Genomic DNA, 57,671 nt, shown 5'->3' with positions numbered 1-57,671 from the left:
AAGAAAACGTACAGGCGCTGATACCGGGTTTTGCAAGTACTGTTCAACCGTAACAGGGATAAAGTCGGCGTCCATTTTGGGCTTTTTACTTAAGCCCAGCCCGGAAGTAAGTGGGCTGGATTGTGTCGCGTAAAGATCGCGAATCAATTGATAGTCTTGTTGCTGACGTTCCACTGAGCTCAAGTAGCGGCTCAGGCTCTGGTAGCTTTCGATGGTGCTGTCCGCTTTCCACGCTTCTAAAGTTGGTATCAAAGACTCCAGCTTTTTCATTAGGCTTTCGTCATCGTCGGCGGTAACGACCAACATTTGCTGCGAAGATTGCATGCCACTGAGCGTCGTAATCAAGGTTTCTTGCTGCTTGAGATCTTTCGGCATCGTTTGCAGCAGACGAATGTCGTCATCGTAGTTCAATTGCAGCAAGAAAAAACCACTCGCAACCACACATAACATCGGTAATCCGACTTTAATTCGAGGTTGATTCCAAAGTGTTAACCATTTCGCCAACAGTGATTGTCCCGGTAAATTCGAAATGGTGCGCGATGGGTTACGAGCCAGTATCGGATACCAAGCTACCACTGTGATGTAAGCGGCAATCAGACCAATGGATGAAAACAGCGCAAGCTGCTGCAAACCAGGAAACGGCGCCACTAACATGCCCAAATAGCCGATCAAACTGGTGATTAAGCCAAGTGTGATCGCTATGAAAATATGCTTTAACCCTTGCTCGCTATCCCATTCATTTCCCGCCGCAAGGCGTTCGGTTAGGTAGTGGAATGCGTAGTCGATAGACACGCCGATCAAACTTGCGCCAAACACTAAGCTGAACAGATGGACTTTTCCAAAAATCCACGTCGTAACGGACAACGCAACGAGCAAGCCAATGGTGATTGAAAGCAGTGCGAGAGACAGTGGCACCACACTACGAAAGACCAATACGAACAATGCAATGATACCGAGCAGAGAGAACACACCGATGGTACTGATCTCCGATTTTGCACTTTGCGTACCAAAGTCGGCGTAAAATAGAACGCCAGTATGTGCGACTTCAGCGCCATATTTCTGCGCGACGCTTTGCTCTAGCGCTTGAATGTCAGGGACGGCAAGCTGCCCAGTTAGGCTATAAGGCGAGTCTTTTAGCTCAGCAGTAATAAGCAAGTATTGAGCACCGTCTTTTTCGACGGACAGATAGCCGTTATCCAATCGGAAAGAGGACGATTGCTGGGTAACTTGGCTTAAATAATCACGAAATAGCAAGAAAGGATCATTTTGTAACTCTTGCCCAGTCACTCCAGAAAACGGGTTGTACAGAGACTGAATCACATGCTGCACTTGCTGTTCTGGATTTTTGCTTAAACGCTCTCGTTGTTCAGGCGTCAGCAATTGGAAACGGTGCTTAAAGTAGTAACTCGCCCAAGCTTGCTGCTCTTGAGGTGAGATTTTTCCCACCACATCGCGAAAATGATTACTTTGTCGTAACCCCTTATCAAATTCAGTGGCCGCTGCAAAAAGGGCATTTTTGTCCGGCGCTGTGATCACGAAAATGACTTTGTCGCTCATACTTGCCGAGACCGACTCAAAGGCTTGCTCAGCCACCGGGTTTTGTTGGATCTTCGGCAGCAGTTTTAAAATGTTGGTCTCAATCGGAGATTCTGCACTCCAAACCCATTGTTTGAGTAGCAACGCGCCCGCTAAAACAACGAGATTGAGCCAAACCAGAGCAAAGGTGTGAGTGCCAAGACTGAGTTTAGAAACGGAATTGAGCGTCTTCGGCATCCGTGAGTTCCTGAGGTAGAGAGGTCTGGTTCGTATACGTGATTTCGGTCTTATCGCCACGCAGCTCTTGTAGGGTTAGGCGATCAATGTGCGTTTTACCGGAAAGAGTGATGGATTGAAACACCGCATTTAATGGCGACTGTTTTGGCACTAAAACGAGCTGCCATTGATTGTTCTCAACTGAAAAATCGAGTGTGAATTGTTCTTGCAGTGCAGAAGTATCCCCGTGGAACACGGATAAAAACACATGGCTAAAGTAGAACGCCATTGGGTTTTCTTCAGCAGAAATCGTTTTCGGAGCTTGGTCGGCAAAAGTCTGACGAAGTTTGTTTTCCGTCAATACCAAATTGACTGCGAAAGGTTCAGTTTGTTGCCACAACAAGCCATGTGTTTTGCTCAGTGTGAACTGACCTTTAGAGGTTAAAGGTTGACTAAACATTTCCAGATGACGCTGCTGCGTAAAATCTCCGCGTACGATTTCATGCTGAGACAACTGCTGTTGAAGCGATGCCAAATCCGTTACGTTTGCTGTCGGTGTGGCCAGTGCTGGAACAGAAAATATCAACAAAAAAGAGAGTAACCACTTTTGCATTAGTTCAGGCTCCCATGGTTGTGCCATTGCTCTACTTTATCTAAAAAGACTGCTGGAGAAACAAAGCACATCTCTTGCTTTTCAATGGATACGGCGACTTGCGTTGTATGCGCTTTGCACATACGTTGATTCGTTTCGGCGTCGTAAATCACGTAATCCACACGCAAGCGGTTTTCCCACTCCGTGAGTTGCGCGGTAATGCGAATGGTGTGATTAAACGGAATCGCCTTGACGTATTTAACGCGCGTGTCGATGATCGGCCACATATACCCAGAGTCTTGCATATCGCGATAGCTGTATTGGATCTTCTCCATCAGCACACGACGCGCTTCTTCAAAATACCGAAAGAAGTTGCCGTGATATATCACGCCCATCGGGTCAGCATCTTGGAATGAGGTGACCATAGTCACCTCCGCTTCTAATGGGTAGAGAACCTGCTCTTGCATTATACCTCCGCGTAGAGTGGCCAATGACGTTGCTGAATGCGTTCAATGAAATGACGCAAATCTTGTTCCAATGGGCGATCTTCAATCACAAACTCAAACTCGCTCAGCACGGCGTCACGAATTACTCGCAAACTCTGACTCATGTGGTGTTCGTCCAATTCGTTATGACGACGACGAATCTCAACCGCTTGAACGCTTGCTAGGAGTGAAGCCGCAGCAACTTGCTCTGTTAACTCAAGTACGCGTAGGCAGTCACGAGCCGCAATGGTGCCCATGCTCACTTTGTCTTGGTTGTGACATTCGGTTGAGCGAGAAAAAACGCTTGCTGGCATGGTGTTTTTCAACGCTTCTGCCGTCCAAGCTGAGATACCAATCTGAACCGCTTTAAAGCCGTGGTTGATCGGTTTACGCTCGCCTTCTGCACCGGTTAAGTTAAACGGCAGGCCGTTATTGAACTTGTAATCCATCAGTTGCGCCATCTGACGGTCCAGCAAATCAGCTAAGTTGGCAATGTTCACTTTCAACGTATCCATCGCCATTGCGATATGACCACCGTAGAAGTGACCGCCGTGCAGAACGCGCTCGTTGTCGCCATCGATGATTGGATTGTCGTTGGCACTATTTAGTTCATTCTCAATCAATTGACGTAGCCAAGGCAGTGAGTCTTGCACCATGCCAATCACGTGTGGCGCACAACGCAGCGAGTAACGATCTTGCAGTCGGTCGCTATTGCGTGGCGGACGTTCAGCATTAAGATCATCACGCAGCCAAGCCGCAACTTGCTGTTGACCAGGGTGAGGTTTTACCGCAAACAGCGCTTCATCAAAGTGGAAGTCATTACCTTGCATACCCACAGAGACCATCGCGGTAATCTTGGTGCATAGCTGAGCTAGGTATTCTGCGCGTTTGTAGGCAAGACAGGCGAGGGCAGTCATCACGGATGTACCGTTCATTAACGCCAAACCTTCTTTTGGTTTTAGGCGAATTGGCTCAATGTCCAGCTCTGCAAATACTTCTTGTGTTGGTCGCACATCGCCTTTGTAAAGCACTTCACGCTCGCCAATTAAGGTCGCCGCTAGGTAAGACAGAGGCGTTAAATCGCCACTTGCGCCCACCGAGCCCTCTTGTGGAATACGCGGCGCAATGTCGTGGTTGATAAGCGTAACGATTTGGTTCAACAGATCGTGAGACACGCCAGATACGCCTTGCGACAATGAACATAAACGTGTTGCCAGCACCGCACGAGCTTGCTCATGAGAAAGGATTTGACCTAAGCCACAACCATGGAAGCGTGTAAGGTGCAACGGAAGTTCATCCACAAGAGCGGGTGGAATCGCCACAGTACATGAATCGCCGTAACCCGTAGTCACGCCGTAAATAACGCCTTCTTCTTTCAGTAATCGTTCCAGAAACGCCACGCCACGATCAATTTTCGCGGTAAATTCTGGCGAGGTGTTCATGTTTGCCTTTGCACCTTGAGCAATGGCAACGACATCTTCGATGGTTAAAGATTGGGCACCAAAAGTGATGTTGTGATTATTGTTGTTTGTCATGTGGCTGATTACTTAAAGTCCAGAAGTTAAAAAAGTTGTACCACTGTAACGGCGCTTGCAGTGTGTGGTGTTCTAATCTGTGTGCGTACTGTTGAACAACGTGTTCTAGTGCCTGCTGACGTTCCTTGCGCGGTAGCGTGATTTGGTCACTAAAGTGTTCAAAGTACACATTAAAATGCGGAGTGTTCGCTTCATCGTCGCGTAGGCCGAAGAGTAGGTAAACCGGCGCTTTTAATACCGAGGCTAGCATGAATGGGCCTTGCGGGAATGGTGCACGTTTACCAAGAAAATCTGCCCAAACGACACGATTTTCTTTGCTGGTGGAAGTGCGATCGCCAACGATCACCACCCATTCGCCTTGCTCGATTTTTTGTTGAAGCAGAATCGCGGTGTCTGGTCCCATTGAGCTGACTTGAATTAGATTCAGTTCCGAATTTGGGTTTACCGCCTTCATTACCGCATTAAATTGTTCAGCGTGTTGGGTAAATACCAAGGCATTGATTTTGACATGAGAGTGTCGACGACCAAGCGCGCGGCAGAGTTCGATATTGCCAAGGTGCGAGCCTAATATGAGCACGCCTTGTTTTTTCTGCGCCATCTCTTCGAAATGATGTTGGCCGTGAATGGTTAGGTTGTCGACATTAAAGTCACCTTGCCATGCTGCCAGTTTGTCGAGCATGGTACGCCCAAAAGAAAGCAGATGATGATAGCTGTCCAACTGTTTTGGCAGTGCGATGTTCTGCTGCGCTGCGTAGCGCTGCAAGTTTTGCAGGTAAATCTCAGACGCTTCACGGGCAGATTTACCCGTGAAGTGGTAGTAGCGCATGACTAATTTTAAAATCAGGTCAAACGCTTTTCTGCCGAACAAGCGGTAAACCGCGAGCAAGGTTTTGATGCCTAAAATCGTGCCTTGTTCTTTTCGTTTCGACCAGTGGGCATTGCTGTCGTCTGTGTGACTGCGCTTTCTGGCGAGTAGCGAAGGAATGCGCGGCAACATGCCAAAAAATAGGCGAGTGTGCATCCAGCTTATCTTGATGTTGTCCCACAATGCGTCGAAGTGGGAAATGCCACCTTCAGGGTAGATCACGCGCGTTGGAACAAAATCAATGTCGACGCCTTCCCAATACATTCGCACTAGAATTTCGATATCAAAATCCATGCGTTTGCCGATGCTGTACTTGTTCAACACGGCGACCGTTTTCGCCACTGGGTAGGCGCGAAAACCGCACATGCTGTCTTTGATAGACAGTGACAAGGTTTCTATCCACACCCAAACGTGTGTAGCGTAGCGACCATACAAACGGGATTTGGGTACGCTCTCGTCGTATATCGGTTGGCCCGAAATCAGGTTATCTGGTTTTGTTTCGCTGGCGCTGAGCAATTTCGGCAATGCTTCTAGGTCGTGCTGACCATCTGCGTCGATTTGAATGGTGTGCGTAAAACCAAGTTGGTGAGCTTGATGTAGGCCTGCCATCACCGCGCCACCTTTGCCTTGGTTTTCACTCAAACTAATCAGTTTTATCAGCCCTTGCTCACTCAACGCTGAAAGTGCTTGTTTGGTGTCTTCATTGCTGCCGTCGTCCACGACAAGCACTGGCAAATCGAAAGAGAATAACGACGCAACCACGTCTGCAATTGTGCTGCCGTGGTTGTAGCAAGGAATTAAAAAGCAGGGACGGTAATCACTCACGTGACTCACCCAGTTTCATTTTGCCTGAAGAGTGAGTCACCAAGGTTTCACCGTTTTTCGATGTGTACTTAAAGGCCAATTTCTCGCGCTCATTGTCCCAAGAGAGTGAGAGACAAACGTCGGCGTTTGGCAGAATCGGCTCTTGAAACTTGATGACTTCCATTCCTTTAAATACCTTGGGAGTGTTCAAATATTGAACGGCGTAGAACAACGCCCAGTCAATTTGAGTGACGCCGGGTAAAAGAGGAAAGTCACTGAAATGACCTTGGAAATCTAAGATGTCAGCATCCACACGCAGCGAAAGCTCTGCGGTGTGGTCACTCACTTCAATATTCTGAATGGTTGGTTTTCTTTTATCCATGTTACTAGCTTTATTGGAATAGTTTTTCAATTTCAGCAACTTGGCGTTTGCCTTGGCTGTTCAATGGAATTTCGGCGACCACTCGGAATTTTCTCGGGATAGCGATCGGTTCTAGCCAATTGCGCAGTGCCTTGCGAAGCTCAAGCCAAAATTTGCCTTTACCAAGTTCATTAAGCACATCGCTGCCTTTATCGTTAAGTACGATGATCGAGACTAACGTGAGGCGACCAGATTCTTCCATTGGGATCACCACGCTTTCTTGAACCCACGGCAATTGCTCTAAACGTTTTTCCACTTCGACAAGGGAAATACGCTTTTCTTCGACTTTGACGATTCGGTCAGTGCGTCCACGCAATTCAAAAGAAATACTATCATGGAAATAGCATTCATCCGCAGTTTGGTACCAAGTGTTTTCATCAATGTGTGGCGAGCGGAGCTTTAAACAATTCTCATGGTTAAGCTCGGCTTCAACACCAGGGAATAACGTCCAGGGAGTGCTGGCTACGTGCTGCTGACGGTAAGCGATGCCGCCGGTTTCTGTGCTGCCAAAAACTTCAATAGGAAGTGACCCAAACAACAGCTGGCTGTGTTGCGCGGCTTGGTTTGGCAGGGGGCCACCAGAAGAAAATACGCACCGAATCGCAACCGGATTATGCTCTTCACCGAGTCGTTTTAGTAACGCAGGGCTGCTTACTAGCGTGGTGTCAACATCGGCGTGATGGACAATTTGCTCTGGGAACTCAAGGTTGGGTGCTGAAAATGGACGTGCAGAACACAAAGGCCACAATACACGAAACAGCAAGCCGTAAATGTGCTGATGAGAGACGGTGCTTTCAACGCGTGTGCTGGCAACCGTGTCGCCCCACAGGTTATCTAGAATAGCAACTTCGATATCGAGCTGTTTCAGCGTTTTTGCAATGGCTTTTGGTGTGCCGCTTGAACCCGAAGTAAATAGCGTTACTGGTATTTCTGCCAGGTTTAATTCACGCCAAAAATAAGGTTGTTTGGCCTCTGGCTCGCTAATCACGGTGGTTTCTAGCAATGATTGAGCTTCGATCAAAAGCGAGCTCACGAGTTTTGGAGCCGAGACATCGGCATCATGCAGCAACAAATCGTAGTGCTCACTGAGCTCTTTGAGTGCTTCTGGTTGGTAATTACCAGGTAATACAATGGATTTTCCTGCATAACAACAAGCAAAAAAGCCAACGGCAAACAGGTAGCTGTTGCCAAAACACAACGCAATGTTTTGCGTTGGTTGGGTTTCTAGCTGTTGAGTAAGTGTTGCGACGTGCTGTTGGAAATCACCCCACGTGATAACCGTATCGCGATCGTAAGAGACTGGGGATTGCTCAGACCTCTCCGCGATGAACAAGGTCGCTAGGGAGGTAAAGCTCGAATACGTTGTATTCATACGATTAGTGTTCCTTTCGAACAAATTGACGCACGATCCATTCTCCAGCGAACAAGCCACCAGCAAGTAAGTAGCTGATGAGGCCGTTATAAAGCGTCCATATTTTTACTGGTAGGAAACAGGTATAGAGTGCAACGGCAGCGTTGAGCGTAAAAAAGGCGCACCAAACCATCGTCACTTTGCGAGTGTAAGCCACGCCACTAGCCGGAAGGTCGGGTTCTTGCAAGCGAGCAAGCCTCTCTATGATCGATTGCGGCTGTTTTAAGCTCAGTCCAAATACACACAGCATACATAAATTGACAACGACAGGGTAAAACTGAAGCCACCCGTGTTGTTTAAACACCATGCCAAGTGTAATTAGAACAATGCCAACAGCGCCCGTAGCGAGCGCCAAGAATTTAAACTCTTTTAGTGGGGTCTTATTTACGACGAAAACACGCAAAAGTAACGCAGCAATTAACAAGCCCCCAACTAAGTTCAAGCCATATTTATCTATACCGAAATAGACGGCGAAGGGGTAGGCAAGCAGTACAATTGCAGACAGACCAGTCAGCAATTGGCGCATTAACTTTCCTTCAATAACTCAGTAACAGCGTTAACCACATCGTCAACGGTTCTTACTGCACTAAACTCTGCTGGCTTGATTTTTTTGCCAGTGACATTCTGTAGGTGTACGACCAAATCAACGGCGTCAATGCTATCAAGATCGAGATCTTGGTATAAGTGCGCATCTGATTGAATTTCGGCTGCGTCAATTTCGAACAGCTCAACAAGCGCATCTTTAACTTGTTCAAATACTTGATCTTTATTTACATCAGTCATGAATATACCTACAACTTATTCATTAGTTTGAGAAGAAACGTATTTCGCTAGATTTGCTACAGACGCAAAGTGTTCGCGCGTATTTGAGTCGTCGGCATCAATAACGATGTTGTATTGTTTTTTTATTGCGAGTCCAAGCTCAAGCGCGTCGATAGAATCTAAGCCAAGTCCATCACCAAAAAGTGGTGCATCCGTTTCAATATCATCTACGGTTAAATCTTCAAGGTTTAAAGCATCAATAATAAGTTGCTTAATGTCGTTGTGTAACTGTTCCACTGGGACCTGCTTATTAATAAAAGTTTTCTGGAAAAATGTTTTCAGCTAGGTGCTGTTGTAAGCGTCGCGCCGCTATTGTCGGCGACGTAGTTTGCTTTATAAAGGGGGTAATCTCAACTTTATCCTTAACTTCAACCCTGAAAAAGGGCTTTGTTGCCGGTACTTGATACCATTTTTTCTCTTTTGTGAGGAAACTTGGCGTTACCGTAATATGGACAACTCTTAAATCTCGTTCTGTTCTTACCGCAATTTGTGCTGCACCGCGTTGTAATTTCGGCTCTACACCTGGTGTTGTTCTTGTTCCTTCAGGAAATATAAGCAACACGTTGCCTTTGTTAAATCGTTCATCACAAAGTGCTAATAAATCATCCGGTGCTTCATTGGGAATATATCCGGCTGCTTTTACGATGTGCTTCATAAAAGGATTCGACCATATTGCCGATTTTACTAAACAGTCGCAGCGATTTAATTGTGAAGCAATGAGAACGTAATCGATTAAACTAGGGTGGTTGGCAACAATTAAACAATTACGATCTTGTTGAAGAATATCGGCACCAATAATTTGATAATCGATTGCGCCACTTAGCTTCATCAATTTACAAAATGTGTTGAATGAATATCGAATCGCACCCTGAACTTTATATTCGCGTTCCGTTTGGTCTGAAACAAAAATACGAATGGTCGGAATAACAATGAAACTCAGTACTAAACCACCTAACCCAAATACTGAAAAACAAAAGCCTGTTGCTAGCACACGCCAATACTGATTTAAGCGAGTCATTTTTTGTGCCATTCCCAAGCTTGTTGCGGAGCGAAAATAGTCCACTGGCTTTTATCTAACAAGTATTGTTGCAAAAATACTAAACCTTGAGGAAGAGGATGACCGGAACGTTCTGCGTTTATGGAGCTTTGTATCGCGAACTTGTCTCCATGAGAAAGTATCAAGCCAAGTCCAAACCCTTTGTATTGTTGGTTTTCATATTCTAAGTAAGAGTCAGGCATAGGCTCATCAAAATCAATAAGCAGTACTTTTTTGTCAGGATTGTCGGACAAAAACAGCCATGCTTCTAATATTGCGCTTTGGAATGTGTTTTCTGCCGCAGCGATAGAAGTTAGGGGAATGGGTTGTTTAGTTGCGATAGTGGCAAGCCCTGCGGCGGTATTGTGCACCGATTGAGAAAAAGCCATCGGAGACGCCTCTTCTCCATTAATTATATCTTCAACTAGTGCGACGCTGCGATGCAGTTCACCATGACGGCTTGAAAATACAAGGTAATCAACTTGATGTTGATTAAGCATTTCGATTGCAGTTTGTACCGCCAGTTTACTGAGTGGGCTCATTCTTCTGCGCATCATCGCAGGAATATTTGCAACATTGATTTTGCCATCTTCTGGCCATTTTATCTCTGTTGCCCATTGTTTCCATTCATTGGATTCGGATAAACCGAATGAATTCGCTGTCCACGCATCAATATTGAACGAAATGTTGATCTTCGAGTTTGGCATATTGGGTTAAATTGTTTATTTTACAGCTCGATACAAATTGGGGTTGACCCAAATTCACAATAAAAAGGAAATTATCATGTCGCGTTTTAAGCTGTATGTCTCGTTATTATTAACTTTGCTTCTTGTTGGTTGTGGACGAGTACAACCTGTAATGAATGTGGAGGATACTCCAGTTGCTTATGATCTTCAAAATAAACAAGTAAAAATGGCCATAGTGCAATCAGCAACTAACCGAGGCTGGACGATCGAAGAAGTAAGCCCTGGTGTTCTTATTGCAAAAATCCACGTTCGTAAACACTCTGCAGAAGTAAAAATCCCATACAATAATAAATATTACTCAATTATTTATCTCAACTCAGTAAATCTCAAAGCAAGTGATGGCAAAATCCACCGTAATTACAATCGTTGGGTAAACAACTTGAATGTTGATATTCAGCGAGCTATTGCATTGTTGGGCAATCAATCTCAACAATAAAACTATTAATTGCAGTTAGGTTTTTCCGTGTTAAATCAAAATAATGACCCTTTTAATGCTTTTGAAGCGAAGACAGAAGCTCAGAAGTTATCTTTTGCACCAATCGTGTTCCAGACCGCCAAAACGCTTCGAGATTTAGGTATTTTAGCCGCTTTAGACAGCGCTGGCGCACAAGGCATGAGTGCCACAGATATTGCCGAGAAAACGGGAGTATCAGAATATGGTGTTAAAGTACTGTTGGATATGGCGATTAGTGCGCATATTGTTTTATGGGAACGACCTAACTATTCGCTTGCAAACCTTGGTTTTTACCTTCTTCATGATGGTATGACGAATGCAAATATGGATTTTACGGCAGATGTTTGTTACGCCGCGATGATGCATTTGACGGAAGCAATTCAAGAAGGTAAACCGTCAGGTTTGAAAGAGTTGGGCAATTGGGAGACCATCTATCAAGGTCTATCGACGTTACCAGAACAAGCCAAACAGAGCTGGTTTAAGTTCGATCATTTCTATTCGGATCGCTCGTTCCCACTTCTGCTTAAAGAGGTATTTGCAAGCAAGCCAAAGCATCTTGTGGATATTGGCGGAAATACGGGAAAATGGGCGATTCAGTGTTGTAAACATGACCCTGACGTTCAAGTGACGATTGTTGATTTACCGCAGCAATTAGAAGTAGCGATGAAGAATGTTTCAGAAAACCAGTTCGTCGAGCGTGTACGTCCATACCCTGCAAACATGCTTGATAAAGCACAAACATTGCCGGAGCATGCTGACGTTTGGTGGATGAGCCAGTTCTTGGATTGCTTTTCCCCAATTGAGATCCTCAATATCCTTAAAAAAGTTAAAGCCCAGTTAACGAAGGGAGATACTATTTACGTATTGGAGCTGTTTTGGGATGCTCAAAAATACGCGGGAGCTTCCTATAGCCTTAATGCCACTTCTCTTTATTTTACCTGTTTAGCTAACGGTAATAGTCGCTTTTATCGCAGTGATGATTTCTTAGAAATTGTCGAAGCGGCAGGTTTATCTGTCGTTGAAAGAACCGACAATATTGGCCTTGGTCATACCTTATTAAAACTACAAGCAAACTAAATTCAGAATGAAAACAGAGCTCAAGCAAGTTGTTGTCGTAGGAGCGGGGCCATCAGGTTCAACCGTTTCTGCGTTATTAAAATCGCGTGGCATAGATGTTGTTGTCTTAGAAAAAGCGACTTTTCCACGTTTTTCCATAGGAGAAAGCCTACTCCCTGCATGTATGGAAGTTGTTGAACAAGCAGGAATGACCAATGCAGTAAAGCAGTTTGGCTTCCAGTATAAAGATGGTGCTGCATTTCGTCGTCATGGTGTATACACCCAGTTCGACTTTACAAACAAATACACGCCAGGACCGGGCACGACGTTTCAGGTTCAACGTGCCAACTTTGATAAAGTATTGGCAGATAGCGCTGAAGAGCAAGGCGTAGAGATTCGCTATCAGCATGAACTGCTCAACCTAGCGTTTGAAGGGAAAAAGTCTCGATTAGAAGTGCTCGACTCAAATAAGAAGGCTTATCAAATCGAAGCAGATTTTGTGCTGGATGCAAGTGGCTTTGGGCGTGTTTTGCCACGCTTGTTGGAGCTAGAAGAACCTTCTTGTCTTCCGCCTAGAAAAGCGATCTTTACCCATATCGAAGATCATATCTCTCCCCAAGAGCCGGAATACGATCGCAACAAAATTTTAATTTCAGTTCATCCTGAAAATCACGACGTATGGTACTGGCTAATCCCATTCTCTAATGGTACTTGTTCGTTTGGTGTGGTGGGTGAGCCAGAATTTTTCGAACAATACCCAGAAGATAAGATTGCAGCGTTGCAGCAGTTAGCCAATGAAGAGCCGGGTTTGGCTGCTTTATTGCGAAATGCGAATTACCCGAATCCAGCAGGCGAGTTGGGTGGCTATTCTGCTAACGTCAAACGTTTAGCGACAGAGCACTACGCGTTGCTTGGTAATGCTGGTGAGTTTCTTGATCCTGTATTTTCATCGGGTGTCACTATCGCCATGAAATCGGCAGAGTTTGCAGCGGACTGCGTGGTTCGTCAGCTGAATGGTGAAAAGGTTGATTGGCAAGAAGAGTACTCGCAACGCTTAATGGTGGGAGTGAACACATTCCGCACTTATGTGGAAGGCTGGTACAACGGCACGTTGCAAGATGTGATTTTCTATCAAAACCCGAACCCACGTATTAAACAGATGATTAGTGCGATTTTGGCTGGATATGCTTGGGATACGAATAATCCTTACGTAAAACAAAGTGAGCAGCGTTTGTCGACGCTTGCAGAACTGGTTCGGGAAGCTGAACTGTAAGAATATACATTCGCTTATCCGAGAATCAGTAAACCTAGGTCTTACCAAAAAATTAGTAAGACCTTTTTAATGCCTCTTTACTTTTACTTCTAGCGTGTTGGAGACACATTGACCACTTACATCGGTGTGTATCGAATTTGAGAATTTTTATGGTGACATTGATCACATCTAGAATTCCTGTTGCTGATATTTATATTAAATTTGTAGGAAATGGATTACATTCTGGGAGTGTTCCCTACATCCGGCTTCGTTGTGAAAACGGTTTATAAGCAACTGTATAAGTTAGTAAAGTTCCAAAAACTACACCAAAAAAAAGACAAGTTTCTTACCAAATCAATTCGCTTGGTGAGTTCGAGCCATCGACTACGCCAAACGCTTCCTCTACTTTCTAAAATTGTCGAAGAACATGACGCATCAACGGTCTCTTCGATTGCAGATCCCGAGAACGCGGTAGCGTGGGGAGGTAAAGTTTCTCCAGAGTTCAAATCTAAAGTCATTCGTATTAGTAAAGAGCTAAAGATCAATCCTAATCATCTTATGGCGTGCATGGCATTTGAAACTGCTGAAACTTTCAGTCCAAGCATCAAAAATGGTTCCGGAAGCGGGGCTACAGGGTTAATTCAATTTATGCCCTCTACCGCAGAGTCATTAGGAGTGAACACAAAGACTCTTGCGAGAATGAGCGCGCTTGAACAACTTGACTATGTGAAAGCGTACTATTGGCCCTATCGAAATAAAATTAATAGCTTAGAAGATGCTTACATGGCCATTCTCTACCCTGCTGCGATTGGTAAACCGCCGTCTTTCGTTTTGTTCAGACAAGGCTCAATTGCCTATCGACAGAATGCAGGTATCGATCGCCACAACACGGGGAAAATCACGCTTAATGATGTTTCCTACAAAGTGAGGAAAAAATTAGAAAAAGGTTTGCAGCCCAATTTCATGGGCTAAGATTGTGTCATGTTCCTAGTTTTTCGCGCATGAATCCTTCTGTTACTTCACGGGGATTCTGATACACTACGCGCCCATTTCCTCTGTTGAGACCTTTCTATGCCATTTTCTAAGCTTGGTTTAAGCGCATCGATTGCTGATGCAGTAAAAGCGCTAGGTTATGAAAAACCCACTTCTATCCAACAAAAAGCCATTCCAATCGTATTGCGTGGCCGCAATTTAATTGCAGCAGCGCAAACGGGCACAGGTAAAACGGCCAGTTTTGTTCTGCCAATCTTAGAAAAGCTTAGTCGAGGCGAAACGCAACGTAAAAAACGCGCTCGTGCGATTATCCTAACGCCAACACGCGAACTTGCGCTTCAGGTTCATCAAAGTATTGAAGCTTATGGTAAAAACTTACCATTACGCTCAATGGCGATGTTTGGTGGTGTGGATTATGCACCACAAAAACAAGCCTTGATCGAGGGGGTCGATATTGTGGTAAGCACGCCTGGGCGCTTGATTGATCTGTACGGTCAACGCGCGATTCACTTTGATGAAGTGGAAATGCTAGTGCTTGATGAAGCCGACAAAATGTTGGATATGGGATTCATCGATGCGATCGACAAAATCGTCGACTGTATGCCAGAACATGTGCAAAGTTTGCTGTTCTCAGCGACGTTATCTAACCCTGTTCGTGACTTGGCGAAAAATGCGATTATTGATCCTGAAGAGATCACGATTGCAAAGCACAGTGCCTCAAAATCAAATATTAAACAGTGGATCACGACCGTCGATAAAGACATGAAGTCGTCGCTGTTAAGTCACTTGCTTAAAGAAAATGACTGGTCGCAAGTACTGGTATTTATTGAAACTAAACACGGCGCAGCCAAACTGGTAAGCCAACTTGAGAAACGTGGCATTGTGGCAGAAGCATTCCACAGTGGCCGTAATCAGCGTGTTCGCCAGGAATTAATAGAAAAGTTTAAAGCGGGTGAAATCCAGTACTTAGTCGCAACCGGCGTTGCTGCGCGCGGTATTGATATTGATAATCTGCCAGTTGTCATCAACTACGATTTACCTTACCCAGCGGATGAGTATGTACATCGTATTGGTCGTACAGGTCGTGCTGGCGCGAAAGGTGAGGCGATATCACTGGTTTCAAAAGACGACTTTAAGAACCTCTGCATGATTGAAAGTCGTTTAGGGCACTTGCTAGAGCGAGTGGAAATTGAAGGTTTTGCGCCAAGAAAGCCAGTACCAATTTCAATTTTAAATTACGTGCCTAAGAATAAACGTAAACCGCACGATAAGCGCGAATCAAAATAGCCAGTTTATCCCATGATCTAAAAGCCGCATTCTTGCGGCTTTTTGCGTTTTAAGGCATCCAATTATGTAGCCATCGCGACGGTTTCTATTCGGTAATGAGGAAAAAAGTTAATCAGTGTCATACGCTTAACACGTAAAGTGAATCAAGGTGCGTTAAGCTTTTGTCAATTATCTGTCCGCAGGTTTGCACAAGGTAAGGAATGGGCGCAAACTTTTTTGCTTGCTAATGAATGCATAATAAGATGGGGCACAAATGAAAACAGGTGATAAGCAATTCGCCGTTATTGGTCTTGGCCGATTTGGTTTGGCAGTGTGTAAAGAGTTACAAGATTCAGGCGCTCAAGTTTTAGCCGTTGACATCAACGAAGACAGAGTTAAAGAAGCCGCCAGTTTTGTTAGTCAGGCGGTTGTGGCTAACTGTACTCACGAAGAGACGGTTGCTGAGCTCAAACTTGATGATTACGACATGGTGATGATTGCCATCGGAGCGGATGTCAATGCCAGTATTCTTGCGACATTGATTGCTAAAGAGGCGGGAGTAAAGTCAGTATGGGTTAAAGCCAACGACCGCTTCCAAGCTCGTGTTCTGCAAAAAATTGGCGCAGACCACATTATCATGCCTGAGCGTGACATGGGGATACGTGTCGCGCGTAAAATGCTCGATAAACGGGTTCTTGAGTTCCACCCATTAGGCAGTGGCTTAGCTATGACGGAGTTTGTGATTGGCTCTCGTTGGATGGGTAAGACACTAAGTGATTTGGCTCTGTGCAAAGTCGATGGCGTGCAAGTGCTAGGGTTTAAACGGGGCCCAGAAATTACCAAGGCACCTGACCTTAATACCACACTAGAAATTGGTGACCTAATTATTGTGGTCGGCCCTCAAGATGCGCTCGCAAATAAATTAAAATCGCTATGACGTATTTTCATCAGAAAGGTGTTTTTTACGCACCAGATGGTAAACAAGAGAAAGCGAAAGGCAATGAACCGCGAATTATATTGCTCAGTTTTCTCGGTGTTTTACTGCCTTCTGCGGTATTGCTAACCTTGCCAGTATTTTCTGTTACGGGCCTGTCGATAACGGATGCTTTGTTTACCGCAACGTCCGCTATTAGTGTGACAGGGCTTGGTGTTGTCGATACTGGGCAACACTTTACGCTTGCGGGTAAAATCTTGCTGATGTTTTTAATGCAAATCGGTGGGTTGGGGCAGATGACTTTGTCGGCGGTCTTACTCTATATGTTCGGCGTGCGTTTGAGTTTGCGTCAACAAGCGCTGGCGAAAGAAGCATTAGGGCAAGATCGGCAAGTCAATCTAAACCGACTAGTAAAGCGGATTGTTGTTTTCGCGCTTGTTGCAGAAACGGTCGGGTTTATTTTTCTCTCTATCCGCTGGGTCCCTGAAATGGGCTGGCAGACTGGTATGTTTTACGCCTTGTTTCATGCAATTTCTGCATTTAACAACGCTGGGTTCGCGCTGTTTTCTGACAGTATGATGAGCTTTGTGAATGATCCGTTGGTTATCTTTACACTGGCGGGGCTATTCATTTTTGGCGGGCTTGGTTTTACTGTTGTGGGTGACATCTGGCTAAACTGGCGCAAAGGTTTCCACTTTTTGCATCTTCACACCAAAATCATGCTGATTGCGACACCGATATTGCTCTTAGTCGGAACGATGATGTTTTGGTTACTTGAGCGAAGCAACCCAAACACAATGGCGTCTTTACCTGCAACAGGGCAATGGTTGGCGGCATTCTTTCAATCTGCGAGTGCGCGAACGGCAGGGTTTAATAGTGTTGACTTGGCGTTGTTTACCCAGCCGGCCTTACTGGTCATGATTGTTCTGATGTTAATTGGAGCGGGTTCCACCTCAACGGGGGGCGGTATTAAAGTTTCCACATTTGCTGTTGCGTTTATGGCTACGTGGACCTTTTTACGCCAAAAGAAACATGTGGTTATGTTTAAGCGAACCATAAATTGGCAAACTGTGACTAAGTCATTGGCAATTATCGTTGTGAGCGGAGCCATCCTGACAAGCGCAATGTTTTTATTGATGCTTACCGAGAAGGCCAGCTTTGATAAAGTTATGTTTGAAACCATTTCCGCATTTGCCACAGTGGGGCTCACCGCCGGCTTGACTGCGGAACTTTCTGAACCTGGTAAATACATTATGATCGTGGTGATGATCATTGGTCGTATTGGGCCGCTCACGCTTGCCTACATGTTGGCACGTCCTGAACCTACCTTGGTCAAATACCCAGAAGACGCCGTTCTTACAGGTTAATATAGCGTTCAACAATGGCCGCGCGACCATTACGAGCATTGATTAATAGCAGTGCTCGTACATTTATAGAATATGTGGAATGTTGCCCAGTTTTACCTACAAATTCGTAGAAGTTCATTTCTTCTTCCTTTCGTTTCGATACTATTCATTCACTCAATTTATATTCTCAGAAGCTACGCTCATAACAGCGTTTTGGAATCCGACGCTTTTGTAGTGTGACACCAAACTACGTCGTGTTATCTGAGCGAATTGATACCAGCCTTCGTCAATAGTCACTCAGTCTTACTCTATGCCCATAGGGTTACTTTGTGTTTGTTGTGCTTGGTATTAATTAACGAATCGAAAAGATGGAGTCGTACTTTGAAATTCAACACACTCGCCATAGCTATGCTAACTGCGCTTCTTGCAGGGAAGAGCATGGCAACTACTCCGCCATCACCGGTTTGGCATACTATTGCGTTGAGCGATGGTAGCTCCAGTGAGGCAATTCTACGTGGAACGGCAGATTTCCACTGGTTTGAAGATAAGCAGGGCAATGCCTTACTTCAGGAAGACGGCGTTTGGTTTTTCGCGCGGATTCAGCGCGAGTCAGACACGCCAATATTGATCTCGACAGGTGTGGTGAAAACGCAGTCGAGTGAGCCACCTGAGTCGGCGAGGTTTCGCCCGGATTTACAAGTTAAACCGCAATTATCTTCTCTAAAAACCATTGAACCGATGGCACGAAAAAACCTACTGCGTTCGGCGCAAGGTTACCAGGCGATGAGCAGTTCAACGGTGAAGCAGCAGCCCCTATTGGTTGTGCAAGTTTCGTTTGATGACCAAGCAATGGTGCATGATTTTGAGCAACGCGTATTTAATACCAATGGTCAAAGCGTTGTGGATTACTTTGATAAAAACTCTCAAGGTAAATTCAAAGTTGTTCCTGCACTTGAGAGTTACGGCACCGCCAATGACGGTGTGATAGATGTGACTGTGGCACAAAGCCACCCTAACTGTCACTCTAGTTCGACTGATAAGACATGCACCGCCAAGTTGAATGCGGTTTTCACCGAGGCTTATCAAAAACTGGATCCATACTTTAATCTTTCGGCCTACGACAGCAATCAAAATGGTACTGTAGAACCGTCAGAACTCTCTGTCATGTTTATTTTTGCGGGGGGCGATCGTTCAACAGGGGTTCTCAACCGTCCTGCTATTTGGCCGCACAAATTCTCTCACGATGATGTCACACTAGATGGTAAAAAGATCACAGACTATTGTGTGTTCGCTGACTATCAAGTTGATCATCAAGCGACCTTGGGCGTGATCGTACACGAGCTTGGCCACTTAATGCTTGGCTTACCGGATTTGTACGCAAGGAACAGTGATGCCTCGATCGGCTCTTGGGGCGTGATGGGTGGCGGTTCATGGGCGCAGAAACCGGGAGATTCATACGCTGGTGACACTCCGGTGAACATGAGTGCATGGAGCAAACACGCTGCTGGTTTTGTTGTACCAACGGTAACTCATGAAAGTCCAGCGCCTATTTCTGTGAACAACGACGATGTCAAGCTGGTGTATCTCGACCCGTACTTGAAAGAGTTTGGTCCACGTATTTACTTGGAAAATCGCACCTTTAGCGGTTACGACCGAGCATTGGCGGCTGAAGGTATCCTAGCGACGTCGGTCAATGTCCAGAACCGCTTTAATGATGTTGGCGCGATGCAGGTTCAAATCATGCAGGCTGATGGTCTGAATGAGTTAGAAAATGATGGTAGGAGTGACGCTGACGATTTATACCCTAATGGTGGCGATGTCATTTCAGATACATCGACCCCGGGTCTGAGAGCGATCACAGGGTTTGATACTGGGGTTCGTATTTCCAACATTGCCAGCAACACCAACGGCGGTAGCTTTTCTCTTGAGCATACAAACGAACCAAATAAATCAGCATGGCTGAACTCTCTTCATCAAGGTTATGTGTACGCGAGTGGGAGTAACACTCTGGCGGTGTCACTGGACTTGAATAGTGATACAGAGCTTGATGGTCTTCAACTTTACGCGCAAAGAGATAGCGCTCAAAGTGACATGACTTATCGAGTTTGGCGATTCCCATTTTCTGGAAACATTGGCTATCGATTAATATTGAATCAAAACAACGCTGAGCTTTTACAGCAAGGTAACTTCCAAAAGTCATCTCGAATTTTATTCCCCCAACCAAGCCAATTGAGTGCGGGTCAGCATTTATTGGTCGTTGAATTGGAAGGCGGTCAATTTGATGCAAACTTTGATTTCGGTCGCTTGCTAAAAACTGAAAAAGCCTCCCTACCTGTAATGTGGACTGGTGATTACAGTGAGATTGGCACGTTTGGTCTAGAAAAAGCCGGGTTCTCTTATATTCCGTTTGCAGCATTATTAAATGTGGATGCGAGCAACTTGGTTGAAGCGAAATCTGATTCGTTACAAACCAATAAAAATACGCCAATCAAACTGAACCTGATGGACAATGATTTCATGGCGGTAGGGTATCAGTTCAATGTGGACATTGTGCAGAAGCCTGAGCACGGCACCATCTCTGGCAACCAGTACCAACCTGAAGCTAACTTCGTTGGTCTGGACACTTTCCAATATCGTTTGTTGTCGGTTGATGGTGCGTACTCATCTTCAATCGTGAATGTGCAGGTGGAAGTGCTTGGCAGCAACGAAGCGCCAGTGGCTGTGATTGATGTTGATAATAAAGACATGACGGTTGGGCAGCGAGTCACGTTGTCTGCGTTAAATAGTACGGATGCTGATGGTGATGTGTTGAGTTATAAATGGGAGCAGTTGGCTGGCACTTCAGTTTCTCTTGGCAATGCAACCAGTGTTAGCACAAGCTTTACGGTGTCTCAAGGTGCAAAAGCTGGTGAGGTTCTGACATTCCGTTTAACCGTGACTGATCCTAGTAATGAAACGTCCAGTGCTACCGTCGATTTAACCATGAAAAACGCAGCGCCACTTACGCTTGCAGATACGGCGACCGTTGCCGTTGGTGAAAGTATTCTGATTGATGTAGCGAGCAATGATTCGGATGTGAACGGCGATAAACTGGTTGTAGAAAGTGTACAGAACGTAACGGGTGTGGGAAGTGCGAGTGTAGAGAATGGCAAAATCCGTTTTCAAGCACCGGATAGCCCTACTGACGGCATCAAGCTGCAATATACGGTTTCAGACGGTCATGGTGCCACTGCTACGGGTGAAGTTATCGTGACGGTTGTTGCTTATTTGAAGACAACGACATTCAAGAACTCTGAAGGTAGCGGCAGTGTTTCTTATTGGGCTTTGATGTTACTTGCAACATTAGGCTGGCGACGTCGCGTCTAAAACGGTATTGAATTGCGGTATAAGCCACTCACATTGAGTGGCTTATTTTTTATCTGATTTATTTTGGTTTCGTTCTCATTATCTTATGAGATGTGTTTCTCATTATTTTTAAAGCGATTTTTCTACTCTGCGGTTACCCTAGGGGCCGATTTTTATGAACTAAGGATGTTATATGTCTACCGAGGGCTTTTCTGTTTCGGAAATATGCCGAGAAGCGGCAGTGATGGTCAGAAGGAATCTACTCGCAATTGTTATTGCTTGTATTCCGTTGATTATCGTGCACTCAATTTTTGCTTTTATGTATCCTGAAATGACGGGGCAAGATCAAGCGAACGTTCAAGAAGGCAATGTCTCAGGATTTTATTTCGTCACAATTATTTTGTACCCACTTGTTGCCGCTATGGCGGCTGTGCGTGTGCATCGAATTTATTTAGCCGGCGATTACATGCACTCTGCGTTGGATGTATTTCGTTTGTCAGCTCGAGAATTCCGTTTCATAGGCTGGTGGATACTGTTTGGACTGATGATGATGCTCGTTATTGGTATCCCGATCTTTGTGTTGTCGTTTATCTACATTGCAGAAAGTGGTGAAGCCGACTTTGTTGCTATGGCTATTATCACAACGATTGCAAGCATTCCTGGCTATTGGGTAATGGCGCGATGGTCATTTGTGTTGCCAGCGACTGCAATGGATCATCAACCGCGCAGTTTGCGTCGTTCGTGGAACCAGAGCAGAGCATACAACAAACAAGTATTCATTTTGATGGGACTAATTCCATTGGGTGCGGGCTTGCTCAGTCAGCTGATCTTTAGCCACTTTACGAATCTCTTTATGTTGAGCCTCGTCGGTGTGGCCTATGGTATTTTTGGCGCGTACCAGCTGGCATTGTTATCGTTGAGCTATAAAACGGTAGTGGATATCGAACGCGCTCGTTTTGATACGCCATCACAGCCACCAAAAACGGGTGAAGAATTTTCCGCTTAACCCTTTGATCGTTTTTACATGCTACCTCCGTTTAGGAGACGGTCTGCGGCAGGTTGATACCTTCCTGCCGCTTTCGCGTTATTCACGCAAAATACCCATGCCCATTTCATGGCTGAATGAAAGGGACATTCACACGTATACTCACAACAGTACTTCTTTTTATTAAGGAACCCTACATGTCCATTTGGCAACGGGTCAATTTCACCCATCGCTTTAGTCAATTACCGTCAGCGTTCTATACGTTGGTCGAGCCACAACCCTTGGACAACACTCGCTGGGTCGCTTGGAATGGTGAGTTTGCACAGCAGTTTGGTTTACCAGAAGAGCAAAACGATGAGTTATTGGCGGTTTTTTCTGGGCTAAGTGAATTCGAACAATTTCGTCCTCTTGCGATGAAATATGCAGGCCATCAGTTTGGCGTTTACAACCCAGATTTGGGCGATGGACGTGGATTACTGTTGGCAGAAATTGAGCATCAGGATGGTACTTGGTTTGATCTTCACCTCAAAGGTGCAGGGCTAACGCCTTACTCGCGAATGGGGGATGGGCGAGCGGTATTACGCTCAACTATCCGTGAGTACTTGTGCAGTGAAGCCATGGCGGGCCTTGGGGTTCCCACGACACGTGCTCTTGGTATGATGGTCAGTGATACACCTGTTTATCGAGAAAAAACGGAATCGGGCGCTTTGTTACTTCGAATGGCTGAAACCCATGTTCGATTCGGTCACTTTGAGCATTTCTTTTACACCAACCAGTTAGCAGAGCAGAAGCTGTTGGCGGATAAGGTGATTGAGTGGCACTTTGCTGATTGTGCATCGGCGGAGAAACCATATGCCGCGATGTTTGACGCCATCGTGACTAAAACAGCCGAGATGATCGCATATTGGCAAGCTTTTGGTTTTGCGCATGGTGTGATGAATACCGATAACATGTCAATTCTTGGGCAAACTTTTGATTATGGTCCGTTTGGCTTTCTTGATGATTATGAGCCGGGATACATTTGTAATCATTCAGACTACCAGGGTCGTTACGCATTTGATCAACAGCCTAGAATTGCGCTTTGGAACCTGTCAGCACTGGCGCATGCGCTATCGCCACTCGTTGAACGAGAAGATTTAGAATCGTCGTTGAGTCAATTTGAAGTTCATTTAAGCCAGCAGTTCAGCCGCCTCATGCGTGAAAAGTTGGGCTTAAAAACCAAGATAGCGGAAGATGGGCGTTTGTTTGAAGCTATGTTTGAGCTTCTTCACCAGAACAAAACGGACTACACTCGCTTCTTCAGAACGCTTTCAAACCTTGATAATGCGCCTTCCCAAGCCGTAATCGATTTATTTCTCGACCGAGAAGCTGCGCGAGCTTGGCTTGATCTGTACTTAGCTCGGTGTGAGCTAGAGGTTGATGAACTAGGGGGCCTGATTTCAACCGAACAGCGTTGCAAACAGATGCGTCAAGCCAATCCCAAATACATCTTGCGTAACTACTTGGCTCAGTTGGCGATTGATAAAGCGGAAGAAGGGGACTTTAGCGAATTACACCGATTGGCCGAACTGTTAAAACGCCCATTTGATGAGCAACCCGAGTTTGATGATTATGCGAAATTGCCGCCGGAATGGGGGAAGAAAATGGAGATAAGCTGTTCTTCATAAATGGGTCATTTCCCACCCATTTATATCTTTTTCTTGGGTGGAATTCACTCGTTACACTTCGGATTCATGTTAACGGGCTTTGTTAATTTATTGAAATATATATAAATTTTAACATGGTCCATTAATTGCTCTTTGTTGAACATCCGTACCCATCGCCTAACACCTAGTTACTCATGGACGGGATGGGATGTGATTCAACAAGGAGAATAATAATGTTTAAGCCTCTAACTCTACTATCTGTCTCTGCACTTGCTGTTACCAGTTTTAATGCTGCCGCAAATTGTGACCCGGGTGAAACGGTCATCAAGTTTAGCCATGTAACGAATGCGGACAAACACCCTAAAGGCATCGCGGCTTCGTTACTTGAAAAGCGCGTCAACGAAGAGATGAACGGTAAAGTCTGTATGCAGGTGTTTCCTAACTCAACACTTTATGATGATGACAAAGTGTTGGAAGCGCTACTGAATGGTGATGTTCAACTCGCTGCTCCTTCTCTTTCTAAGTTTGAGAAATTCACCAAGAAGTACCGCCTTTTCGATCTCCCTTTCTTGTTCGATGATGTCGACGCGGTTGACCGTTTCCAAAACTCGGAAGCGGGTGAAAAGCTGAAAAATTCAATGAAACGTCGTGGCCTACAAGGCATTGCGTTTTGGCATAACGGCATGAAGCAAATGTCAGCCAACAAGCCGCTCATTTCTCCAACTGATGCTGAAGGACTTAAGTTCCGTGTTCAAGCGTCTGATGTACTCGTTGCTCAGTTTGAGCAGCTAGGTGCTAACCCACAAAAAATGTCGTTCAAAGAAGTTTACGGCGGCTTGCAAACTAAGGTTATTGATGGTCAAGAAAATACTTGGTCAAACATTTACGGCAAAAAATTCTTCGAAGTTCAAGATGGCATTACGGAAACGAACCACGGAATTCTGGATTACTTAGTTGTGACGTCAAACGACTTCTGGAAAAACCTACCAGATGATCAGCGCGAGCAGTTAAACACCATTATTCAAGAGGTAACTGCTCAGCGTAATGCTGAGTCAACCAAAGTAAACCTTGCGAATAAGAACAATATCATCGAAGCCGGTGGTGTGGTTCGTACTCTAACGCCAGAACAGCGCCAAGAGTGGGTCACTGCACTTCAACCAGTATGGAAGAAGTTCGAAAAAGACATTGGTTCTGACCTAATCGAAGCCGCTTTGGCGTCTAACCAAAAATAATAACACCTAGCACATTTAGCCCTCTCAAACTGAGGGGGCTCTTTCCCCCTACAGACGACGTGATGTAATTATGGAACAGACTTTTTTTGCCAAGGCTGGACGAATCACTGATGCCATTGAAGAGACTTTGATTGCTTTCTTCTTGGGTGCCATGACCTTGCTGACCTTTGCCAATGTCATCTTTCGTTATGTCTTTAACGACAATATTCTTTGGGCGCTTGAGCTCACCGTTTTCATGTTCGCATGGATGGTGTTGGTTGGCGCATCTTATGGTGTGAAAAAACACTTTCATATTGGTGTCGATGTCATTATTAACATCGTTCCGGAAGGTAAACGAAAAGCCCTGGCGCTTTTTGCAGCAATGTGTTGCTTAGCCTTCTCTATTTTGCTGTTAATTGGCGCTTGGAACTACTGGTATCCGTTCGCTACTGACCGAGCGTGGTATGAAACGGACGATATTCCGATGCCTGAAATACTCCAGTTCATGGCCGACTGGCTAAATGAGGGAGAGCGTTATGAAAAGCTGCCACGTTTTATTCCTTACTTCGCTTTGCCACTTGGAATGGCGCTACTAACGTTTAGATTTGTTCAAGTCACGTGGCAAATCGCTACTGGTAAGCTCGATCGCTTGATTGCAGGACATGAAGCGGAGGAAGAGCTCGAATCTCTTAAAGCTGAGATGAGTGACGCTGAAGACGTAATGGCTCCAAAGGCCTCGCAAGACGCTAAAAACAAGGAGCAATAAGCCATGGATATCTTATTTCTATTTTTGATGGTAATTGGCTTTATGCTGGTTGGCGTGCCAATTGCTATTTCGCTGGGCCTTTCCAGTGTTCTTTTCCTTTTAATGCATTCGGATGCCTCTTTAGCGTCAGTCGCTCAAACGCTGTTTAATGCATTCGCGGGCCACTACACGCTATTGGCTATTCCATTCTTTATATTGGCTTCAAGCTTTATGTCGACGGGTGGCGTAGCAAAGCGGATCATTCGTTTCGCCATTGCCATTGTAGGCTGGTTCCGCGGCGGTTTGGCGATGGCTTCGGTTGTAGCGTGTATGATGTTTGCCGCGTTGTCAGGCTCCTCACCTGCAACGGTTGTTGCCATAGGTAGTATTGTTATCGCAGGCATGATCAAAAACGGTTACTCAAAAGAGTTTGCCTCTGGGGTAATTTGTAACGCAGGTACGCTAGGGATTTTGATCCCACCTTCGATTGTGATGGTGGTGTATGCAGCCGCAACGGATGTGTCAGTTGGACGTATGTTCCTTGGTGGTGTGATTCCCGGTTTGCTGGCGGGTGTCATGTTGATGATCGCGATTTACATTGCCGCGAGAATCAAGAACCTTCCAAAGCAACCTTTTGTCGGTTGGAAAGAAACTTTTGATGCCGCCAAGGATGCAAGCTGGGGCTTGTTGTTGGTCGTCATCATTCTTGGTGGTATCTATGGCGGTATCTTTACGCCGACAGAAGCCGCTGCGGTTGCTGCTGTGTACTCATTCTTTATTGCTAACTTTGTATACAAAGACATGGGGCCATTTGCAGACAAGAAAAACACTAAACCTGCGCTCGTTAAAATCTTCCAAACCTTTGTTCATAAAGACACCAAACACACCCTGTATGAAGCGGGCAAACTCACCATCATGCTGCTGTTCATCATTGCTAATGCCTTAATTTTGAAGCATGTTTTAACGGAAGAACGCATCCCGCAAATGATCACCGAGTCGATGCTCTCGGCTGGTCTCGGACCAATCACTTTCTTGATTGTGGTGAACGTCTTGTTGTTGATTGGTGGTCAGTTTATGGAGCCATCAGGCTTGTTGATCATTGTTGCGCCGCTCGTGTTCCCAATTGCCATTGCATTAGGCATAGACCCAATTCATTTGGGCATAATGATGGTGGTGAATATGGAGATAGGAATGATAACGCCGCCCGTGGGTCTTAACTTATTTGTGACCGCTGGTGTTGCCAAAATGTCGATGATGAACGTAGTGAAGGCAGCATTACCCTGGGTTGGAGTGATGTTCTTATTCCTAATTATCGTCACATATGTACCATGGGTTTCGACTTGGTTGCCTACTACCTTGATGGGGCCGGAGATCATTACCAAGTAATGGAAGCCAGAAAGTAGAAAGAGGTGTGAGAATTCACACCTCTTCGTCTATTGACTTGTAACAAGTTTTGCGCGGGTCTGAATTAATTCGACGTTCATAGTGTCGCCACCTCTTTTTATTTTTGCGACGCTCTTCACCGAATCTTCTCTCTTCTTGATAGCAACCGTCTACGAGCACGGTATCTGTAACAATCGGTATTCTCACTTTTTCGTTCATATCTATAACAACCATGATAAATCCGTTGTTAAAAATTATGATTCAAGTTGAATATAATGCCAGCTATTTGAACGTGTTTTATTTGTAAAGGTCTTTATTTATTTGGTAGCGCTGCATCTTGTCGTAAAGGGTTTTTCTTGGCACATTCAATTGGCACATTGTCTGTTTAATACTACCGTTGTTTTCTAATAAAGCGCCTTCAATGGCTGCTCTCTCAAACTCCGCCACTTGCTCTGCAAGGCTTGAGGAAGACTTAGCAACTGGGTTCGATTCTCCCAACTGAATTAACTTACCCAATAGCACAAAACGCTCTGCAGCATTTCTGAGTTCTCGAACATTGCCAGGCCAGTCATGGCTCATCAGTTGCGCTAGATCTTGGGGTGACAAGCTAGGTGAGCTTTTGCCATAACGTGAAGCTGCTACCAACAGAAAGTGGTGAAAGAGGGCGGGAATGTCTTCTTTTCGTTCGCGTAGTGGCGGGAGATCCAAGGTCACGACATTGAGCCGATAATAGAGGTCCTGACGGAAAGTACCTTCTTCAGCTGCGTGTTTTAAATCGACCTTTGTTGCGGCAATCACTCGAATATCTAAAGGCAATAATTCATTGGAACCGACACGCTCAATCACGCGCTCTTGTAATACCCTCAATAAACGAATTTGGGCTTGGATAGGCATCGACTCGATCTCATCCAAGAAAAGTGTGCCGCCTTGTGCAAACTCAAATTTACCGATACGACGGCTTTCGGCGCCAGTGAATGCGCCTTTTTCATGGCCGTAGAGTTCACTCTCAATTAAGTTCTCTGGAACCGCTCCACAATTTACGGCGACAAAGTTTTGGTTCCGGCGAGAGCTTTGCTCATGTAAAGAACGAGCGATTAACTCTTTCCCTGTACCGGTCTCACCAAACAATAAAATATCGGCGTCGGTATCGGCGATTTGGGTGATGGTCTCTCGTAATATTTGGATGCTAGAGGTTTCACCAATAACTCGTGGACCAAGGGTTTTACTGGCTTTAAGTGACAGGCGCAGTTTTTCATTTTCATTGGTTAGTTTGCGCTTCTCAATCGCCCGCTTAACCGTTTCAACCAAATGTTCTGGCGCAAAAGGTTTCTCAATGAAGTCGTAAGCGCCTTGATGAAGGGCTTGCACAGCCATGGAAATATCACCGTGTCCCGTGATCATGATGACGGGTAAGTTTGCATCGCGTTGAGTCAAAGTTGTCAGCATATCCATACCAGAAATGCCCGGCAAACAGATATCAGTGACCACGACGCCAGCTTCTTCTCCTTGCTGCATCGCTATTAAAGCCGATTCTGCATCCACAAAAAACTTGGCGTCGATATCCGCCAGTTCAAAGGTCTGTTCTATAGCGAGTCTGAGATCGGCCTCATCATCAATAAAAAACACCTGACACATGATCTTATCCTTTTGATGGTTCAGTGTTGTAAGAAGTGATAGGTAAACACAATGAGAATCGAGCGCCGCCTTGTTCTCGATTATGGGCACATAATTTTCCATTCATACTGGCTAAGATTTGTTGCGAGATAGAGAGACCCAAACCTAAACCGTTCAGTTTAGTAGTTAGAAACGGTTCACATAAATCAGAAAGTGAGAAAGAGCCAAGCCCTGGGCCATTATCATCAACATGAATCCAAACCAAATCAGTGTGCTCATCGTGTTCTACAGATAATTCTACCTGTTTGTCTTGTTGTTCTTTGAGTGCTTCTATCGCATTAGTCAGTAAATTGACCAACACTTGCTCCAGTTGAATAATATTGATCTGCACTTCAACATCATGCTTTGGCAAATTTGTTTCTAACGTGACGCGCCCTGATTTAAATGCGGGCTTCATCAGTTCTTTTACAGAGGCAATCACAGGGAACAATCGAGATTGAGCCAACTCGTCACCACTGGTTTTTTTGGCGAAAGAGCGAAGTTGCTGACTGATATTTGCCATACGGTCAGTGAGAGCAGAAATGCGAGTGAGATTATCTTCCACTCGCTCATATTTTTCTTTTTTTAGAAACAGCTTGCCGTTCTCCGCAAAGCTACGAATTGCCGCAAGTGGATTATTCAGTTCATGGCTGATACTGGCTGACATTTGTCCTAACACCGCGAGTTTCGCTGCTTGCACCAATTCATCTTGAGTAACGCGTAAAGTTTGCTCGGTATCGATACGCTGTGCGATCTCAGCTTGCAACTCGGCAGTCCGTGCCATGACTTGATATTCCAACTTTTGATTGGCTTCTTGTTGAATTCGTTCAATTTGCAAGTGACGCTGTTGACGGTGATAGATAAGCTGACCAATTAAAAACAAAACCATGAATGCTAGAGTGAGTACAAAGATGTAACCCATGGTGAACCAAACGATCGACTGTTTAGGAGACAGCACACGAATTGTCAGTTTGAGTTCGGGAAGGGGCAGCGAAGAGACCACCAAGGTTCCTTTATTGTATGGGTAACCCTGTTTAAGCTCAGAATGCACCTCGTCCAAACTACCTACTAATCCAAGCGTTTCAATTGGCGCATCAAGATATTGTTGGCTTGCCCAAACTTGCTTTTTCTCTTTTTTTGTCAGTGGTTGTAAGCTTTTGAGTAGCCATTCACTTCGGCTACTCATGAAAACAATTCCGTATGGGTCGCTGGCGACAAAAACACTGTTAGGTTGCTGCCAGTTGTCCTCTATCTTACTTAGGTCCATCTTCACCACGACGACACCAAGTACACCGCCAGCGTATACGATGGGATAAGAATAGTAGTAGCCACGTTTACCAGATGTTGAGCCCAGTGCGTAGTATTGGCTTCGTTTACCTACAATGGCTTGTTTGAAATAAGGTCGAAATGCAAAATTTCGACCGATAAAGGAGCGCTCTTTACGCCAGTTGCTGGCCGCGATCGTTGTACCCCATTGATCGATTAAGTACGTATCCGCTGCTTCAATCACGGCATTAACGGATTCTAAATACCGATTAGTGATTTCCAGTTGCGCACTGTTGTTGGGGTGCAGAAGCGCTTGATAAAGAGGATCATCTTTAGCGAGAAGATTTGGGATATGGGCGTACTTATCGAGTTTATTTTTTATATGGCCAGAAAACTGCTCCAGCTGTGATTGGTGTTTATCAAGTAGAGATTGATAACTGGTCTGCCAAACCCAATGGCCACCGATAATTGCGGACAGGAAATAGAAAGCAAAAAATGTCAGCAGAATCCGTTTTTTTTGCGACATCCTTACACTCCTTACAACTTCCTTTGGTCACGTAAGAAAATGTTAATAGTTTGTAGGAAGGATTAGGGATTTAGTTTTCAACTCTGTGGAGTAAAACAAGAGCAAGATCTCTTTTTAGGCTTTTCGATAAAAAAACCGGTCGATTCTCTTGAAAAAGTCGCTATTGTCCCCATTCTAGATATGCTGGCGATGCTTAGACGGTGTCTGAATCGCATTTTTGAAGAAAAAATGGGTCAGCATTCGAGAATTTAGCGCAGACAATGTCCACATAGTGGCTATTGGCTCGACAGGGTTGCGACAGATCGCTAGAATGTCGCGTCTAAAAATTCTGTCCTGAGGCTAATAGGAGATACCTTTGGTTATTTTATCGAAGATATCACTGATTAGTCCGGTACTGACAACCAGTATCGATACTCGATTTTAAATTAGGTGTTCGGACAGAACACTACACAAGGATGAAGCGTAAGCTCCTCTGAGTTTCGCTCATACGCTCGGAAAACCGAGCCACTTTAGAGGTTTATATATAATGCAAGTTACTGTTGAAACGCTAGAGGGCCTAGAGCGCCGTCTAAACATTACTGTTCCAGCTGCAAACATCGAAGACGCTGTAACAGCTGAACTACGCAACATCGCTAAAAACCGTCGTTTCGATGGTTTCCGTAAGGGTAAAGTGCCTCTAAAAATGGTTGCTAAGATGTACGGCAAAGCAGTACGTCAAGACGTTCTTGGTGAAGTAATGCAACGCCACTTTATCGAAGCTATCGTTAAAGAGAAAATCAACCCAGCTGGCGCTCCAACTTTCGCTCCTGTAGAGAACAAAGAAGGTTCAGACCTAGTTTTCACTGCAACTTTTGAAGTTTACCCAGAAGTTGAGCTTAAAGGCCTAGAGAGCATCACTGTTGAAAAACCACTAACAGAAGTTAAAGATGCAGACGTAGAAGAGATGATCGATACTCTACGTAAGCAACAAGCAACTTGGGTTGAAGTTGAAGAAGCAGCAGAAGATGGCAAACGCGTAAGCATCGACTTCGTTGGTTCTATCGACGGTGAAGAGTTCGAAGGCGGTAAAGCTGAGAACTTCCCTCTAGAAATGGGTGCTGGTCGCATGATCCCTGGTTTCGAAGACGGTATCGCAGGTAAAACTGCTGGTATGGAATTCGACATCGACGTGACTTTCCCAGAAGATTACCACGCTGAAAACCTAAAAGGTAAAGCAGCTAAGTTCGCAATCAAAGTGAACAAAGTTGAAGCTCGTGAACTTCCAGAACTAAACGACGAGTTCGTTGCTAAGTTCGGTGTTGTTGAAGGTGGTGTTGAAGCACTTAAAGCTGAAGTTCGTAAGAACATGGAACGCGAACTTAAGCAAGCTGTTAAGAACCGCATCAAAGAGCAAGCGATTGACGGTCTAGTTGAGCAAAACGACATCAACGTACCATCAGCGCTTATCGAGCAAGAAATCCAAGTTCTACGTCAACAAGCTGCACAACGCTTCGGTGGTAACCCAGAAGCTGCTGCTCAGCTTCCACGTGAACTGTTCGAAGAACAAGCTAAACGTCGCGTAGTTGTTGGTCTTCTACTAGGTGAAGTAATCAAATCTGAAGAGCTAAAAGCGGACGACGAGAAAGTTAAAGCGCTAATCGAAGAAATGGCTACTGCATACGAAGATCCATCAGAAGTTATTGCTTACTACGAGCAAAACGAAGAAATGATGAACAACATGCGCAACGTAGCTCTAGAAGAGCAAGCAATCGACGCGATCATCGCTAAAGCACAGGTTTCTGAGAAAGAAGTAGGCTTCAACGAGCTACTTAACCAACAACAACCTGCTGCTTAATAAGCAATATCTTGCGTAGAAGGTTGACTTAACGTTAACTATTCTGCTAACAATGGTCCGTATGATAGTCATCATCCGGGCCATTTATTTTAGGGACATAAGAATATGAGCTACCAAGAAAAAAATGCAATGTCGCCAATTATGGACGCGCTAGTACCAATGGTGGTTGAACAAACTTCCCGAGGCGAACGTTCTTACGACATCTACTCACGTCTGCTGAAAGAGCGCGTGATTTTTTTAACGGGTCAAGTGGAAGACCACATGGCAAACCTTGTCGTGGCTCAGCTACTTTTCCTAGAATCTGAAAATCCAGATAAAGATATTTTCCTATACATCAACTCACCAGGCGGCAGCGTAACAGCAGGTATGTCTATTTACGACACCATGCAGTTCATTAAGCCAAATGTGAGCACAGTATGTATGGGTCAAGCATGTTCAATGGGTGCCTTCCTGCTTGCAGGTGGTGCGCCAGGTAAGCGTTACGTACTGCCTAACTCTCGTGTAATGATCCACCAACCATTGGGTGGTTTCCAGGGTCAAGCTTCTGATATCCAAATCCATGCTCAGGAAATCCTGACGATTAAACAGAAGCTAAACAAGTTGTTAGCAGAACATACAGGCCAACCTCTTGAAGTCATTGAGCGCGATACTGATCGTGATAACTTCATGTCATCAGAGCAGGCTGTGGAATACGGTATCGTGGATGCAGTGTTAAGCCACCGTGGCGAGTAATTTGCCAGCGCATTTTGGCAAAAATTGATATACACTCATTCATGAAGAGTAAAGGCTAAGAGGTTAGCGAATGACAGATAAAAGCAAAGAAAGTGGCAGCGGTAAATTGCTGTACTGTTCTTTCTGCGGCAAAAGTCAGCACGAAGTTCGCAAGCTAATCGCAGGTCCGTCAGTGTACATTTGCGACGAGTGTGTCGACTTATGTAACGATATTATTCGCGAAGAAATCAAGGATGTTCTCCCTAAGAAAGAATCTGAAGCGTTACCAACGCCAAAACAGATCCGTGAACACCTTGATGACTATGTGATCGGGCAAGATTACGCGAAAAAAGTGCTCGCAGTTGCGGTATATAACCACTACAAGCGTTTACGCAATGGTGATACAACGAGCGAAGGTGTGGAGCTTGGTAAGAGTAACATCCTTCTAATTGGTCCTACAGGTAGCGGTAAAACACTACTTGCGGAGACATTAGCTCGATTCTTGGATGTGCCATTTACAATGGCAGACGCGACGACACTAACCGAAGCCGGTTACGTAGGTGAAGACGTTGAAAACATCATCCAAAAGCTTCTGCAAAAATGTGATTACGATGTAGCTAAAGCGGAACGCGGCATCGTTTACATTGATGAAATTGATAAGATTTCACGCAAAGCTGAAAACCCATCTATTACGCGTGACGTATCTGGTGAAGGTGTTCAGCAGGCGCTACTAAAACTTATCGAAGGTACGGTTGCATCGGTTCCACCTCAAGGTGGTCGTAAGCATCCTCAGCAAGAATTCCTACAAGTGGACACATCTAAGATCCTGTTCATTTGTGGTGGTGCTTTTGCTGGCTTAGACAAGGTGATTGAGCAGCGTGTTGCAACAGGTACAGGTATTGGCTTTGGTGCTGAAGTTCGTTCGAAGAATGAATCGAAGACGGTAGGTGAGCTATTTACTCAAGTTGAACCTGAAGACTTAGTGAAGTACGGCCTCATTCCAGAATTCATTGGTCGTCTACCTGTAACAACAACACTGACTGAGCTTGATGAAGAAGCGTTGATTCAGATCCTATGTGAACCGAAGAACGCACTGACCAAGCAATATGCAGCATTGTTTGAGCTAGAAAACGCCGAACTTGAATTCCGTGAAGATGCGCTGCGCGCTATCGCGAAAAAAGCAATGGAGCGTAAAACAGGTGCTCGTGGCTTACGCTCGATTCTTGAAGGCGTGCTACTTGAAACCATGTACGAATTACCATCTGCAACAGACGTTAGTAAAGTCGTGATTGATGAGTCCGTCATTAATGGCGAGTCAGAGCCACTGCTTATTTACAGTAACGCAGACAATCAGGCAGCTGGAGCAGAGTAAATTCAGCCATAATGAAAAAGGAGGTAAGTAATTACCTCCTTTTTTTATTTCTCTTATTGAATCCAAACAATTAGCCCCCATATACTGCCTTAAGTAATACGTTAAACGTGAAAGCGGAAGAGAGAATTATATGAACTTGGAACGTTCCGAGCGTATCGAGATCCCGGTACTACCTCTACGTGACGTAGTGGTCTACCCACACATGGTTATTCCATTGTTTGTTGGTCGTGAGAAATCGATTAGCTGTCTAGAAACGGCGATGGAAACCAACAAACAAGTTCTTCTTGTGGCACAAAAGCAAGCGGATACTGACGAGCCTACGGTTGACGACCTATTTGACGTAGGTACGGTAGCCACCATTCTCCAGCTCTTGAAGCTTCCGGATGGCACAGTAAAAGTATTGGTCGAAGGCCAGCAGCGAGCAAAAATCAATCACTTTAAAGAGAGTGACTTCTTCCTAGCGGAAGCTGAATTTGTTGTTACGCCAGAATTGGATGAGCGTGAGCAAGAAGTGATTGTTCGCAGCGCGATTAATCAGTTTGAAGGGTTCATTAAGCTAAACAAGAAGATTCCACCAGAAGTGCTAACGTCACTTAATGGTATCGACGAAGCCGCACGCTTAGCGGATACCATTGCGGCTCATATGCCGTTAAAGTTGGTAGATAAGCAGCAAGTGCTTGAAATTGTTGACGTCACTGAGCGTCTGGAATTCCTGATGGGCCAGATGGAATCAGAGATCGACTTGCTGCAAGTTGAAAAACGAATTCGTGGTCGCGTTAAAAAGCAAATGGAAAAATCTCAGCGTGAGTATTATCTGAATGAGCAAATGAAAGCGATTCAGAAAGAACTTGGTGAGATGGAAGACGCACCAGACGAGTTCGAAACGCTACAGAAGAAGATTGACGAATCAAAAATGCCTCAAGAGGCACGTGAAAAGACAGAGCAAGAGCTGCAAAAGCTTAAGATGATGTCTCCAATGTCTGCTGAAGCAACAGTGGTTCGTAGCTACATCGATTGGATGGTCAGCGTTCCTTGGGCTAAGCGCTCAAAAGTTAAGAAAAACTTAGCGAAAGCAGAAGAGGTTCTTAATGAAGATCACTACGGTCTAGAACGCGTCAAAGAACGTATCCTTGAATACCTGGCGGTTCAAAACCGTATCAACAAGCTAAAAGGCCCTATCCTTTGTCTTGTTGGTCCTCCTGGTGTCGGTAAAACATCTCTTGGTCGTTCAATTGCTTCAGCTACAGGCCGTAAGTATGTTCGTATGGCGTTGGGTGGTGTGCGTGATGAAGCGGAAATTCGTGGTCATCGTCGTACTTATATCGGCTCATTACCAGGCAAATTGATCCAGAAGATGTCGAAGGTTGGTGTGAAGAACCCGCTGTTCTTATTGGACGAAATCGACAAAATGTCTTCCGATATGCGTGGTGATCCGGCATCGGCTCTACTAGAAGTACTTGATCCTGAACAGAATAACTCGTTCAACGATCACTACCTAGAAGTGGATTACGATCTCTCTGACGTTATGTTTGTTGCGACATCGAACTCGATGAACATCCCGGGTCCATTGTTAGACCGTATGGAAGTTATTCGTTTATCTGGTTACACCGAAGACGAGAAGCTGAACATTGCAAAACGTCACCTTGTTGATAAACAAGTGAAGCGTAATGGCTTGAAAGCGGATGAGATCGTCATTGAAGATTCTGCGATTATTGGCATCATTCGTTACTACACGCGTGAAGCGGGTGTCCGTAACTTAGAGCGTGAGATTTCTAAGATCTGCCGTAAAGCGGTGAAGAACATCTTGCTGGATAAGGACATCAAGTCAGTAACGGTAACGATGGACAACCTAAAAGAGTACTTAGGTGTTCAACGTTTCGATTACGGTAAAGCGGATGAAAGTAACCGAATTGGTCAAGTAACTGGCCTAGCTTGGACCGAAGTGGGTGGCGATCTATTAACGATTGAAACTCAATCAATGCCAGGTAAAGGTAAGCTGACACAAACGGGTTCTCTTGGTGATGTGATGCAAGAGTCTATCCAAGCAGCAATGACAGTGGTTCGCTCTCGTGCAGAAAAGCTAGGTATCAATACTGACTTCTACGAGAAGAAAGATATTCACGTACACGTCCCGGAAGGCGCGACACCAAAAGATGGCCCAAGTGCGGGTACAGCAATGTGTACAGCATTGGTTTCTTCTCTAACAGGCAACCCTGTGAAAGCAGAAGTAGCGATGACGGGTGAAATCACACTGCGTGGTGAGGTTCTACCTATCGGCGGCCTAAAAGAGAAGTTACTTGCGGCACACCGTGGTGGCATTAAGACAGTGCTAATTCCAAAAGATAACGAGCGTGATTTGGAAGAGATTCCTGATAATGTTATCGCGGATCTGGAAGTTATCCCTGTACAGTGGATTGATGAAGTACTGAAAGTCGCACTAGAGCGAGACCCGACGGGCGTTGAGTTTGAGTCTCAAAAATAGTGATGTGTAGCAAAAATAAGTAAAAGTTTACGCTGATAAGCCCAAAAAGGCTTGTCAGCGTTTTTTTTGGGCGCTAAGTTAGTTTCGATAGCTGCCAGCCCTTGATGAATAAGGGGTGGAGCATATTTTCTTAACAATGGAACGAAAGTCATCACAAAAATAATCACAGATGACACAAAGGGGAAATTACAGTGAATAAAACTCAGTTAGTAGAACAAATCGCAGAAAATGCAGATATTTCTAAAGCGTCAGCGGGTCGTGCTCTAGATGCATTCATCGAAGCAGTAAGCGGAACTCTTCAATCTGGTGATCAAGTCGCTCTAGTTGGCTTTGGTACATTCAGCGTTCGTACTCGTGCTGCACGTACTGGTCGTAACCCAAAAACTGGTGAAGAAATCCAAATCGCAGAAGCAAAAGTACCAGCTTTCAAAGCTGGTAAAGCACTGAAAGACGCTTGTAACTAATCACGGCGTTATTTCTGTAACCGGCCATTTGCTTAACTTTTGCTCAAACAATAAGTTTCGAACAAAAATTTACAAACTTCGAGCCGAACTTTCTTAAATTATGCGCATCATACTGATGCGCATTTCTTTTTCTGATATTATTGCGCCATTATTTCTATTAGATAGAAGCAGTAGGCTTCAATTGTGGAGAGCAGTTAAATTATGATGGATCGACTACGCGAAGGCGTGAATAGCATCGCGGTCAAAATTATCCTTGGACTTATCATCCTGTCTTTCGTATTTGCAGGTGTAGGTAGCTACATCGTTGGTGGTAGCAACAACTCTGCAGCGAAAGTCGGTAACACTGAGATTCCTCGTGGTGAGTTCGAGATGGCATACCAAAATGAGCGTAACCGTATGCAAGCTCAGTTGGGTGACTACTTCTCTCAAATGCTGGCTGACCCTGCATATGTTGAATCTTTCCGCAAATCCGTTTTAGATCGAATGATCAATGACGTGTTGCTTGACCAACAAGCTGAAGCTTTGGGTCTGCGAATCAGCGACACTCAAGTGCGTAGCATGATTCTAGACATGCCTCAGTTCCAATCTAATGGTCAGTTTGATCAAGAGATCTATCAAGCTTCTTTGCGTCGTGCAGGCTTTTCGCCAGACTCTTTTGCTGAGTACATGCGTCGTGAATTGGTTCGTGAGCAACTGCTGAATGCGCTACAAAACAGTGAATTTATTCTGCCGGGTGAAGTACAAGCAGAAGGCAAGCTGTTCACTCAAACTCGTGATATTCGCACGATTCAGATCGACTTAGCGGAGTTTGCGAAAAATATTGAATTGACCGACGAAGAAATTCAAGAGTACTACAAAGCAAACCCAGACAACTTTACACGCCCAGAGCAGGTTAAAGTCTCTTACATCGAACTGTCAGCTGAAGCGCTAAAGGAACAAGTTAATGTTTCTGATGCTGAGGTGAAAAAGTACTACGACGAGCACTTAAACAAATACTCTTCAGAAGAGCAACGCCGTGTCGCTCACATTCTTGTAGAAGGGGACGATGAAGCAAAAGCGCAAGCTATCCTAGATGAGCTAAACGCGGGTGCAGATTTTGCGGCGCTTGCTCAAGATAAATCTGACGATTTTGGCAGCGCTGAAAACGGTGGTGACTTAGGTTGGATCGAGCGTGATGTGATGGACCCTGCTTTTGAAGAAGCGGCATTCGCACTGAAGAATCCTGGCGATACGTCGGGTCTAGTAAAGTCGGACTTTGGCTATCACATTATCAAGCTTGAAGAGCTAAAAGATTCTGTGGCGAAGCCATTTGAAGAAGTCGCTGCTGAAATCAAACAAGAGATGGTTGACCAACAAGCGATCGATCAATTCTACGAGTTGCAAAATGAGCTTGAGCGCGTAGCGTTTGAATACCCAGACTCATTGTATGATGCTTCTCAAGCGGTTAACCAAGAAGTGAAGACAACGGACTTTATTTCTCAGGTTGATGCACCTGAAGTGCTTCGTAGCCCTGCGGTAATGCAAGCTATCCTAAGTCCTGAAGTTAAAGAAGATGGCCTAAACTCTGAAGCTATTGAAGTTGCGCCTGAGCATATTATCGTTGTTCGTGTTGAAGATGCGCGTGACGAGACAGTTCTTCCACTAGAAGAAGTGAAAGATCAGGTTGTTGCAGAGCTATCTCGTGTTAAAGGTGAGCAAGAAGCGATGGAGCTTGGAACACAAGTCGTTGCGGCATTGAAAGAAGGTAAGACGAACGTGCTTGCTGAAAACAATCTTGCCTTTGGTGAACAAGAGACAGTAGATCGTCGTTCTCCGTTAGCAACAACGGTATTCGCGATGGCAAAACCAGTCGATGGTAAACCAGTATACGGTCAGTCTAAAGATCTTGAAGGTAACATCATTATCATCGAGCTTGATGCTGTAAACGCAGAGCTAGATAGTGAGTTAGAAGATCAAGTTGCGATGCAAATGCAGCGTGCATCTTCTCAGCAAGATTTATCATCTGTACTAGCCGTACTGCGTGCAAATACTGACATTGAGTACTTTGTTGTGAGCAACTAAGCACAATTAGTGTAATTTGTATGTTGAATAAAACGGACCGCATAAGCGGTCCGTTTTATTTTTGTCTTTATGAACTTCAATCATCAATAGGCATTACTTAAATTAGTGCGCGTTTAAGTGATAGCGGCCGTTGTGAATTCCGGGTCATCTCAGTTTGTTAAATGCATAACCATATTGCTTTCCATTGCAAACTTGATAGTGACTCGCTCTCGATGACTGTTTTTAGCCTACTATTTTGGAGATTGTATGTTCAATATGAAATGGATTTTGACATTGTGCTTATTTGTTTTTGCACCTTTTAGCATGGCTGCGGATTCAGCCACTGACAAATATGAAGGAATTGAAATTACTGTAAATATCAACACGGCCACTGCTGAAGAAATTGCGACCATGTTGAAAGGTATAGGTGAGAAGAAAGCGCAGAGTATAGTGGACTACCGCGAGGAACATGGCCCTTTTAAAACGGCAGCAGATTTGAAGAGCGTAAAAGGCATAGGTGAAGCGACAGTTAAGAAAAACGAAGACCGCATTTTACTGTAGCTTGATGTATTGCAGATATTGAGTCTGAATTCAGAACAATATCTGTTTCCCTATTACTGCTTTCCCGAACCAGCCCCTCTTTCGTGGTTCGGGATTTTTTATCCGAATAAACGACGGCGAAGGCCTTTTTCCAGTAAAGCCATTACTAACCCACCGAGTGCGCCAAACATATGAGCATCAATAGCAACGTTTGCACCGATAAGCTCAGCAGTACTGCTGGATGGGCCATAGACCTGCTCCCATGCTACTTTGGCGATTAGTCCTCCAACTAACAACACACTGCTTCTTCTGCTTTCAAAGACTTCTCTGAGCGCCCAAAATCCAAACAATCCGTGTAATACGCCGGATAAACCCACGTATACCGACATGTTGGTAAACAAATTCAGCGCACCAACACATGCACATAAGATTGAAAAAACGATAAGGAAGTTACGAGTGCTTGGGCAAAAAATAAAAGTAATGATCCACAATCCGGCGAGGTTCATTCCTAAGTGCGCAAAGTTGGTATGTGTGAGATTTCCTGTTACGATTCGCCACCACTCACCATGGCGTATATTGTAGCTGTGCCACTCGGTTAGGCTTGCCATTGGTTCAAATTGAAGTATCAAACAGATCACGCTGATAATACTCAGCAAGGTATAAAGGTTCACTCTATGTCTCGTTATTGTTCTCGTTGTGGAAAATCGCAAAAAGCGTGTATTTGCCAATGGATTGTACCGCTGGCAAGCGAGGTAGAACTTATCATTCTTCAGCACACGAGTGAAGAACATCGTCCGCTTGGTACGGCACGGATTCTCAATTTGAGTTTAGATAACTGTATTTGTTTGATAGGAGAGGACTTTTCTTGTGATGATGCCTTAAATCACTTATTAGCGGATGAGTCATATCAACATTTTGTTCTTTACCCATCAGAAGAGTCACGATGCATTTCTGAAATCACTCAAGCGAGTCATAGTGTATCTAAGAAAATACGTTTGATTTTGCTCGATGGTACGTGGAAAAAAGCGTACAAAATGTGGCAACTCTCAAGCAACTTACATCCACTCCCAACCGTGCAGTTGCCTAAGCAACTACAAGGGCACTACACCATTCGTAAGGCGCCCTCTGAGAATAGCTTATCGACAGTCGAGGCTGGTTATCATTCGCTTCGCTTGCTTGAACCCGAGCGAGACTTTACACCGCTGATGCGTGCGTTTGAAAAGATGATCGAATTCCAAATCGCCCAGATGCCTCCGGGCGTTTTTGAAAAGAATTACTTGAAAGGTTGAGTGTTACTAAAGAACGATGGAAGAGAAAAGTTGGCGGTGTAGCTTTTGCGCGTGACCATCGGTCATTGCAGAAATATAATCGGCGATGACCCTCATTTTATTGCTCTCGCTCTTCGCCTGACACCACAGATCTCTTGTATGAACGGGTAGTAATCGCTCTGGGTCTGCTGTTAACGCTTCAAAAATATCCATAATAATTTGCTGACCCTTATACTCAACGATCTGGACCTGCGGGACTTGGATAACGAAGGTGCTGACAAAGTGCTTGAGTACGTCAAGTGCACGTGCCATCTGTGGTTCTAAACACGCATTCCAAGACAGTAACGGGTTATTAAACGGCTCATCCACCGTTTTGATTGAAATGCTGGTCAGTAGCGCGTTAACCATACCACCGATAGCATCTTTCCGCTCATGGTGCTTACCGCTAAATAGCATCTGTCCGATGGAATCGATATGAGCTTCAAACCACGGGTCGCCACAGTCCGCTAATTGACTTGCTGCGCCTTCTTGCCATTGCTGACGTGTCACCATACCAAGTACGATTGCATCTTCTAAATCATGAACACCGTAGGCGATATCATCTGCTAGCTCCATGATTGAGCAATCGAGTGATTTAAAACGCGTTTTACTGTGCTCAAACTCCGATTCTGGCGTTGAACGCATCAGACTAAGCAATGCCTTGTCGTTGTCAGAAAGCGGTGCAATTACCCAATCAAATAAGTCTTTATCACAATCATAAATGCCTTTAGCTGGGCTCCAATCTTTTGCTTTTAGTTTACGTTGATGCTCGGCTGGTTGAGGCAACTTGACGGAGCGTGTTTGACTAACGAGGGCAGGGTACTTAATCAAACCAAGCAGTGTGCGGCGTGATAAATTCATTCCGAAATGCTCAGTATAAGGCTCTAACTTAGTGACGATACGAAAGGTTTGGGCGTTCCCCTCGAAGCCGCCATGTTCGCGCATTACGTAGTTTAGAGCGACTTCTCCCCCATGACCGTATGGAGGATGCCCGATGTCGTGCGCCAAACATAATGAATCAATTAAGCTGTCTGATGGTAATAGTTCACGGAACTCTGGTTGTTTTTTCTTTAACTGGGCGACGATACCGGTCCCAAGTTGCGACGCTTCTAAGGAGTGCGTTAACCGACTGCGGTGAAAGTCTTCCAAGCTATTGCCGTGTACTTGGGTTTTTGCTTGTAGGCGTCGAAATGCAGCCGAGTGAAGAATGCGCGCTCGGTCTCGTTGGTACGGGCTCCGATGGTCGTCTCGACGGATTTTATGCTCATCATCATGGCGCTCTTGCCATTGCGGGTGTAATTCAAACGACACGATTATCTCCGTAAGCTAACTGATTTCATCTAACGATAATTCGAAACTTGGGGCAAAGGTATTGAGAAAGTAATCCATTTCAGGCGTTCTGCGTTCTTGCAAAGTGACGTCTAAGCGTTTTTTTGCCAGAGCGAACTCATGGTTGCCGGCGCTTAGTTCTTCAAGACATTTTAAATAGGCACAGATGGAATCGGCTTGCTTAACGATTTTTGCGTCCTCTTCGTGTGCAGAGTGAGAAAGAAGATAGGGGGCAAAATCATCGTGGAACTCTTCCGGTAACATTGAGAGTAATTTTTGTTCCGCTGCCGATTCTATCTTCTTATATTCTTTGGCAATTTCAGGGTTGTAATACTTCACTGGAGTTGGAAGATCACCCGTTAATACTTCACTGGAGTCATGGTACATGGCCAGAATCGCGATGCGTTCTGGATTAAGGTTGCCGCCGAACTTTTTGTTTTTAATTAGGGCAAGGGCATGAGCGACAAAAGCAACTTGTAAGCTATGCTCTGAAACGTTTTCTGGTGAGACGGACCGCATTAAAGGCCAGCGTTGGATCAGCTTCATTCGAGCCAGGTGGGCGAAAAAATGGCTTTCTTTCATGGCTTTCTCCGTTTCTGGTGTAAAAAAGGAACTCACTAGGAGTTCCTCTAAGCATATGAGAGATCAGCACTAATTACTACCAGTGATTCATTACTGGCTGTAGGTTGATAGGAATCTTTCAAAACGTCCAATGGCGATTTCTAGATCTTCAACGTGCGGTAGTGTCACGATGCGGAAGTGGTCTGGTTTTGGCCAGTTAAAACCAGAACCTTGCACCAGTAAGACCTTCTCTTGTTTTAAGAAATCTAAAACCATCTGCTGATCGTTCTTGATGTTGTACATTTTAGTGTCGATTTTCGGGAAGAGGTACATCGCACCCTTAGGTTTGACACAAGAAACACCAGGAATCTGATTGATCAATTCATACGCTCGGTTGCGCTGCTCTAATAAGCGTCCGCCAGGTAAAATCAGTTCATTGATACTCTGGTATCCACCTAACGCGGTTTGAATGGCATGTTGCATTGGTACGTTTGCACATAAACGCATTGATGAAAGCAGCTCCAAGCCATTCACGTACCCTTGAGCCAGATGTTTAGGCCCCGTTAGGAACATCCAGCCACCACGGAAACCACAAACACGGTAGGCTTTTGAAAGGCCATTGAATGTCATGACTAGCACGTCTTCAGTGAGTGTGGCGACTGAGGTATGTGTTGCACCGTCGTACAACACTTTGTCGTAGATCTCATCTGCGAAAATGATCAGTTTGTGCTTGCGTGCTATCTCAATCACTTCAAGTAGGAAGTCACGGCTGTATACCGCACCTGTCGGGTTGTTCGGGTTGATCAGAACAATGCCACGTGTCTTTGGTGTGATTTTCTTTTTGATGTCTTCAAGGTCTGGGTACCAGTCAGCTTCTTCATCACATAGATAATGAACCGGCTTACCACCAGATAGTGCAACTGAAGCTGTCCATAACGGATAGTCTGGTGCTGGGATCAGCATTTCGTCGCCATTGTTTAATAGCGCTTGCATGGCCATTACGATCAACTCAGACACGCCGTTACCTACATACACATCTTCGACATCTAGCGAGCGTATACCTTTACGCTGATAGTGTTGGACCACAGCTTTACGAGCAGAGTAAATACCTTTGGAATCACAATAGCCTTGAGAAGTCGGCAGATTACGAATCACGTCGACTAAAATCTCATCAGGGGCGTCAAAACCAAATGGGGCAGGGTTACCAATGTTTAGCTTTAGGATTTTATGCCCTTCTTCCTCCATGCGCTTAGCATGTTTGAGTACAGGACCCCTAATGTCGTAGCAGACATTGTCGAGTTTTGACGACATCCCGATATTTTGCATTGTTTAATTCCTAAAAATTCGTTAATTTCTTTATTAAAATACAATAATTTGTTTTTTATTAGAATATATATCTGTAAATAATCTGTCTGCTGGTTAGGTTTTGCTCGCTTGCTATCACAGGATTTTGCAAAAGATCGCATACGACCTTGATTTGCTTTGGGTCTAAACTTAGAGTAGCCGTCAGTTACCATTTATCCTCACATACAACGAGGTTGATTTGTCACAGTTCCATCAAGCCGTAAAGAGAATTATCGAGCGAGTTCAGCAATCGGAAGGCAATCAAACACGTCTGGTCGAGCCCCTTAGCGAGAAACCTAATTTCTCATTTGTTGATTGGCTTGATGCACAACCACTTTTCCCTAAGTTTTATTGGCAGTCCCGCGATACACGTGAAGAGGTCGTTGCACTAGGGCAATTGCACGCTTTTGTTGAGCCAGGTCCTGCTTATACCATTCTAGGTGAAGGGCAAAGAGTCTGGGGCGGGCGCTCTTTTGATGGACAGCATGAGAAGAATCGCCGCTGTATGCCTTCTTTTTTCTTTTTGCCTCAAATTGAGTTAATTCGTTTTGACCAACAGTGGTCTCTCGCAGTTAATATTTCAGAAGACAAATCGCGAACTCTAGCTGGGTTGAATAAACTGGTTTGTGAGGTCGCGACCTTAGCTCCAATTTCGTCTCACATCCGCTCTATTGTTCATACGCCAAGTCAGCCTCAATGGAATGAGTTAGTTCATAAGGTTCTGACTGGTATAGAGAATGATGATTTTAAGAAAGTGGTTTTAGCGCGTCGCTCTACCGTGCAGCTTGATAACACATTAAGTGCTGCACAGCTACTTAAAGCAAGTTACTTAAATAACCATCATAGCTTCCATTTCATGCTGAGCTTAGACAGTAAGCACAGTTTTATGGGGTCTACGCCAGAACGTTTGTATTCTCGCGTAGGGCATGAGCTACATACCGAAGCGTTAGCAGGTACGATTGGTCGGGGAGACAATGCCACTCAAGATATGGAGTTGGCGAATTGGTTATCCCAAGACCAAAAGAACCTCAACGAAAACCAGTATGTGGTGGACGACATCATTGACCGTCTATCACCGCATTCTGAAATGGTTGAAGTGGAAGCTGAACCGAGTTTGGTCAGACTACGAAAAGTGCAGCACCTTAAGCGAAATATTCACGCTAGTCTAAGAGCGGGGATAAATGGTGTTCAGTTGTTATCGGCGCTTCAGCCAACAGCGGCGGTTGCTGGCTTACCCCGACAAGAGTCCATGCAGTTTATTCTTGATAATGAGCCCTTTGCACGCGGCTGGTACGCGGGGTCAATGGGTTATATAAGCCATGAACGAGCAGAGTTTTGTGTCGCAATCAGAAGCGCGCTTGTGCTCGGTGATCAAGTACAACTGTTTGCGGGCGCAGGGATTGTGCCTGGTTCTGTGGCAGAACATGAGTGGGCAGAACTTGATAAGAAAATGTCGACGTTACTTACGCTGATTTCTGATCATCCGCCATTGGGAGTCGCATCATGAGTCATGACCAAGCGGTGCTCAATCGAGTTTGGTCAGAAACCATATTGATTGAGCTTCAGCGATTTGGCGTTAAGCATGTTTGTATCGCTCCCGGATCTCGTTCTACTCCTTTAACTTTAGAAGCGGCAGAACAGTCCGACTTTTCCATTCATACTCATTTTGATGAGCGTGGACTGGGCTTTATGGCTCTTGGTTTAGCGAAAGCTACTCAGGAGCCAGTGGCAATTATCGTTACCTCTGGTACGGCAGTGGCGAACCTATTACCGTCGGTTGCCGAAGCCAAACTTACTGGTGAAAAACTGGTGCTGCTGACAGCAGATCGTCCAGTAGAACTTGTCGGCTGTGGTGCAAACCAAGCGATAAATCAATTGGGTATTTTTTCACATCATGTTTCGGCCAGTTTGAATTTACCAAGCCCAAATTTAGCAACGTCGCTTAACTGGTTGCTGACCTCTGTTGACGAAGTGATGTTTACTCAGCAATTGCAGGGTAGTGCTGTTCATATTAATTGTGCATTTCCAGAGCCTTTGTATTCCAACGGCGCAAAAGCGGATTATCAAACTTACTTAGATTCGGTCGCCGGATGGCGAAAAGGAAGCGGCACTTATACTCAGCGTTTTAGCCATTTGTCACAGGCGAACATCCCGCCTTTTTCGGACAAAAAAGGCTTGGTTGTGATTGGCAGCTTACCGCTTGAACAAGCGAAGTCGGCGCAGGCATTTGCACAAAAGATGGGATGGCCAGTACTTGCAGACCCGCAAAGTGGCCTCAGTTCGGATTGGGCGTATTACGATGTATGGCTTCAACTTCCCGAGTTTGCAAACGAGCTTGAATCTTGTGAACTTATTATCCAATTTGGTAGCCGAATCATCTCCAAACGTTTGAACCAATGGATTGATAAACAAGTATCGAAAAATCAACAAAGTAAAGACGTTCAGTATTGGTATGTCTCACCTTGTATGGACCGGAATAACCAAAATCATCTGGCGCAAATGCACTGGGTTGAGCCTCCTAAAACGTGGGTTTCTCGCATTAGTTTTGAGAAGTCAATATTTGCTGGGTGGGCTGATAGGTTAGCGAATGACGTTAAGCGAGTTCATCAACGTATCGAAGAAGCCTTCCTATCTGATTCAGCGTCTGCCATTGACGAAATTGCGTTGGCAGCAGACATCAACGAGCGCACAAAGAACGTAGATGTTTTCTTGGGTAATAGCTTGTTTGTTCGGCTTGTTGATATGTACGGAAAATTGGATGGTGTAGAGGTTTTCACTAATCGAGGCGCGTCAGGGATTGACGGTTTGTTTGCTGCGGCATCAGGCGTGCAACGGGCAAGAGGTAATCCGTTACTAATGTATATCGGTGACACAGCAGCACTTTATGATCTCAATTCTCTGGCGCTATTTTCTCACAATAAACTGCCGGCGATACTTGTTGTTACTAATAATGACGGCGGTGCGATTTTTGATATGTTGCCAGTACCACCAGAGCGCAGAACGACATATTATCAAATGCCTCATGGTTATCAGTTTGAACACGCGGCAAAGCAGTTTGGTTTGGCGTATTTGCATGTTTCTACACTGGAGCAATTCCAATCATCTGTAAAAGAGCATTTATGTCACGGCCAAGGAACGTTGCTGGTCGAGGTTCAAACCCCATCTAACCAAGCTGCTGAGACACTCAAGGCATTTAATAAGAGTCTGAATGCTTTACTTTGAACGTTTCCCTGTATTAGAAAAACACCAAAGTAGAACGTTGCCCACTTTGGTGTTTTTGCATGGCTTACTCGGTAGCGGTGCCGATTGGCTCGCGTGTTTAAATGCATTACCCGAATATGAGCGTGTTACGGTTGACCTTCCTGGTCACGGACGCAGCCAATCTATTTTTTGCTGCGATTTAAATGATTGCTGCAAACTTCTTGGTTCCACACTATCTTTATTATTTCCCTCACAACAACCACTTATTTTGATTGGTTACTCTATGGGCGGCCGCATTGCGATGCATGGTATTGCCCATCAATGCTTTCCAGATCTCAATATTGCGGGCGCGATTGTTGAAGGGGGAAACTTCGGGCTTCAAACTGAGTCAGAGAAACAGGTGAGATTAGAGAATGATGCTCGCTGGGCAATGCGTTTCAAAACTGAACCACTTGAACGTGTTTTGAACGATTGGTACCAACAAGCGGTGTTTTCTTCACTAAACCATGAGCAAAGACAAACATTCATTGCGAAGCGAAGTGATAATCTTGGCTCAGCGGTGGCGAATATGTTGATGACGACATCGTTAGCCAAACAGGCATATTTGTTGCCCTCACTGCAAAAGCAGAACATACCAGTGTATTACTTGTGTGGTGAGAAAGACCAAAAATTTAGCCAACTGGCACAACGTAGCGGGTTGGCGTATCGACAAGTTGAAGGCGCTGGTCATAACGTCCATCAAGAGCAGCCCAAACAGTTTGCGATACATACCAAGCAAATAATTCAGTCTCACTTTGGTGAGAGTAACGAGAACAATGGGAATCACCATGGCTAAAACAGTAGGCATTTCTGAAGAAGAACTTTACGCTCCGGTTCAATGGAAAGATTGCGGCGAGAAATACGAGGACATTCATTACCATAAGTCTGAAGATGGTATCGCGAAAATCACCATTGCGCGTCCTCAAGTGCGTAACGCGTTTCGTCCTCAAACGGTAAAAGAGATGATTGATGCGTTGGCAGATGCGCGTTACGACTCTGGTGTTGGCGTGATCATTCTGACAGGTCTAGGTGAAGACGCATTCTGTTCTGGCGGCGACCAGAAGATCCGTGGCGACTACGGCGGCTATAAAGACGACCAAGGTACACACCACCTAAACGTATTGGACTTCCAGCGCGATATTCGTACTTGTCCAAAACCAGTGATCGCATCGGTAGCGGGTTGGGCTGTTGGCGGTGGTCACGTTCTGCACATGATGTGTGACCTAACGATTGCAGCTGACAACGCTCAATTTGGTCAAACAGGCCCTAAAGTGGGTTCATTTGATGGCGGTTGGGGTGCATCTTACATGGCTCGCATCGTAGGCCAAAAGAAAGCTCGCGAAATTTGGTTCCTATGTCGTTTCTACAATGCTCAAGAAGCAGTAGACATGGGCCTAGTAAACACAGTTGTACCACTAGCGGATCTAGAGAAAGAAACCGTTCGTTGGTGTCGTGAAGTACTACAGCACAGCCCAATGGCACTGCGTTGCTTAAAAGCTGCATTAAACGCGGACTGTGATGGCCAAGCGGGTCTGCAAGAGCTAGCGGGTAACGCAACGATGATGTTCTACATGACTGATGAAGGCCAAGAAGGTCGTAATGCCTTTAACGAGAAGCGTCGCCCAGACTTCGATAAATTCCCTCGCAACCCATAATCCGTCTAAATGAGGAGCGTGTTAGCTCCTCTGTTCCTTTTTTCCTGAGCGCCTTGCCCTCTGGGAGGCTGGTGGGATTGCTCGTCAGAACGCTCAAATATACGGCATTACATAGGACTTGAATTATGCGTGAAGCGAAAATTTATCGTTATAGCTTGCCCATGGATAGTGGTGTCATCCTACGTGACAACAAGCTAACCGAACGTGTTGGTTATGTTGTTGCGCTTTCCGAAGATGGTAAAACAGGGCTTGGAGAAGTCGCTCCTCTTCCTGGTTTTAGCTTAGAGAGCACCGAAGATGCGGGTGTTCAGCTACAAGAACAGGCGGAGCGTTGGGTAGCAGAGTTGGATGTGGATTATGCCAAGATGTACCCGTCGGTTGCGTTTGGTTTATCGATGGCACAGCTTGAATTAGCTGGTGGCTTACCACAACAAGGTAAATACCAAACAGCGCCACTATGCACTGGCGACCCAGATGAGCTCATTCCAAAGCTGAACGAGATGGAAGGTGAGAAAGTCGCTAAGGTGAAAGTTGGACTTTATGAGCCAATTCGCGATGGCATGCTTGTGAACCTTTTTCTTGAATCAATCCCTCAATTAACGCTTCGACTCGATGCCAATCGCGCTTGGACACCTGAAAAAGCGCAGCAGTTCGCTAAGTACATTGCTCCGTCTCAGCGTCAACGAATCACGTTTCTAGAAGAGCCGTGCCGCTCTCCTGGCGATAGTCTCTCTTTTGCGATTAATACTGGTATTGCTATCGCTTGGGATGAAACATTGCAAGATGCGGTTCGTCGTGAAGATTTCCGTCTTGAAGATCTAACTGGTGTGAAAACGATCATCATCAAACCCACACTCATTGGTTCAGTGGATTTTTGTATTACACTGATAGAGAAAGCGAAGTCACTGGGGATGAAAGCAGTGATTAGCTCGAGCATTGAATCCAGTCTCGGTTTAACTCAATTAGCGCGCTTTGCCCAATGGCAGCTGCCTGATGAAGTTCCAGGTTTGGATACGATTGGCTTATTCAAGGCTCAGCTAGAGCAGGGCTGGCCTAAGTGTGAACTTCCCGTTCTTCCTCTAAAAGACCAGGAGATTGTGTGGCATTCTGCGTAGACAATATTGCGAAGGCACCATGGAAATATTGGGCTCAAACGAGCCCTTTTTCTATTGCACTCAAGACATCAACAGAAGTATTAAACTGGCAACAACTCTCGAAGCGTATTGACCAATACACTCACTATTTGAATGACTTGGGTGTAACTCGGGGGGATGTGCTGACTTTGGTTGGCAAGAACCAAGTAGAAACACTGTTGTTTTATCTTGCCTCCAAACAGTTAGGCGCGCTCGCTGCGCTGACCATGGAACAACCACTAGATAAGTTGCAGGGTAAGCTTGCTGCACTTTACAGGCCTGATCAAACTCGGTTTATCTGGTTTTCTCAGGAGTGCGCTTCGACCTTTTCTGAACATGATATACAAAAACTCAAGGCAACATTGCTTTCACCGCCTGTAGTATCACAGCAAGAGAGTGATTCGTTGACTGAAGATAGCTATCATCATGACCGGCTAGCTTCAGTAGTATTTACTTCTGGCTCTACAGGGGAGCCTAAAGCTGTGGTTCATACACATCGACAGCATCTTGCGTCTGCAGAGGGCTTGTTGCAGGAGTTCATTTTCACTCAGCAAGATGCTTGGCTATTATCGCTTCCGCTGTATCACGTCTCTGGATTAGCGATTGTCTATCGTTGGCTATATGTCGGAGCAACACTAAAGGTCGGTTCAGGGAAACTTGTTGATGATGTTCAGGGCGTATCACACGCTTCTTTGGTTGCGACTCAGCTAAAACGGTTATTGGATGATGATGCACATTTGTCATTGACACATGTGCTACTGGGCGGCAGCCACGTTGATCACGAGTTGGCACTACGAGCAACAGGGCAAGGCATTGAGACATGGTTAGGTTATGGGATGACGGAGGCGGCCTCTACCGTTACCGCAAAGAGAATTGACTGCACCAGTAATGCTGGGCATGTATTGAAGCACCGTAAGATAAAATTAGTTGACCAACGCATTTTTGTTGGCGGTAAGACATTAGCGGCAGGGTATTTCCATCAAGGACATGTTACCCCATTTCTGGATGAGAAAGGCTGGTTTGACAGCAAAGATCTTGGCGAGTGGCAAGGTGATGAATTAAAGATAATCGGCCGTGCCGACAATCAGTTTATCTCTGGTGGTGAGAATATCCATTGTGAAGAGATTGAAGCCGCTTTGAACCAAATTGATGGTGTAGTGCAGAGTATAGTGGTTCCAGTCGAAGACGCGGAGTTTGGTCATAGACCAGTAGCTGTGATTCAGACCAATGGATTGCGCAGCAAGTCGGAGTATGACCAGCACTTGCAATCAAAGTTAGAGAAGTTTAAATGGCCAGTGGAATACCATGTAATGCCAGAAACTCTACTAGAAGGTGGGATCAAAATTTCACGTAAGGCCGTGAAAGAGTGGCTGTTGTCATCACTTCAGCATTAGTCAATTTTGCTATGTATTAGTCATAAAGAGAATTTCGTATCCTTATAACTCTGAATCATAATTATGCTTCTTAGTGGAGAGAAAATGCATAAGGTTCAGGATGGCAAAGCTAGTTTTAATTGCGGCAGTAGCACTACAAATTGGTATCGCGATAAGTAGTGAAGGGCTAGCCCGCTCTCTTGCAGAGCTGACGGCATTTTTGATCGCTATTGCGTTGGTCGTTATATACAAAAATAGCAAACGGGAAATACCGCCCCCTCAACGCGATAAGCAGACCACCAATATCTAAAACAGTAACCAACTTAGAGAAGTGGTAGAAATTAGCACCCACAGAGTCACACCAAACAACAGCGGCTTAGCTCCAGCTGACTTTAGTTTTGAAATTGAAATGCTGCAACCTATCAAGAACAGACATACAACCAACGCTTGCTTTGCTCCAATGAAAATGCCGTGATAGACCATTTCAAATTGAGGAAAGAAGTCGCTAAACGCGATAGCTGCACAGTACCAAAAAATGAAATAAGGGATAGCTAGTTTTTTCTTTCCATTCTCTTTTTGGCCTCTTGAAAAGATGACGGCACTGATCAAAGCAACAGGAATGATCCATAAAGCGCGCGCGAGTTTCAATGTTGTTGCCGTAGTTAGCGCTTCTTCCCCATAGGCCGAGGCAGCCCCGACAACAGAAGATGTGTCATGAATGGCAATCGCAGCCCATGTGCCAAACGTGTGTTGATCTAGCCCTAAAGCATGTCCAATCACAGGAAACACAAAGAGTGCAATGGAGTTCAGGACAAATACCGTTGCCAGTGCTAATCCAATCTGCTCGTCTTTCGCTTTAATCGCCGGTGCCACAGCAGCAATTGCGCTACCACCACAAATTGCAGTACCTGATGAGATTAAGTAAGCGGTTACTCGCTCCAATTTAATTACCCTGGCAATGAGAGTGCCCATGATCAGTGTGCCTGTAATAGTGGCGATGATCAGGCCGATACCATCCGATGTGACTGCAAGTGCTTGCTCAAAGTTGATGCCAAAGCCTAAGCCAATAATCGAGTAAGACAGCAGCTTTTTAGTAAAAGAAGCGATGGGCAGCTCGGAAGGCACAAAACCAAAACTTGCGAGTAGAAAACCGATAACTAGAGCAATGGGAGAGGAGGCAAGAGGGGTTAGACAAAAAAGTAACGCCAATCCAAACAGGAGGTAGTTTCTATTCAAGGTTTTTATTCGCTGTTGTGAATGAAAGGGAGAGTATATCGCACTGGGTGTGGTCAGTTTGTCTTAATGATTTGAACACATGTTCAGTTATCCTAAACATGTGTTCAAGTGTATTTATCGCCAGTCGCCTCTAAGTTGATGCACTTTATCGAACATTGTTTTTGCCGTTGCTTCATTTGGTGGCACCGGTTGTCCTGCCTCAATTTCTAGCTTTGACCAAAATCGAGTCGGTAAGCCACAGCATGCGCGACCTTTTGCGCGGCTGAAATAGCTTCCCCATAAGCCTTTAAGTGCAACAGGTATGACGGGTACTGGGCTACGACGTAGAATGATATCAATACCTCGCATGAATTCATTCATTTCACCATCTGAAGTTAATCTTCCTTCAGGGAAAATACAGACGATATGACCTTCGCTTAGCGCAGCTTCCACATAGTTAAATGCACGTCTGATAGAGCTTCTGTTACTCGCTGAAATTGGAATTACCCCAGTTCGACGTAAAAAGCGCCTTAATGGAGGTAGGTTGGCGTAATCTTCCTCCATCACAAAACGAATCAACCTTGGGCATACCGCACTAAGTAGCAATGCATCCATGTAGCTTACATGATTACATACAATCAATGCCCCACCATGCTCGGGTAGGTTGTGTAGATTCTTATGCTTAACTCGATAGATGGTGTGCGTAAGCATCCACATGACAAAGCGAACAACAAAAATAGGAATTTGCAAAAAGATGTAAGCGGCGACTAAGAAATTTAAAATGGCTAACAATGCAAACAGTTGAGGAATTGTCATCTTGATTACACTTAGGCACACAATACCTAAGACAGCGCTGCCGACCATAAACAGAGAGTTAAAAATGTTGAGCCCTGCGATGACTTGAGCACGTTCGGTTTCCTTTGCTCGATGCTGCATTAATGCGTAAAGAGGCACGATAAACAAACCGCCCGAAGCGCCAATCATCAATAGGTAGAAAAATAATGGCCAAAAAGGCTCATATCTAAAGAAGTCTACAAAGTTATGGAAAGTAGGTAGATCATTGGGAATGGAAGTGGCCATTAGGTACCCAAATACCGTAATGCCAAAGGCACCAATTGGCACAATACCGACTTCGATACGATGGTTTGAGATCCAATTGCAAAGTAGCGACCCTAGCGCGATACCAATGGAAAATAGAGCGAGCAAGAAAGACACCGCACTCTCGGTGCCATTTAGGTAAATCTTAGTGAAATTCGGAAATTGTGTTAGATATGCGGCGCCTAAAAACCAAAACCAGCTTATTGCCATTATGCATTGAAAAACAACTCGATCGGATTTGGCGATAGAGAGCGTGTGTTTGGTTTGCTTGTATGGTTGCCAACGAAAAGAGAGATTGGGCGCGCTGGCTGCAGCAAAGGGGATTGAGCGGCTCGACAAGTAGCCTAACAATGCGAAGATCACGACACAAAATGCGGCGAGGTATTTTGCGTTGTCTGCAGAGGCTATAATCCCAGCGCCTAAGGTGCCAATAAGGATGGCGATAAAGGTACCAGCTTCAACAAGAGCATTGCCGGGCACTAACTCTTTAGCATTTAACTTTTGAGGCAAAAGGGCATATTTAACTGGGCCAAAAAATGCTGACTGTGTGCCCATTAAAAACAGTAGCAATAAAAGCACACCATAACTTTCGGTTATGAATCCGATGGCACCTAACAGCATGATGGCTATTTCAAATAGTTTGACCTTACGAATAAACCATGACTTTTCATATTTGTCGGCTAATACGCCAGCGGAAGCAGAGAACAGAAAGAACGGTAGAATGAACAAGCCTGCCGCAAGGTTGATGAACAAATTGCTCGAAATAGGCAGTGCACTGGAGCCAGCGAATGCGACAAACAACAGCAAAACGTTTTTAAAAATATTGTCGTTGAAAGCGCCAAAAAATTGAGTAATGAAATAGGGCAGGAATTTTCTCTGCGTAAGTAAGGACGGCTGTCTGTCGGATGACATGTATAATCCTTTGTTACCAGTTCGTGAGGTAGTTGGAAAGAAGATTACTGATCAACTCTTTGCCATCAATCGGTTCACTAGAGAAAAACTTATCATCGACACTGAGTAAAGTAATGCCATGTACGCCAGACCAAAGGACTCGACTCGCTTGAATCACTTCGGATTCAGTACGATGTGGTGCGATTTGAGCCAATAGTGACTCTAGCATTCCCGTCATACCATCGATACGTTTGGCATGCCATTCCGGAAGTTCTGCTCCATTCATGTTGTGTTCGAACACTAACTGCCAACGGTATGGGTGTTTTTGAGCAAAATCGTGGTAGCAATAAGCGAGTTCAAAAAGCGCTTGATGGGAGTCTTTGCTGTCATTAGTCGCTTTGCGTGCTTCTTGAGATAACTCATCTAAAGTTTGAGCGACAACATGAAGCAACAACAAATTATAATTACCAAAAACATTTACCAATGTGCTTGGCACGTAACCAATCATGTTAGCGATTTTACGAAGACTGAGTTCGTGGTAAGAATTCTCATCTAAAAAGTTTTTGACCGTTGTTAACGTCAAATTCACTAACTCTTCTCGGGTGTGATCGTTTCTGCGCGCCATACTCTCAAACTACTTTATTGAACATCGTTCAATATGATAGTCAGCTACCTATTAACCGTCAACAAGGCAATGTGTCCAAGTGCCCTCAAGGTGTAGGATTCTGAGCTGTGTCACTGATTCTAATTCAAGTAAAACAATCTGGAGTATTAGTGAACTTATTCCATACTTTTTTTACATTGATCAAGCGCCTTCAGCTGAATTGTAAGCAGTGTGAGCAGTCTGCATTTTTGGCAATATTCTGATACATGTCAGCTTCTATAAGCTATTTTCATCAATCGGTATACAGAGTATGATGACTTAAAAATCATCTTTGGCGTGCTACTGTTTGAAACAACGATTGTTTCGTCTTGAAAATGGGGCACTATCTTAGATAGCTAACTTTAAGGATAACGATGAAACGTTTATTTTCTATTGTTGCTTTATTGATGTTTACTGTTGCTGTAACGCCTATCGCGGAAGCGAAGAAGTTTGGTGGCAGTAAGTCTTTCGGTAAGAGCTACAAAACTGCACCAGCACCGAAACAACAGCAACAAAACACCAATACGGTCGGCAAAGATCAGACGACAAAGTCTTCAAGTAAGAAAGGCCTTATGGGTGGTCTGCTAGGCGGACTTCTTGCTGGTGGTCTACTTGCTGCATTCTTTGGCGGTGCTTTTGAAGGTATCCAGTTTATGGATATCCTAATTATTGGTTTGATTGCCTTTGTCATCTTTAAACTAATGCGCGGTATGCTAGGTGCGAAGCAGGGCAGTATGAACCAGCATCGTCAACAGCCTGCATTTGGTGGCAACGCATCTAAGTTTGAGCAACCAAACATGCAAAACTTTGAGCAACAACCAAACACAAATAATGGTGGCTTTGGTGGTTTTGGCGCTCAAACAGACGTACCACATAACTACCCACCGGGTTTTGACCAAGCAGCGTTCATTAATGGTTCTCGTGAACACTATCGAATCCTGCAAGGTGCGTGGAATCACAACCAGCTAGAAACTATTGAAGAATATGTTTCTCCAAGCTTGTTTGAAGACCTAAAAGCAGAGCGCGCGAAGCTCGACGGTGAGCAGCATACTGACGTAATGTACGTTGATGCGGAGATCGTCCGTGCTGATTACGATGCAAATAAAGCACAGCTTAGTCTGCAGTTTAGCGGTCGTTACCGTGACACAGTAGAAGGTGTTGAAGAAGAAATCGAAGATATCTGGCACCTAGAGCGTGACTTGACTGCGCCTAATGCGCCATGGTTAATCGTTGGTATTCAAGGCTAGTCACCTTTAAACCAATTTAGTCACTAGTAAAAATCCCGCATCCCCTGCGGGATTTTTTGTATCTATCATTTATATTTCTTGTACGTGTTTTTATACAAACATCACTAATTGAGTCCGTTTGGTAATTTTGCGAGCCCACTTTTTCTAGTAAGTCCTCAAGTGTTTTCCTATTTATATTGAACATTCATATTAAGGCCATACGAACTAACAAAATCAAAATAGCTAGTACATTGTTTGTAGGGTAAAGATCTGCTCCTCAGCCTTTTGTTTGTGGAGTTTCACATGGGGTTGGTTGCTTTAGTGAGATTGAGTATAGGTTATACCAATCGTAGTAAATAACTGGTCATTCTAGCTTGTTAAAATACTCGATAACTGCGCCTTGTTCTCAAGCATTTTCCCTACGCTATTTCTGATCACTTATTTACTGTGATAGGTATTCAATCGAGCAGAGTTTCGGTTAGGAGTGAAAGGTTCGTTGTAGTAGGACTATGCTATCAAGATCCTGAAACGAAAAAAGCCAGCTCAATGAGCTGGCTTCTTCAATATGGTGGAGGGGGACGGATTCGAACCATCGAAGGCAGTGCCGGCAGATTTACAGTCTGCTCCCTTTGGCCACTCGGGAACCCCTCCAGGGTATTTTTATACTTAAAAGTTAGTTTCCC

General features: G+C 44.9%; 51 protein-coding genes, 1 tRNA gene and 1 pseudogene (1 of these 53 cut by a window edge). 30 read left to right on the top strand and 23 right to left on the bottom strand.

What is annotated here, in order from left to right; genetic code table 11:
- The 12 genes in view from NL626_RS03375 to NL626_RS03320 are tightly spaced (at most 15 nt apart) and all read right to left on the bottom strand, a layout consistent with a single transcriptional unit that may run on beyond the window.
- Positions 1–1,773 carry the 5' portion of an MMPL family transporter gene (locus tag NL626_RS03375; RefSeq protein WP_253656985.1) on the bottom strand. 570 nt of this gene lie to the left of the window's left edge, so 1,773 of the gene's 2,343 nt are visible here — the first part of the coding sequence; the start codon lies at positions 1,771–1,773; its stop codon lies beyond the left edge, outside the window.
- The gene (locus NL626_RS03370; RefSeq protein WP_025766971.1) at positions 1,745–2,365 is read right to left on the bottom strand and encodes an outer membrane lipoprotein carrier protein LolA; all 621 of its coding nucleotides are present in this window, start codon (positions 2,363–2,365) and stop codon (positions 1,745–1,747) included. The genes NL626_RS03375 and NL626_RS03370 overlap by 29 nt, the downstream gene beginning before the upstream one ends.
- Positions 2,365–2,811 carry a thioesterase family protein gene (locus NL626_RS03365; RefSeq protein ID WP_005388315.1) on the bottom strand — a complete coding sequence of 149 codons (447 nt, stop codon included), beginning with the start codon at positions 2,809–2,811 and terminating at the stop codon, positions 2,365–2,367. Before NL626_RS03365 ends, NL626_RS03370 begins: the two co-directional genes overlap by 1 nt.
- The gene (hutH, locus tag NL626_RS03360) at positions 2,811–4,364 is read right to left on the bottom strand and encodes a histidine ammonia-lyase (protein ID WP_005396014.1); all 1,554 of its coding nucleotides are present in this window, start codon (positions 4,362–4,364) and stop codon (positions 2,811–2,813) included. Before hutH ends, NL626_RS03365 begins: the two co-directional genes overlap by 1 nt.
- The gene (locus NL626_RS03355; RefSeq protein ID WP_253656984.1) at positions 4,348–6,054 is read right to left on the bottom strand and encodes a glycosyltransferase family 2 protein; all 1,707 of its coding nucleotides are present in this window, start codon (positions 6,052–6,054) and stop codon (positions 4,348–4,350) included. The genes hutH and NL626_RS03355 overlap by 17 nt, the downstream gene beginning before the upstream one ends.
- Entirely contained in the window at positions 6,047–6,415 is a 369-nt protein-coding gene (locus tag NL626_RS03350) for a hypothetical protein (protein ID WP_005388312.1), read from the bottom strand. Before NL626_RS03350 ends, NL626_RS03355 begins: the two co-directional genes overlap by 8 nt.
- A 10-nt stretch (positions 6,416–6,425) precedes the next feature.
- On the bottom strand, positions 6,426–7,826 hold the full coding sequence (locus NL626_RS03345) for an AMP-binding protein (protein WP_253656983.1): 1,401 nt from the start codon (positions 7,824–7,826) through the stop codon (positions 6,426–6,428).
- A gap of 4 nt (positions 7,827–7,830) precedes the next feature.
- Positions 7,831–8,391, bottom strand: coding sequence for a hypothetical protein (locus NL626_RS03340; protein WP_005388307.1), 561 nt, complete (start codon positions 8,389–8,391; stop codon positions 7,831–7,833).
- Positions 8,391–8,648, bottom strand: coding sequence for an acyl carrier protein (locus tag NL626_RS03335; RefSeq protein WP_086046591.1), 258 nt, complete (start codon positions 8,646–8,648; stop codon positions 8,391–8,393). The genes NL626_RS03340 and NL626_RS03335 overlap by 1 nt, the downstream gene beginning before the upstream one ends.
- A 15-nt stretch (positions 8,649–8,663) precedes the next feature.
- Positions 8,664–8,924 carry a phosphopantetheine-binding protein gene (locus NL626_RS03330; RefSeq protein ID WP_005382278.1) on the bottom strand — a complete coding sequence of 87 codons (261 nt, stop codon included), beginning with the start codon at positions 8,922–8,924 and terminating at the stop codon, positions 8,664–8,666.
- Between the two features lie 13 nt (positions 8,925–8,937).
- Positions 8,938–9,705, bottom strand: a complete 768-nt coding sequence (locus NL626_RS03325) for a 1-acyl-sn-glycerol-3-phosphate acyltransferase (protein ID WP_005388305.1) — start codon at positions 9,703–9,705, stop codon at positions 8,938–8,940.
- A complete protein-coding gene (locus NL626_RS03320) occupies positions 9,702–10,430 on the bottom strand; it encodes a beta-ketoacyl synthase chain length factor (RefSeq protein ID WP_005388301.1) in 729 nt (242 codons plus the stop codon). Before NL626_RS03320 ends, NL626_RS03325 begins: the two co-directional genes overlap by 4 nt.
- Positions 10,431–10,506: 76 nt before the next feature.
- Here NL626_RS03320 and NL626_RS03315 point away from each other — a divergent pair, with 76 nt between their 5' ends.
- The 13 genes from NL626_RS03315 (at position 10,507) to NL626_RS03255 (ending at position 27,088) form a co-directional block, all read left to right on the top strand.
- Complete coding sequence (locus NL626_RS03315; protein WP_005382272.1) at positions 10,507–10,905, top strand: hypothetical protein; 399 nt, start codon at positions 10,507–10,509, stop codon at positions 10,903–10,905.
- A gap of 27 nt (positions 10,906–10,932) precedes the next feature.
- Positions 10,933–12,000, top strand: coding sequence for a class I SAM-dependent methyltransferase (locus tag NL626_RS03310; protein WP_053307501.1), 1,068 nt, complete (start codon positions 10,933–10,935; stop codon positions 11,998–12,000).
- 7 nt (positions 12,001–12,007) lie between these two features.
- Entirely contained in the window at positions 12,008–13,252 is a 1,245-nt protein-coding gene (locus NL626_RS03305) for an NAD(P)/FAD-dependent oxidoreductase (protein ID WP_054865735.1), read from the top strand.
- A gap of 210 nt (positions 13,253–13,462) precedes the next feature.
- Positions 13,463–14,203, top strand: coding sequence for a transglycosylase SLT domain-containing protein (locus NL626_RS03300; RefSeq protein ID WP_081008346.1), 741 nt, complete (start codon positions 13,463–13,465; stop codon positions 14,201–14,203).
- 99 nt (positions 14,204–14,302) lie between these two features.
- Positions 14,303–15,511: a DEAD/DEAH box helicase gene (locus tag NL626_RS03295; protein ID WP_005382264.1), complete on the top strand. Its 1,209-nt coding sequence runs from the start codon at positions 14,303–14,305 to the stop codon at positions 15,509–15,511.
- Between the two features lie 253 nt (positions 15,512–15,764).
- Positions 15,765–16,427: a TrkA family potassium uptake protein gene (locus NL626_RS03290; RefSeq protein ID WP_005388291.1), complete on the top strand. Its 663-nt coding sequence runs from the start codon at positions 15,765–15,767 to the stop codon at positions 16,425–16,427.
- A complete protein-coding gene (locus tag NL626_RS03285) occupies positions 16,424–17,791 on the top strand; it encodes a TrkH family potassium uptake protein (protein ID WP_025766961.1) in 1,368 nt (455 codons plus the stop codon). The genes NL626_RS03290 and NL626_RS03285 overlap by 4 nt, the downstream gene beginning before the upstream one ends.
- Before the next feature lie 360 nt (positions 17,792–18,151).
- Positions 18,152–21,136 carry a M6 family metalloprotease domain-containing protein gene (locus NL626_RS03280; protein WP_253656982.1) on the top strand — a complete coding sequence of 995 codons (2,985 nt, stop codon included), beginning with the start codon at positions 18,152–18,154 and terminating at the stop codon, positions 21,134–21,136.
- A 172-nt stretch (positions 21,137–21,308) separates the two neighbouring features.
- A complete protein-coding gene (locus tag NL626_RS03275) occupies positions 21,309–22,121 on the top strand; it encodes a sugar transporter (RefSeq protein WP_151514620.1) in 813 nt (270 codons plus the stop codon).
- A gap of 176 nt (positions 22,122–22,297) precedes the next feature.
- Complete coding sequence (locus NL626_RS03270) at positions 22,298–23,767, top strand: protein adenylyltransferase SelO (protein ID WP_053303268.1); 1,470 nt, start codon at positions 22,298–22,300, stop codon at positions 23,765–23,767.
- Positions 23,768–23,979: 212 nt separating this feature from the next.
- Positions 23,980–24,978: a TRAP transporter substrate-binding protein gene (locus NL626_RS03265; protein ID WP_017634784.1), complete on the top strand. Its 999-nt coding sequence runs from the start codon at positions 23,980–23,982 to the stop codon at positions 24,976–24,978.
- A gap of 70 nt (positions 24,979–25,048) precedes the next feature.
- Positions 25,049–25,723 (top strand): TRAP transporter small permease, encoded by a 675-nt coding sequence (locus tag NL626_RS03260; protein ID WP_005384308.1) that lies wholly within the window; start codon positions 25,049–25,051, stop codon positions 25,721–25,723.
- A gap of 3 nt (positions 25,724–25,726) precedes the next feature.
- Positions 25,727–27,088, top strand: a complete 1,362-nt coding sequence (locus tag NL626_RS03255; protein WP_005382255.1) for a TRAP transporter large permease — start codon at positions 25,727–25,729, stop codon at positions 27,086–27,088.
- Between the two features lie 33 nt (positions 27,089–27,121).
- Here the strand turns inward: NL626_RS03255 and NL626_RS03250 are convergent, their stop codons facing one another.
- From NL626_RS03250 to NL626_RS03240, 3 genes are all read right to left on the bottom strand, one after another.
- Positions 27,122–27,304: a hypothetical protein gene (locus NL626_RS03250; protein ID WP_021034161.1), complete on the bottom strand. Its 183-nt coding sequence runs from the start codon at positions 27,302–27,304 to the stop codon at positions 27,122–27,124.
- 78 nt (positions 27,305–27,382) lie between these two features.
- Positions 27,383–28,720 (bottom strand): sigma-54 dependent transcriptional regulator, encoded by a 1,338-nt coding sequence (locus NL626_RS03245; RefSeq protein ID WP_017819922.1) that lies wholly within the window; start codon positions 28,718–28,720, stop codon positions 27,383–27,385.
- A gap of 4 nt (positions 28,721–28,724) precedes the next feature.
- Positions 28,725–30,530, bottom strand: a complete 1,806-nt coding sequence (locus NL626_RS03240) for an ATP-binding protein (RefSeq protein ID WP_053307496.1) — start codon at positions 30,528–30,530, stop codon at positions 28,725–28,727.
- Positions 30,531–30,569: 39 nt separating this feature from the next.
- On the opposite strand from NL626_RS03240, the pseudogene NL626_RS03235 reads away from it, so the two are divergent.
- The 8 genes and pseudogenes from NL626_RS03235 (at position 30,570) to NL626_RS03200 (ending at position 39,994) form a co-directional block, all read left to right on the top strand.
- Positions 30,570–30,782: pseudogene (locus NL626_RS03235) on the top strand (hypothetical protein).
- Between the two features lie 274 nt (positions 30,783–31,056).
- Positions 31,057–32,364: a trigger factor gene (gene tig, locus NL626_RS03230; RefSeq protein ID WP_005382251.1), complete on the top strand. Its 1,308-nt coding sequence runs from the start codon at positions 31,057–31,059 to the stop codon at positions 32,362–32,364.
- A 105-nt stretch (positions 32,365–32,469) separates the two neighbouring features.
- Complete coding sequence (gene clpP, locus NL626_RS03225) at positions 32,470–33,096, top strand: ATP-dependent Clp endopeptidase proteolytic subunit ClpP (protein ID WP_005382347.1); 627 nt, start codon at positions 32,470–32,472, stop codon at positions 33,094–33,096.
- Positions 33,097–33,166: 70 nt separating this feature from the next.
- Positions 33,167–34,447 carry an ATP-dependent protease ATP-binding subunit ClpX gene (gene clpX, locus NL626_RS03220; RefSeq protein WP_005382345.1) on the top strand — a complete coding sequence of 427 codons (1,281 nt, stop codon included), beginning with the start codon at positions 33,167–33,169 and terminating at the stop codon, positions 34,445–34,447.
- Between the two features lie 130 nt (positions 34,448–34,577).
- Complete coding sequence (gene lon / locus NL626_RS03215) at positions 34,578–36,929, top strand: endopeptidase La (protein ID WP_005382343.1); 2,352 nt, start codon at positions 34,578–34,580, stop codon at positions 36,927–36,929.
- A 191-nt stretch (positions 36,930–37,120) separates the two neighbouring features.
- Entirely contained in the window at positions 37,121–37,393 is a 273-nt protein-coding gene (locus NL626_RS03210) for an HU family DNA-binding protein (RefSeq protein ID WP_005382341.1), read from the top strand.
- A 201-nt stretch (positions 37,394–37,594) separates the two neighbouring features.
- Positions 37,595–39,454, top strand: coding sequence for a peptidylprolyl isomerase (gene ppiD / locus NL626_RS03205; protein WP_149191947.1), 1,860 nt, complete (start codon positions 37,595–37,597; stop codon positions 39,452–39,454).
- 255 nt (positions 39,455–39,709) lie between these two features.
- Positions 39,710–39,994 carry a helix-hairpin-helix domain-containing protein gene (locus NL626_RS03200; RefSeq protein WP_031777211.1) on the top strand — a complete coding sequence of 95 codons (285 nt, stop codon included), beginning with the start codon at positions 39,710–39,712 and terminating at the stop codon, positions 39,992–39,994.
- A 98-nt stretch (positions 39,995–40,092) separates the two neighbouring features.
- On the opposite strand, the gene rrtA is transcribed toward NL626_RS03200, so the two are convergent.
- Entirely contained in the window at positions 40,093–40,644 is a 552-nt protein-coding gene (gene rrtA, locus NL626_RS03195) for a rhombosortase (RefSeq protein ID WP_253656981.1), read from the bottom strand.
- A gap of 3 nt (positions 40,645–40,647) precedes the next feature.
- On the opposite strand from rrtA, the gene NL626_RS03190 reads away from it, so the two are divergent.
- Positions 40,648–41,262 carry a tRNA-uridine aminocarboxypropyltransferase gene (locus NL626_RS03190; RefSeq protein WP_025766956.1) on the top strand — a complete coding sequence of 205 codons (615 nt, stop codon included), beginning with the start codon at positions 40,648–40,650 and terminating at the stop codon, positions 41,260–41,262.
- Positions 41,263–41,268: 6 nt separating this feature from the next.
- On the opposite strand, the gene NL626_RS03185 is transcribed toward NL626_RS03190, so the two are convergent.
- From NL626_RS03185 to NL626_RS03175, 3 genes are all read right to left on the bottom strand, one after another.
- Positions 41,269–42,591 carry an anti-phage deoxyguanosine triphosphatase gene (locus NL626_RS03185; RefSeq protein WP_253656980.1) on the bottom strand — a complete coding sequence of 441 codons (1,323 nt, stop codon included), beginning with the start codon at positions 42,589–42,591 and terminating at the stop codon, positions 41,269–41,271.
- 15 nt (positions 42,592–42,606) lie between these two features.
- On the bottom strand, positions 42,607–43,191 hold the full coding sequence (gene yfbR, locus NL626_RS03180) for a 5'-deoxynucleotidase (RefSeq protein WP_017634778.1): 585 nt from the start codon (positions 43,189–43,191) through the stop codon (positions 42,607–42,609).
- Between the two features lie 90 nt (positions 43,192–43,281).
- Positions 43,282–44,496 (bottom strand): pyridoxal phosphate-dependent aminotransferase, encoded by a 1,215-nt coding sequence (locus tag NL626_RS03175; protein WP_053303263.1) that lies wholly within the window; start codon positions 44,494–44,496, stop codon positions 43,282–43,284.
- 217 nt (positions 44,497–44,713) lie between these two features.
- Between NL626_RS03175 and NL626_RS03170 the strand changes: the two genes are divergently transcribed.
- The 7 genes from NL626_RS03170 to NL626_RS03140 all read left to right on the top strand — a co-directional run bounded on the left by NL626_RS03170 (position 44,714) and on the right by NL626_RS03140 (position 52,225).
- Positions 44,714–46,021: an isochorismate synthase MenF gene (locus tag NL626_RS03170; RefSeq protein ID WP_253656979.1), complete on the top strand. Its 1,308-nt coding sequence runs from the start codon at positions 44,714–44,716 to the stop codon at positions 46,019–46,021.
- A complete protein-coding gene (gene menD, locus NL626_RS03165) occupies positions 46,018–47,736 on the top strand; it encodes a 2-succinyl-5-enolpyruvyl-6-hydroxy-3-cyclohexene-1-carboxylic-acid synthase (protein WP_213960403.1) in 1,719 nt (572 codons plus the stop codon). Before NL626_RS03170 ends, menD begins: the two co-directional genes overlap by 4 nt.
- Positions 47,723–48,550, top strand: coding sequence for a 2-succinyl-6-hydroxy-2,4-cyclohexadiene-1-carboxylate synthase (gene menH, locus NL626_RS03160; protein ID WP_053350470.1), 828 nt, complete (start codon positions 47,723–47,725; stop codon positions 48,548–48,550). The genes menD and menH overlap by 14 nt, the downstream gene beginning before the upstream one ends.
- Entirely contained in the window at positions 48,543–49,409 is an 867-nt protein-coding gene (gene menB, locus NL626_RS03155) for a 1,4-dihydroxy-2-naphthoyl-CoA synthase (RefSeq protein ID WP_005382318.1), read from the top strand. The genes menH and menB overlap by 8 nt, the downstream gene beginning before the upstream one ends.
- 125 nt (positions 49,410–49,534) lie before the next feature.
- Positions 49,535–50,524 carry an o-succinylbenzoate synthase gene (gene menC, locus NL626_RS03150; RefSeq protein WP_053350471.1) on the top strand — a complete coding sequence of 330 codons (990 nt, stop codon included), beginning with the start codon at positions 49,535–49,537 and terminating at the stop codon, positions 50,522–50,524.
- Positions 50,509–51,936, top strand: coding sequence for an o-succinylbenzoate--CoA ligase (menE, locus tag NL626_RS03145; protein ID WP_213901039.1), 1,428 nt, complete (start codon positions 50,509–50,511; stop codon positions 51,934–51,936). Before menC ends, menE begins: the two co-directional genes overlap by 16 nt.
- 100 nt (positions 51,937–52,036) lie before the next feature.
- Positions 52,037–52,225 carry a hypothetical protein gene (locus NL626_RS03140; protein ID WP_031780888.1) on the top strand — a complete coding sequence of 63 codons (189 nt, stop codon included), beginning with the start codon at positions 52,037–52,039 and terminating at the stop codon, positions 52,223–52,225.
- On the opposite strand, the gene NL626_RS03135 is transcribed toward NL626_RS03140, so the two are convergent.
- From NL626_RS03135 to NL626_RS03125, 3 genes are all read right to left on the bottom strand, one after another.
- Positions 52,222–53,151, bottom strand: a complete 930-nt coding sequence (locus NL626_RS03135; RefSeq protein ID WP_005384270.1) for a YeiH family protein — start codon at positions 53,149–53,151, stop codon at positions 52,222–52,224. The two genes, NL626_RS03140 and NL626_RS03135, sit on opposite strands and share 4 nt — an antisense overlap.
- 114 nt (positions 53,152–53,265) lie before the next feature.
- Positions 53,266–55,140: an MFS transporter gene (locus tag NL626_RS03130; protein ID WP_253656978.1), complete on the bottom strand. Its 1,875-nt coding sequence runs from the start codon at positions 55,138–55,140 to the stop codon at positions 53,266–53,268.
- Between the two features lie 13 nt (positions 55,141–55,153).
- Entirely contained in the window at positions 55,154–55,744 is a 591-nt protein-coding gene (locus tag NL626_RS03125; RefSeq protein ID WP_005382308.1) for a TetR/AcrR family transcriptional regulator, read from the bottom strand.
- 392 nt (positions 55,745–56,136) lie between these two features.
- Between NL626_RS03125 and NL626_RS03120 the strand changes: the two genes are divergently transcribed.
- On the top strand, positions 56,137–57,009 hold the full coding sequence (locus NL626_RS03120; protein WP_005384268.1) for a Tim44 domain-containing protein: 873 nt from the start codon (positions 56,137–56,139) through the stop codon (positions 57,007–57,009).
- A 545-nt stretch (positions 57,010–57,554) separates the two neighbouring features.
- On the opposite strand, the gene NL626_RS03115 is transcribed toward NL626_RS03120, so the two are convergent.
- Positions 57,555–57,639 (bottom strand) — tRNA-Tyr (locus tag NL626_RS03115).
- Positions 57,640–57,671: the final 32 nt, after the last annotated feature.

This window comes from Vibrio sp. Y58_MX_L22 (assembly GCF_024181865.1).
Lineage (GTDB): Bacteria > Pseudomonadota > Gammaproteobacteria > Enterobacterales > Vibrionaceae > Vibrio > Vibrio alginolyticus.
Note: the sequence above shows the minus strand (reverse complement) of the source record. Positions and strands in the feature narration are given on the sequence as shown.

What these genes read in the sequence shown, in the direction of transcription:
- NL626_RS03370 (WP_025766971.1), bottom strand. Translation starts at nt 2,365, where the DNA reads ATGCAAAAGTGGTTACTCTCTTTTTTGTTGATATTTTCTGTTCCAGCA.
- NL626_RS03365 (WP_005388315.1), bottom strand. Translation starts at nt 2,811, where the DNA reads ATGCAAGAGCAGGTTCTCTACCCATTAGAAGCGGAGGTGACTATGGTC.
- hutH (WP_005396014.1), bottom strand. Translation starts at nt 4,364, where the DNA reads ATGACAAACAACAATAATCACAACATCACTTTTGGTGCCCAATCTTTA.
- NL626_RS03350 (WP_005388312.1), bottom strand. Translation starts at nt 6,415, where the DNA reads ATGGATAAAAGAAAACCAACCATTCAGAATATTGAAGTGAGTGACCAC.
- NL626_RS03345 (WP_253656983.1), bottom strand. Translation starts at nt 7,826, where the DNA reads ATGAATACAACGTATTCGAGCTTTACCTCCCTAGCGACCTTGTTCATC.
- NL626_RS03340 (WP_005388307.1), bottom strand. Translation starts at nt 8,391, where the DNA reads ATGCGCCAATTGCTGACTGGTCTGTCTGCAATTGTACTGCTTGCCTAC.
- NL626_RS03335 (WP_086046591.1), bottom strand. Translation starts at nt 8,648, where the DNA reads ATGACTGATGTAAATAAAGATCAAGTATTTGAACAAGTTAAAGATGCG.
- NL626_RS03325 (WP_005388305.1), bottom strand. Translation starts at nt 9,705, where the DNA reads ATGACTCGCTTAAATCAGTATTGGCGTGTGCTAGCAACAGGCTTTTGT.
- NL626_RS03320 (WP_005388301.1), bottom strand. Translation starts at nt 10,430, where the DNA reads ATGCCAAACTCGAAGATCAACATTTCGTTCAATATTGATGCGTGGACA.
- NL626_RS03315 (WP_005382272.1), top strand. Translation starts at nt 10,507, where the DNA reads ATGTCGCGTTTTAAGCTGTATGTCTCGTTATTATTAACTTTGCTTCTT.
- NL626_RS03305 (WP_054865735.1), top strand. Translation starts at nt 12,008, where the DNA reads ATGAAAACAGAGCTCAAGCAAGTTGTTGTCGTAGGAGCGGGGCCATCA.
- NL626_RS03300 (WP_081008346.1), top strand. Translation starts at nt 13,463, where the DNA reads ATGGATTACATTCTGGGAGTGTTCCCTACATCCGGCTTCGTTGTGAAA.
- NL626_RS03295 (WP_005382264.1), top strand. Translation starts at nt 14,303, where the DNA reads ATGCCATTTTCTAAGCTTGGTTTAAGCGCATCGATTGCTGATGCAGTA.
- NL626_RS03290 (WP_005388291.1), top strand. Translation starts at nt 15,765, where the DNA reads ATGAAAACAGGTGATAAGCAATTCGCCGTTATTGGTCTTGGCCGATTT.
- NL626_RS03285 (WP_025766961.1), top strand. Translation starts at nt 16,424, where the DNA reads ATGACGTATTTTCATCAGAAAGGTGTTTTTTACGCACCAGATGGTAAA.
- NL626_RS03275 (WP_151514620.1), top strand. Translation starts at nt 21,309, where the DNA reads ATGTCTACCGAGGGCTTTTCTGTTTCGGAAATATGCCGAGAAGCGGCA.
- NL626_RS03270 (WP_053303268.1), top strand. Translation starts at nt 22,298, where the DNA reads ATGTCCATTTGGCAACGGGTCAATTTCACCCATCGCTTTAGTCAATTA.
- NL626_RS03265 (WP_017634784.1), top strand. Translation starts at nt 23,980, where the DNA reads ATGTTTAAGCCTCTAACTCTACTATCTGTCTCTGCACTTGCTGTTACC.
- NL626_RS03260 (WP_005384308.1), top strand. Translation starts at nt 25,049, where the DNA reads ATGGAACAGACTTTTTTTGCCAAGGCTGGACGAATCACTGATGCCATT.
- NL626_RS03255 (WP_005382255.1), top strand. Translation starts at nt 25,727, where the DNA reads ATGGATATCTTATTTCTATTTTTGATGGTAATTGGCTTTATGCTGGTT.
- NL626_RS03250 (WP_021034161.1), bottom strand. Translation starts at nt 27,304, where the DNA reads ATGAACGAAAAAGTGAGAATACCGATTGTTACAGATACCGTGCTCGTA.
- NL626_RS03245 (WP_017819922.1), bottom strand. Translation starts at nt 28,720, where the DNA reads ATGTGTCAGGTGTTTTTTATTGATGATGAGGCCGATCTCAGACTCGCT.
- NL626_RS03240 (WP_053307496.1), bottom strand. Translation starts at nt 30,530, where the DNA reads ATGTCGCAAAAAAAACGGATTCTGCTGACATTTTTTGCTTTCTATTTC.
- tig (WP_005382251.1), top strand. Translation starts at nt 31,057, where the DNA reads ATGCAAGTTACTGTTGAAACGCTAGAGGGCCTAGAGCGCCGTCTAAAC.
- clpP (WP_005382347.1), top strand. Translation starts at nt 32,470, where the DNA reads ATGAGCTACCAAGAAAAAAATGCAATGTCGCCAATTATGGACGCGCTA.
- clpX (WP_005382345.1), top strand. Translation starts at nt 33,167, where the DNA reads ATGACAGATAAAAGCAAAGAAAGTGGCAGCGGTAAATTGCTGTACTGT.
- lon (WP_005382343.1), top strand. Translation starts at nt 34,578, where the DNA reads ATGAACTTGGAACGTTCCGAGCGTATCGAGATCCCGGTACTACCTCTA.
- ppiD (WP_149191947.1), top strand. Translation starts at nt 37,595, where the DNA reads ATGATGGATCGACTACGCGAAGGCGTGAATAGCATCGCGGTCAAAATT.
- NL626_RS03200 (WP_031777211.1), top strand. Translation starts at nt 39,710, where the DNA reads ATGAAATGGATTTTGACATTGTGCTTATTTGTTTTTGCACCTTTTAGC.
- NL626_RS03190 (WP_025766956.1), top strand. Translation starts at nt 40,648, where the DNA reads ATGTCTCGTTATTGTTCTCGTTGTGGAAAATCGCAAAAAGCGTGTATT.
- yfbR (WP_017634778.1), bottom strand. Translation starts at nt 43,191, where the DNA reads ATGAAAGAAAGCCATTTTTTCGCCCACCTGGCTCGAATGAAGCTGATC.
- NL626_RS03175 (WP_053303263.1), bottom strand. Translation starts at nt 44,496, where the DNA reads ATGCAAAATATCGGGATGTCGTCAAAACTCGACAATGTCTGCTACGAC.
- menD (WP_213960403.1), top strand. Translation starts at nt 46,018, where the DNA reads ATGAGTCATGACCAAGCGGTGCTCAATCGAGTTTGGTCAGAAACCATA.
- menH (WP_053350470.1), top strand. Translation starts at nt 47,723, where the DNA reads ATGCTTTACTTTGAACGTTTCCCTGTATTAGAAAAACACCAAAGTAGA.
- menB (WP_005382318.1), top strand. Translation starts at nt 48,543, where the DNA reads ATGGCTAAAACAGTAGGCATTTCTGAAGAAGAACTTTACGCTCCGGTT.
- menC (WP_053350471.1), top strand. Translation starts at nt 49,535, where the DNA reads ATGCGTGAAGCGAAAATTTATCGTTATAGCTTGCCCATGGATAGTGGT.
- NL626_RS03140 (WP_031780888.1), top strand. Translation starts at nt 52,037, where the DNA reads ATGGCAAAGCTAGTTTTAATTGCGGCAGTAGCACTACAAATTGGTATC.
- NL626_RS03130 (WP_253656978.1), bottom strand. Translation starts at nt 55,140, where the DNA reads ATGTCATCCGACAGACAGCCGTCCTTACTTACGCAGAGAAAATTCCTG.
- NL626_RS03125 (WP_005382308.1), bottom strand. Translation starts at nt 55,744, where the DNA reads ATGGCGCGCAGAAACGATCACACCCGAGAAGAGTTAGTGAATTTGACG.
- NL626_RS03120 (WP_005384268.1), top strand. Translation starts at nt 56,137, where the DNA reads ATGAAACGTTTATTTTCTATTGTTGCTTTATTGATGTTTACTGTTGCT.